Source organism: Kiloniella sp. EL199 (genome assembly GCF_900313065.1).
Lineage (GTDB): Bacteria > Pseudomonadota > Alphaproteobacteria > Kiloniellales > Kiloniellaceae > Kiloniella.
The window spans coordinates 57672-115342 of record NZ_OMPU01000011.1; the positions used below are offsets into that span (position 1 = coordinate 57672).

Sequence of the window (57671 nt, forward strand, 5' to 3'; positions counted from 1 at the left end):
GAGAGAACATTGGCTGCATAATAATCTTGCCCGGCGAATTCAGCACCTTTAAAGCCTAGAAGCAAATGAACCTGTTCAAGATCCCTGTCTTCTCTGAATTCCCCCCCGGTATATTCAGACTGTGGCAAGGGAGAAAGATTGGCTTTTCCAAGGCCACTGAACTGCTCTTCAGCAAGTTTGACAAAGGTCTGATGATCCACATTACCCGAAGCACAGACCACCATCGTATCGCTACCATAATTGTCAGAAAGATAACTGCGAAGATCATCAGCACTTAAACGATTAACAATTTCGCCACGCCCTAGTACAGGGCGTCCAAGTGCTTGAGACGCAAAGGCTGTCTCCTGAAAGTGATCAAAGACGATATCATCAGGGGTATCATTTGCCTGGCCAATCTCTTGCAAGACAACATGCCGCTCTTTTTTGAGTTCACCTTCATCAAAAAGCGGTTTTTGTAAAATATCAGCAACCGTATCAAGTGCCAGAGGAACGTCGTTTTTAAGTACCTTTGCATAAAAGGCTGTGTTTTCCCGCGATGTATAGGCGTTCAATTGCCCACCAACGGCTTCGATCTCTTCGGCGATATCAAAAGATGTGCGTTTTTCCGTCCCTTTGAACACCATATGTTCAAGCAAATGGGCAACACCATTTACATCTGCACTTTCATTCCGCGCGCCAACGCCGATCCATGCACCCAGAGAAACAGATTCTACTGTGTCCTGTCGATCAGTTGCAACACGCAATCCATTGGACAGTGTAGAGATTTCAATCGTCATGATTAACTGTTTCTCCGTCGGGACAGAACCATATCTTTTAATTTGCTCAAGTCGTTTTCCATAACTTTGTATTGTTCTTCACGATCAAAAAGATCCGCCATATGTTCGGGTAATTCTGGAGTAACCCCAGAAGCTTTATGGACAGCATCAGGGAACTTCGCTGGATGCGCTGTCGCCATACAGGCCATAGCAGGCACATCATCTCGTACTTTGACAACAGCGGCAGCAACCGCAATCACAGAATGAGGGTCAAACAGCTCACCCGTTTGCGCATAGTACTTTTTAATTTCCGCAAGTGTCTGATCATCATCCAAACGGTAAGCATCGAACAGTCTGAGTGCTCGTTGATGACGCGCTGGTTCCAGATCAAAATTCCCCTTTTCGCGGAATGATGTCAAAGCAGCCTCAACAGCTTGACCATCCTGATCAAGCAAATCAAACAACAGGCGTTCAAAATTACTGGAAACCTGAATATCCATCGACGGTGACAGGCTCGGCTCAACCGGGTTCATTGTCATTGAACCTGTTTCAAAGAAACGGGTAAGAATATCGTTGCGGTTCGACCCAACGATCAACTGGGATACTGGAAGCCCCATTCGCCCCGCTGCATAGGCTGCAAAAACATTGCCAAAATTACCCGTCGGCACAGAAAAGCCAACCGGGCGATCCGGCGCACCAAGAGCAACACCTGCAGCAAAATAATAAGCAATCTGAGACATAATCCGTGCCCAGTTAATGGAATTTACCGCAGACAGGTTTACCGAATCACGGAAATTCTGATCATTGAACATCGCCTTCACATGATCCTGACAATCATCAAATGTCCCCTCAAGCGCAACATTGATAACATTGCGCGATGTTACGGTTGTCATTTGGCGTCGCTGTACTTCAGAAACCCGACCATGAGGATGCAAAATATAAATATCAATCTGATCCCGATCTCTACAGGCTTCAATCGCCGCAGACCCAGTATCACCGGATGTCGCCCCGACAATCGTGATTCGTTCACCACGTTTATTCAAAACATAATCAAAAAGGCGCCCAAGCATCTGCAAAGCAAAATCTTTAAATGCAAGCGTTGGCCCATGGAAAAGCTCCATAACCCAGATACGCCCATCTATCTGCTTCAAAGGGGCCACAGCTGAATGCCTGAAATCAGCATAGCTACCCTCGACAATCGCCTTCAAATCTTGGTCAGGGATAACACCAGCAACAAATGGTTTCACAACGCGAAAGACAATTTCCGTATAGGGCTGTCCAGCCATATCGCGGATTTCTTCTGCAGAAAACTGGGGCCAGCTTTCAGGAAGGTAAAGTCCACCATCCCGAGCCAGTCCGGCAAGGAGTACGTCGTCAAAGTTAAGGGCTTCTGCCTGCCCACGGGTGCTGATGTATTTCATGATTTCCTAGACCGTCACTTTTGTAACGAAACAAGCCCACCGGGCTAAAGCCAAAAACCTTACTGCGCCTATACCATAGCAGCAAGTAAGATCAATTTTACTATGGTTTTCTTCTGACAAGATCAAACATCAAGATACCGGGTCTTCAAATGTGCTTTGAATACCTGCGGATCCAGAGGATGTCCTGTGACTCTGGTCAATAATTCATCTGTTGTAAGGAATGATCCCCAAGCGTGAACATTTTCATTCAACCACCCCATAAGCGGTTTAAAATTCCCTTCCGCTAATGCAGAGGGAATTTCAGGTACAGCTGCTTTTGCTGCGGCAAACAACTGGGCAGCAGCCATCGCGCCCAAAGTATAGGTCGGGAAGTATCCCCAAGCCCCATCATACCAGTGGATATCCTGAAGGCAGCCAAGAGTATCATTGGGAGGGCGAATACCCAACAGCGCCTCTAATCCGTCATTCCATGCCTGTGGCAGATCTTCAAGCCCCATAGATCCCTTGATCAGTTCCTTTTCCAAACGATACCGCAGGATAACGTGGGCAGGATAAGTTACTTCGTCTGCATCGACCCGAATGAAGTCAGGCTTAACTTTATTATAGATGCGCTGCATATTTTCGGCTGTCCAGGCTGTTCCTTCCCCACTAAAAGCAGTCTTTGCTTTTCCGGCAACGAATGAAACAAATTCCTCGCTACGACTGGCCTGCATTTCAATAATAAGAGACTGGCTTTCATGCATTGTCATGCCGCGCGCAGAACCAACAGGTTGGAGACGCCAATCCTTTGGCAGGTTCCGCTCATACATCGCATGTCCGGTTTCATGAAGAACACCCATCAGCGACGTCATAAAATCGGCTTCATCATAGCGCGTTGTTATCCGGATATCATCGGGTACACCGCCACAGAAAGGGTGCAAACTCACATCAAGACGACCATGATTAAAATCAAAGCCCACAGCCTTGATCATTTCACGCCCGAGTTCCTCTTGCGCTTTTACAGAGAATGGTCCATCCGGCATCTCTGCTACCGTTTCTGATGCCTGTTTCTCCAGCACAGCCTGTGTAAAATCTGGTAGGAATGCGGCCAAGTCATCAAAAATTGCATCAATGCGAATTGACTTACCACCGGGTTCAAAATGATCCAGCAAGGCATCATAGGTATCGCAGTCAAAAAGCTCGGCTTTGATTTTGGCTTCTTGCTGGGTAAGATTAAGAACTTCCTTCATCGCAGGCAGGATCGAAGCAAAGTCATTATTTGGGCGCGCTTCACGCCAGATCATCTCGCAACGTTTACCAGCTTTGGTTTGCGCCTCGACGAAATCACCATCAAGTGCTGTCGCATGGCACCAAATACGCTGCATCTCGCGTAGATTAGCTAACTGCCAACCACCAAGATCCCCTTTACTCTCAAGAGCCTCAGCAAAAAGATCTTTCACTTCGTTGCTGGTCAGAATTTCATGCTGAACGCCACTCAAAGCCGCAAGTTGTTCCATTCTGGCTTCGGCACCACCGGTGGGCATTACCGTCGACATATCCCAGCCGAGAACACCGCTGGCTTCACCAATCGCGTTCATACGACGGAATTTTTTTTCAAGAGCTAAGTAAGCTGACATTTCACATTCCCAATCAGGCAACAAACCATTCATACGAAGAATAATTACAGTTTAGTCGTCTTCGCGTTTTTCAACAGGGCGATAATGATAGATGAAATAAATCACGGCAAGGATCAAAGCCATGGCATACCATGTAATCACATATTCCAAGTGATTGTTCACCAAAGCAATTCGTGTTTGCCCACCAAGGGGGTATCCCCCAGGATTGGCCGCAGGACCTGCATCAAGATAAACACTCATAACCGGATTAGTCAGGCCGGTTTGCTGGCTCATTTCTTTGATATCTGTATAGAACCAGAAGTTATCTTCTGGATCATTGACCGGGCGTACAAATTCATACCCCTTCCATCCGCCTACACGAAGAAGACCTTCAATTTTGACAGTTCCCTCAACTTGGCCTTCTGCTCGTAAGGCAGGGTCTTTGAAATCAGAAGGCACAAACCCCCGGTTGATCAAAATTTGTCTTCCATCTGTCATCGCAAAAGGCGTAATAATTTGAATCCCCAACTGCCGATCCAATGACCGCGCCCCCATGATAAGCTCTTTATCATGCTGGAATTCCCCCTCTACCCAGACATTAATAAATTCGTCTGCCTGTGGGTCCGCAATTTCACCAGGGTATGTTTCAATGAAAGAAATCGCCGAAGCAGAGGCGCGATCCGTGCGCAACACAATCTGTTCTTTTTTCCATTCCATACGCGATAATTGCCAAGTGCCTAGGGCAAGGGCAATCATGACAACGGGAATAGTAAACATCGTAGGCCAAAAAGTTGGCTGAAAACGGCGGGTTATGCCTTTAGTCATAATCGACAAATCCTGTGTCGCTGGCTTTTAATAGTAGTCGAGCGCCACCATAAGGCTTTTGCAAGAACAGAGCAAAGCGATTGAACCTATCTGGTAAGAAAAAACTCTCTTCAAGATACGTGAAATAGAAAGGTCGAAAATATACCCAGAACCATATTCGTACATAAAAAGAAGGCCGTGCCTTAACCAGTGAAATATGAATTCCACTCTGGTATCAGGCACGGCCTTCTTCTTTTAAACCGAAACTGTTTCAGGTTTCCCTGTTAGGGCAGACTTAGCCACCCCACCAGTAAACAGCAACAAACAGGAACAACCACACAACATCCACAAAGTGCCAGTACCAGGCTGCAGCCTCAAAACCAACGTGGGCTTCAGGCGTAAAGTGACCTTTTTTCGTACGAATGAGACATACAAAAAGGAAAATGGTACCAACAATAACGTGGAAGCCGTGGAAACCAGTCGCCATGTAGAAGGTAGAAGAATAAATGTCGTCGGTGAAACCGAATGCAGCATGGCTATATTCAAAGGCCTGAAGTGCCGTAAAGATCACACCAAGAGCCACAGTAATCATCAAGGCATGTACAGCCTGTTTCTGTTCACTGTTTAAGATCGCATGGTGCGCCCATGTCACAGAACAACCGGATAGCAACAGGATCAATGTGTTCAGGAACGGCAGATCAAAGGCATCAAATGTCTCAACACCAACTGGTGGCCACACGCCTCCGATAACTTCACTCGGGTAGAAAGCAGCCGTGAAATAAGCCCAGAAAAATGCCACAAAGAACATTACTTCGGACGCAATGAATAGCACCATGCCATAGCGCAAACCAATACGAACCACGGGAGTGTGAAGATGACGAACATAAGCTTCGTTCACCACGTCACGCCACCAGGCATACGCACAAATAAGAACCGATGCGATACCCGCATAGAGAACCATGTTTGTATAGTCATGCATCATCATGACAAGACCTGTCGCCATCAAACCGGCAGCAAAAGCTGTCAGCAACGGCCAAGGGCTTGGATCAACCAAATGATACGGATGTTTTACTTCGTCGTGCCCTGCACTCATGATATCCCTCTTAACCAGACGCTGTTGCGTATTGTTAATTGATCTCTACAACCGATTTATTTCCGGTGTCATTACCCAAATCACCCACGTCCATACTATCCTCTTCTTCTGTATCCCGGAAGAAAGTATAGGACAGAGTGATTGTTTTTACGTCACTGAGATTCGGATCATTCTCGATTTCCGGATCGACATAGAAGGTAACTGGCATGTCAACTTCCTGTCCCGGTAACAGAGTCTGCTCTGAAAAACAGAAACATTCTACTTTTACGAAATACTGACCGGCTTTAAGCGGCGTCACATTGAATGTAGCAACCCCCTTGACCTTATCATCAGACGTATTTTTTGCGCGATAAAACGCAATTCCTTCTTCCCCGACCTTAACATCAACCGCGCGCTGCGCGGGCTTAAAGTACCAAGGAAGATCCCCGTTCACAGAGGAATCAAACCGAATAGTCACATCGCGGTCTGTCACAACCAGATCGTCTGTCGCACCGACTTCAGAAACCTGCGTTGTTCCGCCATAGCCTGTGACCTGACAAAACAATCGATAGAGTGGTACGGATGCAAAAGCCAGCGCGACCATTCCACAGACGACACCGCCCAGGATAATTGCAACGCGTGCATTTTTACCACCAGCGACGGACATTCTATTTCAACCCCATCTTGACGATCGTAATAGTGTAAACCAATAGAATAAAGCCAATCAAAACACCCAGAATAGCCCAGTTACGGCGCTTTCTCTGCTTGTGAATTTCTTCGGAATTTTCCACAGTTTGATATTTCTGTGCTTTGTTCTCAGACTCGTTCATGGACATATCAACCACCAATCAAACTCAGGATGCCCGGTGTCCGATCAATGATCAGCACGGCAAAGAGAACAAAGAGATATAAAATCGAAAAGAAGAACATCTTGCGAGCATGACGGTCTTCTTCAGAACGTAGCACCTTGATGTTCAACCATAGGAAGTAAGAGCTCGCGATCAGTGCGACCGCGCCATAGAACAGGCCAGCAACATTGAAATACACTGGCGCGAGTACAACCGGGAAAAGGACAATGGTATAAACTAGCATCTGCCACTTTGTATTCTCACGACCGGAAACCACTGGCAGCATCGGAACCTTGGCAGCGGCGTAATCACCATCTTTATAAAGCGCCAAAGCCCAAAAATGAGGGGGCGTCCACATAAAGATAATCAGGAACAGAACAATAGATTCAATAGATACGGTTCCAGTTACAGCCGCCCATCCAATCATCGGAGGGAAAGCACCAGCTGCACCACCAATAACAATGTTTTGTGGCGTGCGACGCTTTAGGAACATCGTATAAACAAAAACATAAAAGCCACTGGCTAAAGCCAGAAGTACTGCTGCTGTCCAATTTACAGCCAAGCCCATAATCATCACAGAAAACAGACTAAGAATAACTCCAAAGCTCAAGGCAACGTCCGGCGCCATACGACCAGCCGGGATCGGGCGTTTTTTTGTCCGTGTCATGATCGCATCAATGTCGCGGTCATACCACATATTAATTGCCCCCGCGCCACCGGATGCAATCGCAATACAAAACAGGGCAATAATCCCGAGGAAAGGATGTATAGTGCCCGGAGCAACCATCAGACCAGAGAATCCTGTGAACACAACAAGGTACATGACACCTGGCTTCATCAAAGCCCAGAAGTCAGCAACCTGCGCAACGCCGCTTAAAGAAGCAGTATCCGTTGTTGTTGTATTTTCCATAGATGTATCGGTCACAAATTTACTCCTGATTAAATCCGGCCATTAGCATCGAATAATTAGATGATGAAATGGCCGGATCTATACTTAACTACCGTTATTTGATTTTTGGCAGCTCGTTAAAGCAGTGGAACGGTGGTGGAGAAGATACAGTCCACTCCAGCGTTGTTGCACTTTCGCCCCATGGATTATCTTCGACACGACGACCGAATTTCATTGTCCAGATCGTAAGAAGAACAAAGAAGATTGTCGCAGCAAAGGTAATGTAAGCACCATAAGAAGAGATCGCGTTGAAACCAGCATAGGCATCTGGATAGTCAACGTAACGACGTGGCATTCCCTGCAAACCAAGGAAGTGCTGTGGGAAGAAGATCATATTCACACCCACAAATGTCAGCCAGAAGTGAAGATGGCCAGCCCACGCAGGGTAGTCACGTCCAGACATTTTACCCATCCAGTAGTACATGCCAGCGATAATCGCGAAAACAGCACCAAGGCTGAGAACGTAGTGGAAGTGCGCAACCACATAATAAGTATCGTGCATTGCCAGATCCATACCGGAGTTCGCAAGAACCACACCTGTCACACCACCAACGGTGAAGAGGAAGATAAAGCCAAGCGCCCAAACCATTGGCACAGTAAAGCGGAGTGAACCACCCCACATCGTCGCAATCCACGAGAAGATCTTAATCCCCGTCGGAACGGCAATCACCAAGGTCGCTGTTGTGAAGTAAGCACGTGTGTTCACGTCCAGACCAACAGTGTACATGTGGTGCGCCCAAACTACGAAACCAACGAAACCAATCGCACACATCGCATAGGCCATGCCGAGGTACCCAAACACGGGCTTACGACTAAAGGTAGATATGATGTGTGAAATGATACCAAACCCAGGCAGGATCATGATGTACACTTCAGGGTGACCAAAGAACCAGAACAGGTGCTGATAAAGGATCGGATCGCCACCTTTGGCCGGATCAAAGAACGATGTTCCGAAGTTACGGTCTGTCAGTAGCATGGTGATCGCGCCACCAAGAACAGGCACAGCCAATAGCAACAAGAAAGCAGTTACCAGCATTGACCACACAAAAAGAGGCATTTTGTGCAAAGTCATGCCTGGCGCACGCATGTTGAAGATTGTTGTGATGAAGTTCACCGCACCAAGAATGGATGAAGCACCCGCCAGATGAAGCGCAAAGATCGCCATATCAACCGATGGCCCCGATTGTCCAAAGGATGAGAGTGGTGGGTAAACGGTCCACCCTGTACCCGCACCTTCCCCAACCAGCGCAGAACCAAGAAGCAGAAGGAACGCAGGAACAATCAACCAGAAGGAAATGTTGTTCATACGTGGAAAAGCCATATCCGGCGCGCCGATCATCAAAGGAACAAAGTAGTTCCCGAAACCACCGATTACCGCAGGCATCACCACAAAGAACACCATGATGAAACCGTGTGCCGTAACGACAACGTTCCACCACTGACCATTTGGTTCACCATCAGTCAAAAAGTACTGTACGCCTGGTTCTTGCAGTTCCAAACGCATGTAAACGGAAAATGCGCCACCAATCAAAGCAGCAATTACTGAAAAGACCAGATATAGAATGCCGATGTCTTTATGGTTGGTCGAACAGAACCAACGGGTAAAGAACCCCGGCATGTGATCATGGTCGTGATGGGCTTCAGCAGCAGTACCCATATCTCATATCCTCATTTCGTTTCTTTAAGCGCTTCTCTTGGCGCTATAACCGATTGAACGGCGAAATCTATCGAAGCTTCTCAGTTAAGCTGAGCAACCTGTACGGAACGATCGTCTTCAATCGCAGCAAATTCTTCCTTGGCAAAGTCGACCCATTTGTCGAACTCTTCCTTGGAAACAGCTTTGATCATGATCGGCATATAGGAATGACCTGTACCACAAATCTCAGAGCACTGACCGTAGTATGTGCCTTCAGCAGTCACCTCGAACCAGGTCTCATTAACACGACCGGGAACACCATCAAGCTTCAGCCCCATGGAAGGCATAGCGAATGAGTGAATAACGTCATCTGCGGTAACCAAAAGACGAACTTTAGTGTTAACAGGAACCACAATTGCGTTATCTGTTGCCAATAACCGTGGTTCACCAGGCTCAAGCTCATCCTCAGCTTTCATATAAGCGTCAAATGTAAAATCGCCCTGATCTGGATACTCATAAGACCAGTACCACTGTTTACCAATGGCTTTGATCGTCATCTCGGTGTCAGGATTACTGTCCGCCGCATAAAGAATCTTGAACGAAGGTATCGCGATTATCACCAAAATGATAACCGGAACAGCCGTCCAGATAATTTCAAGAAGCGTATTATGACTTGTTTTTGATGGCACAGGGTTTCGTTTCTCTGAGAAACGGAACATCACGTAAAGCAAAAGAAGCAGAACAACCACACAAACTGCTGTAATGATATAAAGCAGAAGATCGTGAAATTCTTCCAATGCAACAGCTGTCGGAGAAGCGGCATCTTGCAGACCAAGGCCCCACTCAGTTGGCTGAGAGGCGTGACCAGTAGCAGCCAAACCGCCGAACAGTGCAACAGCACTAATTAGATAGGCAATCCGTTTCAGAAACGTCATGTACTCAACATCCTGTTTTTTTTATTTCAACTTTTGATCCTGAATTGATCAGGATCAAAGTATCTTCCCGATTCCAGGACTAATATGCAGAATGGATAATTCTGACATCAGCCGGACTCCAAAGTTATTCTGGCGCAACCTACCCTATTGAAACCCGTGAGGACAAGCCCCAGATATAGAAGAATTGCGCATATTAGACCCTTTAAGCTACCAAAAGATAAACGTTAAGTGAATTATAGCCTTTCCCGAGAGACTCGTCCTCGGGTTGCGACCTTATGACGCAGTGTGCTTTTTACCGCATGAATCTGCGCTTCATATCCTGAACTACAGATCTAATCCTAACTTTCCTGCTCAACTATTTTGCGAACACGGCGCACCCCTAACCATAAAGTGGTGACCACAAATGGAATGGATACAGCCGCAACAATAGATGCGTTTAGATCGACTCCGATTGTCTTGATGCCTTTGGCTAAATAGTAAATCAAACTAACGACATAATAGCTGATCGCAGCCACGGAAAGGCCTTCGACAGTCTCTTGCAATCGCAACTGTATGCTTGCCCTTTTATCCATAGACTTTAGAAGCGCAGAGTTCTGTTCTTCCAGTTGAATATCAACACGCGTTCTCAACAACTGCCCTGCGCGAGCCACTCTTTTGGATAGTGTATCCAAACGTAATGCCATCGCCTCACAGGTTCTCATTGCAGGTGTCAGGCGCCGATCAAGAAAACTTTCCATCCGTTGAAAGCCATCCATATTCCCTTCTTTCAACTTCAAAATTCGCTGCCGAACCAGCTCATGGTATGCTTTTGAAGCAGAAAATCGATAGTTGGTTGCCGCCGCTGCCTGCTCAATTTCCGCAGACAATTCCGTCAACTCACTCAATAGTTCTTTTTCGTTATCCACATCACGCTTGTCAGTCATACGCGTTGTAATATCTTTGAGCACACGCCCCGCCTTTGCCAAGCGATCACCATATTGTTGCGCCAAAGGAAGAGAGAGAAGAGCCATCATCCGGTAGGTATCAATTTCAAGCAACCGCTGAACGGCACGCCCTATTTGCCGAGGCTTAAGACCATAATCCTTGATGAGTATCCTGCCATAACCATCTTCATTAATACTGAAATCCATCCAGACCGCGGCCAATCCGCCTCGTAGTGTACAGGCAGAAAGATTCCCTGTGGGAAAGAAAGCAACCTGTTCTTGCATCGTGCGCTCAGGGGCATCATGCCCTTCAAGCTCTACGTGGACACCAACCAATCGTTGCCCTGGCACGGCATTAAGCCAATCCACTGGAACCAGTTCTATTGCTGTTTTCGAGAAGGGCTCATGATATGCGTGCTTTGTCTGTGTACCTGTAGGTGCCGTATCGTATTGCTTTCGATCCGGGTCTTTTCTGTTGCGAAAAAAAGTGTAGGTGGAAAACTCTGTGTGACGCTCCCACACCACATAAAAGTGGCCAAGATCTGCCATAAAGTGTTTTGTTCCCGGCGCGGGTGCTGCCACATTAAAACGCTGACATAACAACCCAACATGGGCTCTTTCTTCTTCGGCTTTGTCCTCTCCTGATAACATTCCTATATGTGTGATAGTTTCCGGGCCAGTAAGCTGGGTAAATGGCCTTGCATGTAACTCGTTACATAGCTCAACCCGCAAGGGATGATCGCGCAACATTTTTGTTCCTTATATCGACCTGATTTCTGTATTTATACAGAGTTCGTTTTGTCCGCTTTCTTGCGTTGAAGCGTTTTTTGTCTTTTGACGAAATGGAGTGTGGCAAGATTCTCTTTAATTTGGAAGCCAAGATCATTGGCCTTCTCACTTTGAAGATCTATATTGTCTGTAAAGGTATATTGAAGGAATCCATTTATGAGCTACATTGCCACAACCGACGATCTTTTTTTCAGCCGCACCGATCTGGATCAAAAGCGGCTGGAAAGTATTGTCAACAATGCACTAACGGGTGCCGATGATGGCGAGCTCTATCTTGAATACCGCCAATCCGAAGGGATGGTGTTCGATGACGGACGCCTGAAAAACGCAAGCTTTGACACATCTCAGGGATTTGGACTTCGCGCAATAGCAGGTGAGAGCGCAGGCTACGCCCACGCAAGTGACCTAAGTGAAGAAGCGATTAAACGTGCGGTTAATACAGTTCAAGCCGTCCACAGCGGACATTCCGGCACGATGGCTGGCTCGCCTCAAGGGACAAATTCAGCTCTCTATACAGAAAACAATCCATTATCCGCCTGTGCATTTGAGACCAAAATCAAATTACTCAGCGATATCGACGCTTATGCCCGCGCAAAAGACCCAAGAGTTGTTCAAGTTAGCGCTTCGATATCTGGCGAGTGGCAAGCTGTTCAGATTATGCGCGCTGATGCACACAAGGTCGCCGATATCCGACCTCTGGTGCGATTAAACATTTCCGTGACCGTTGCGCAGGGCGATAAGATGGAAAGCGGATCTTATGGAGGGGGTGGCCGCTTTGTTTATGACAGTCTACTTGATCCAGCTTACTGGCAAAAAGGAACCGACGAAGCGATCCGGCGTGCACTGGTCAATCTGGATGCGGTTCCGGCACCTGCCGGTGAAATGCAAGTTATCCTAGGCCCAGGTTGGCCCGGCATCCTCCTTCACGAAGCTGTTGGCCATGGCCTCGAAGGTGATTTCAACCGTAAGAAAACATCTACCTTTAGTGATCGTGTCGGCGAGCGTGTTGCCTCCAAAGGTGTTACCGTTGTTGATGACGGAACCATTGCTGATCGCAGGGGATCAATTTCTGTTGATGACGAAGGCACGCCATCACAGTGCACAACCTTGATCGAAGACGGTATTCTTGTCGGCTATATGCAGGACCGCCAAAACGCCAGATTGATGGGCGAAAATTCAACAGGTAATGGCCGTCGGCAAAGCTACGCCCATATTCCAATGCCGCGTATGACAAATACAGTCATGCTAAACGGCGAACACGATCCCAAAGAAATGCTCAAATCTGTAAAGGATGGTATTTACGCCGTAAACTTTGGCGGTGGACAGGTCGACATCACATCCGGCAAGTTCGTCTTTGCCTGTACAGAAGCCTACAAAGTGAAAGATGGTATTGTTGGTGAAGCGGTAAAAGGTGCCACCTTGATTGGTAACGGGCCCGATGCCATGCAAAAAATCTCTATGGTTGGCAATGATATGGAGATGGATGATGGCGTTGGAACATGTGGTAAAAACGGTCAAGGCGTTCCCGTTGGTGTTGGACAACCAACACTCTTGATTGATGGTATTACCGTTGGTGGGACGGCCTGAAAGAGAAAAAGCACCCTGAGTTGTTAAATTAACACTTCCTTAATGCAATCTGGAGTAGTGTTTTATTCACAACCTCCTATCGACCCTTGTATCGATATCTTTACACCCCGGTTTTATTATCGGGGTTTTTTTTAGAATTTCCCAACAAAAAAGCTGACCGCTCTTTATGCGCGCGATCAGCTTTTAAATACAGATCTCACTTGGCCGTGAAGAATTTTACTTAATAAGCATATTCAACAAAAGCAGGATCAACAGATTCATTCCAGCACTCATAATAAGCTTTTAGTTTTTCTTCAGCTGGCGTAACACCGCTTTCAGCAGTTTCCATCAAGGTGTTCAGGAAATGCACTTCATCCCGCCCCTGAGCATCTGTGCGCCCTCTGTTTTCCAGGCCACTTGCAGCAATTTCCACAACCTGCCTGGCAAGTTCTTGAATTTTTTGCCCGCGAACTTCAGCAGACAGGCCCTTTGCCGGAACTTCAGCCCTCAACAGTTGACGCTCTTCGTCAGTCCAGTCCTTCACAAGATCCCATGCAGCATCCAGTGCCGACTGGTCATAAAGCAAGCCAACCCACAAAGCAGGCAGAGCACACAAAGACTTCCAAGGGCCACCATCAGCCCCGCGCATTTCAAGGAACTTCTTCATTCGGACTTCGGGGAATGCAGTAGTGATATGGTCATCCCAGTCTTTTAGCGTCGGCAATTCACCAGGGAGAATTTTCAATTTTCCCTGCATGAAATCACGAAATGATTCGCCGCTAGCATCCAAATACTTTCCATCACGATAAACAAAGTACATGGGTACATCGAGAACGTAATCCACATAACGCTCGAAACTCATGCCATCTTCAAAAACAAAAGAAAGCATCCCGCAACGATCAGGATCAGTATCAGTCCAAAGGTGACTGCGATAGCTCAAAAATCCATTTGGCTTACCATAGCTAAAGGGAGAATTCGCAAAAAGAGCGGTCGCAATTGGCTGTAATGCCAAGCTGGTACGAAACTTGTGAATCATGTCCTGTTCACTGGAGAAATCCAGATTAACCTGCACAGTGCAGCTTAATGTCATCATATCCAGACCAAGATTACCGCGTTTTGGCATGTATTCACGCATAATCTTGTATCGGCCCTTTGGCATCCAGTTCACACCCTCTTGCCCCCACTTGGGGTTAAAGCCCATGCCCAGCATGTGAATGCCAAGAGGTTCGGTGATTTCCTTCACCTGATACAGGTGAGCATGTACTTCACGGCAAGTATCATGCACAGTTTCCAAAGGCGCACCGGAAAGTTCCAACTGCCCCCCCGGCTCCAGCGTGACCGAAGCTCCGCTGTCCGTCAGCGCGATAATGTTTTCACCCTCGTATCCCGGCGTCCAACCGAAACGATTGGCGAGACCTTCGAGGATCATTTTGATTGATTTTTCACCATCATACTTAAGCGATTTAAAAGTCTCATCGCAAAAAGCAAACTTTTCGTGCTCTGTCCCAATACGCCATTGGCCCTTTGGTTTGTTGCCACTTTCCAGATAGGAAATCAGTTCGGCCTTATCCGTAATTACGGTTGATGAGGAAGAAGCGTCGGACATGTTTTACATTCCATAAAATCGGTCATCGTTTACAATAACAAGCTCAAAGTCGTCTGAAATCAGGCAACCGTGACCGGTGTTGTACCTTTTGGTGGGCGCATACCCCCATCTCCTAATATCGCCTGCCAGCAAGACAGGGCTGCAACAGCAGCAGTATCAGCCCGAAGAACCCTTGGACCAAGACCTATTGGTGTCACATAAGGAAGGCGAAGAAGAGCTTCAAGCTCTTCTTCGGCAAAACCGCCTTCCGGACCGATTAAAACTGCCCAAGGGCGTTGACCGGCACCTGGCTCCTTAACCAGTATCTCTGTTAAAGTTTCTGCAATCGGCTTTGCATCGCCAAATTCTGCGCAAACAATTAAACGCCTGTCATCAGGCCATTTATCAATGAGTTTATCCAATGTCACAGCATCATCAACTTCTGTTACCGACAAACGTTCACACTGTTCTGCTGATTCTTTTGCATGCGCCGCAAGCCGATCGCGATTAATTCGCTTCACGTCGGTATAGCGGGTAAAAACAGGCAAGATACGGGAACAACCAAGTTCCCCTGCCTTCTCGGCAAGGAAATCAATTCTCGAACGCTTGATCGGGGCAAAAACAAGCCAGATATCTGGTTCCGGGGCAGGTTCTCGACGCTGTTCTTGAATTTGCAGTGAACACCACCCCTTACCCAAACCTTCAATCACACCCAGCCACTCACCATCCCTTTCGTTAAAAAGGCCGATTCGTGCCCCTGTGTTAAGTCGCAGGACCGAGCGCAGGTAATGCGCACCAGCCGCATCAAGGCCAACAGTTGTCCCCTGGCTCAAGTTATCTTCTATATAGAGTCTGGTTACGACACGTTCCATCTCTCGAACTTACCTTCACAAAGCAGTACTTCAGGTGTATCACTCATACTTAAACAAGTAGATAACACCCCCTAAAGAGATAATACAACGCTGATATGACCAATAGTGCCAGTGACATCGCAAATGATCATATAATCATAAAAATATCTCCTGCATGGATACGGCCATATCTGCGTCTGGCAAGATTGGACCGCCCGATTGGAACCTGGTTGTTACTCTTTCCCTGCTGGTGGTCAATGTTGTTGGCGAGTAGTGCGCCCGGCTATCAAATCGGTAGCCCTTTTGCACCCTATTATTTCCTGGCTCTCTTTGCGATAGGTGCCCTCGCTATGCGAGGTGCGGGCTGTACGATTAATGATATGGCAGATAGAGAGTACGACAAAAAAATCGCCCGCACAGCCACGCGTCCTTTAGCGAGTGGCGAATTGTCCATGAAACAGGCAACAACGTTCGTGGTTCTTCAGCTAGCTATTGGTTTAGCAGTCGTTTCACAATTTAATAGCTACACCATTATTTTGGCTTCATCCGCCATACTTCTTGTGATCTGTTACCCCTTCATGAAGCGCATAACCTATTGGCCTCAGGCATGGTTGGGTCTAACATTCAACTGGGGTGCTCTGGTTGGATGGGCTGCAATACGAGGAGATCTCAGCCTCCCTCCCCTCTTGATTTATTTAGGCGGAATTGCCTGGACACTTGGATACGACACAATTTATGCGCATCAGGATAAAGAAGATGATGCATTGGTTGGCGTCAAATCCACAGCCTTAAAACTGGGTAATAAAACAAAGCATTGGCTCGTTTTCTTTTACGGCATTTGTTCTCTCTGTTTTGCCGCAGCGGGATGGTTTATGGGATTGCAGTGGCCCTTTTGGCTTGGCATTGCAGGTATTGTTTTTCATTTTTTCTGGCAAATAACCACCGTTCGTATTGATGATCCCACTGACTGCCTAAACAAATTCAAATCAAACAGAAACATCGGCTGGATCTTCCTCGCCGGGATCTATCTTGCTGCTATGGTCAAGTAGCCCAATATAAACAATACCCCGATATTAAATGACACCGATATCTAACCCCAAAAGCTTTATTGTCGAGAACACCAGACCAGCAGGCACTCCACTTCTCGGAGATAAAATCGAGCTTTATCTGGCCAATGAAGATCTACCTCTATGGCAACTGGGCGAGAAAGAACTCGATAATCTGCAACTTCCAACACCATACTGGGCTTTTGCTTGGGCTGGTGGACAAGCCCTTGCACAATACATCCTGGATAACCCTGATATCGTCCGAGGTAAAAATGTACTCGACTTTGCCTGTGGATGTGGCATAGAGGCCATTGCAGCAAAGATGTCCGAGGCCAAAACAGTCCTTGCAGCAGACATAGATTCTTTTGCCATTGCCGCTACAGAATTGAACGCAGACCTGAATCAAGTAACTCTTACAACGACAACAGAAAATCTGGTGGGGAAAGACAACCAAGGTTGGGATATCATTCTGGCAGGTGATATCTGTTATGAAGGGCCAATGGCCAACGAAATTACATCCTGGCTTTGGCAACTTTCTGCAACAGGTGTGCTGGTTCTGATGGGAGACCCAGGCAGAACCTACCTCCCCAAATCCGGTTTGAAAAAATTAATCGCCTATGGCGTACAAACCTCATCTTCTTTGGAAGATACAGATGTTAGGAATGCATGTGTTTGGGAATTTCATCAGGATCGAGCAAGCTCGTAATAAATTGCATTAAACTTTTCCTCATTACGGTTTCGCATCATAATAAGGAGCAATCTGACTGCAGAGAAATTTGGATTAGGATTACATCTTATTTTTTGACAATAGCTTCTGACAAATACGCTTAAAGCTGGACCTTAATGTACGAGCGCGTTAAAGCTCTCTTGCTAAATTAGAACTAACTGTTGGCCCGATGAACGAGTACCTGAAAAAACAAGAACAGCCCTTTGTACTGCTGGATGATACTCTTTCCGGCAAGGGCTCAATCTTGTTCATTAATCCCGGCAAAATCATAAGCTGTGAAAACCCTGAAGAACTAAAGACAGCCTTCTCTCTGATAAATCGGGAAAGAGAAGCTGGAAAACACTTGGCTGGTTTTTTGTCTTATGAACTCGGCTATCTTCTCGAAGACAAACTAACGTCACTACTGCCATCCAATACGGATCGTAACATTCCTTTGTTATGGTTTGGGTCTTTCGACAAAGCAATCACTCTTAATCCGGCTGAGGCCAATAAGTTCCTGGCAAAGCAACGTTCCGGGGATTACACCCTGTCCAACCTGAAACCTTCAATGAATGAGCAAAACTATTGCAATGCTATTCATAAAGTTCAGGACTATGTTGCAGCCGGCGACACCTATCAGGTCAACTACACTTTCAAACATCACTTTGACATATCGGGTGACCCCATTGCGTTGTTTCAGGAACTACGGCAGCGGCAAAATGTGAGCAATGGTGCCTATATCGAAACAGGGCACCACACTATTCTCTCACTATCACCGGAAATCTTTCTCTCAACGCAAGGAATTGAAGCCCGAACACGCCCCATGAAGGGAACCGTACAGCGAGGGAAAAGCCCTAAAGAAGATAACGAAAACAAGGTCTGGCTAACCAAAGACGAAAAATCACGTGCAGAAAACCTGATGATCGTCGATCTTTTACGAAACGACATGGGGCGCGTATGCGAGGTTGGTTCTGTTAAGGTTACGGAACTCTTTACCGTAGAAACCTATCGGTCTCTACATCAAATGACTTCCAACATCGTTGGTAAGCTTCGGTCAGAAATCAGCCCGGTAGATCTTATCAGACAGCTTTTTCCCTGTGGCTCTATTACTGGTGCTCCTAAAGTACGCACAATGGAGATTATTTCCGAATTGGAAGAACAGCCTCGTGGTGTTTACACTGGAAGCATAGGGCACATTGCGCCTAATGGAGACACCAGATTTAATGTCGCCATCCGTACCTTGGTGATGGACAAAAACGGTAAAGGCGAAATGGGTATCGGCAGTGGCATTGTATATGATTCCAGCCCAGAAGCCGAATATCAGGAATGCCTTCTTAAGGGACAGTTCCTGTCCGGGAATCTGGCGGGGTACACAAAACCACTTTTTGATTTGATCGAAACACTACGCTGGGAAGAAAGTACTGGATATTTCCTGCTCGAAGAGCATCTGGAACGCTTGGAAAACTCTGCAGGTTTCTTCGCTTACCCTTTCGAACAGGAAAATGTGTGTTCAGCTCTGAAAAGCCTGGAGCTCAAAGGCACGCAACGCGTAAGACTTTTACTACACAAGGATGGATCGACAACGGTCACAGCCACCCCTATGGAACATCCAGATCCTCAAAAAGAGATCACTTTCGCTGTTTCAGATAAAGTTGTCGATAGCAGCGATATTTTCTTTTATCACAAAACAACACGACGAGAGTTTTACGAAAACGAACTTGCCGAACAAAGTAAATCCACGGGTTGCGCAGAAGTTTTATTTACCAACGAACATGGTGAAGTTACCGAAGGCGCGCGGACGAACATCTTTATTGAAATTGATGGTAAGCTCTTCACCCCCCCTATTTCGAGTGGTGTGTTGAACGGAACATTCAGAACTCATTTGCTAAAAACAAACTACAAAAGCCTCTCGGAAAAGGTTTTAACTCTTGATGATCTCAAAAAAGCAGACGCTATTTTCTTTGGGAATTCCGTGCGTAATTTAATGCTAGCTCAGCTCATTTCATAAAGAATACCGATAAAAAAGGGAGCGGAAAAGCTCCCTTCGTCTTTAGCCTATATAGACAGCAACCAAGATCTTTTGCGAGGTTATGCAACCAATTTTTGAACATATCCTGGCAAAGCAAAGGCAGCCCGATGGACCTCAGGCGTGTAATACTTCGTCTCAATAGCAGCAGCCTTATAACGCGCTTCTAATTGAGCCAGGGAAACATCCTTCAAACCCTTTTGATCGGTCCCCCAACCAAAAGCCATAGGACCACCAATATATGTTGGCACTGTGGCCAGATAGCATGTCGCCTCGGCAAAGATAGGCTTAAAAAATGTCAGAGTGGATTTCAATTCATCACCCTGTAAGAAAGGAACCCCGTTTTGAGTAACAAGAATACCACCTACTTCAAGGCACGATTTGCAATCTCTGTAGAAGTTATCTGTAAACAGAGCCTCACCGGGGCCAATCGGGTCAGTCGAATCAACGATGATAAGGTCATATTTCTCCGAGCATTCCCTCATAAAGAGGCAGCCATCAGAGATGACAAGATCTAATCGAGGATCTTCAAATGCATTGCCACAAATCATGGGAAGGTGCTTTTTACTGAGTTCAATAACAGTGCAGTCAAGCTCGACCATCGTTACCTTTTCAATAACTTGATGTTTCAGCACTTCTTCCAGCATGCCTCCGTCACCACCGCCAACGATCAAAACCTTTTTAACGGCTCCGTGGGCGAAGATTGGAAGATGGGCAAGCATTTCATGATAAATGAATTCATCCCTTTCCGTAATTTGGGTTACACCATCTAAAGCCATAATCCGGCCATAGATCTCGTTTTCATAGATAACAAGATTCTGATACTCAGTTTTATTATCGAAAAAAACTTCTTTTACACGAAAGCTTGAATGAATGTCTGCGTACAGCTTTTCTGTCACCCAGCTTTTCATTCAATTTCCTTTCTTTCGATTTCTTTTCCTCGTCGAATTTCTTCGACTAAAACTTCATCGGGGCCAAAAGCTTCTTTCAGAACATTAATTGAATTATGAGGTTCTGAATCACCACACATGAATACATCCAATGCCGCATAGCCTTTTTCAGGCCAGGTATGAATGGAAATATGTGATTCAGCCAAAACCGCGACACCGGAAACGCCGCCATTAGGGGTAAAATGATGTAAATGTATGTGCAAAAGCGTCGCGTTGGACTTTTCAACACATTCAATAAGGGTATTTTCGACAAACTTTAAATCGTCTAGTCGGCTAGCCCCTTTGAGATCAATAATCAAATGGGTACCGGCAAACCTCTCACCGTCACGCATGATGAAGAAATCCTTTTGTTCTTCATCCAAGCCAGAGACATTCGAAGCTTCGACATTTTTAGTTTCAATACCAGTCCGACAAGCGGATCCGTTTTCTTCCGTTTGGGTGGTACTTGAACCTTGATTCAAGTCCATCCCCAATTGGAAGAGGGCGTGTGCGGTAGACACTTAGCGTCCTCCCCAACCAGTAGATGACTTTGGCTCAATCGCGGTCTAATGCCGAATGCAAAAAACCCCTGTAAAGCCGCGATGTTGCGCGGTCTTTAAAGAACCTGGTTTTCAAATGCAAGCAAAAAACTCTCCTGCAATGAATGCGTGCATTAAAATGATATACTATAGGAAGGATGGAAAACATCCAATGATTGTTTTCTGACAGCTTCCACAACTTTCTTTCGGTATTGTGATATTTCAATAGATTTCAAGATCGCTGCATCCAGATCATCATCTTTCCCATGTCCTTTATGAACCACTCTGAGAACCTCTTCCTGGTCAAAAGAACGATAACGACGATTCTTTGTTGGTAGTGCCTTTAAGGCAAGTGGTTCCCCCTGAAAATTCAAGGCGCCAAACGAGCTTCGATAGACAGCAAGACTGTTGGGATCGGTAGGCAAATCCAAACCCTCGAGGGATTCCCATCGGCAATCAATATGCCCATAGGAATAGTTACCGCCCGGCAACTCGGTATCATGCATACGATGTAATTGATCCGCGGTTAACCACGTCAAAAAAACCTGCACACTGGTTCCAGGGCAATACACTAACTCGGCAGCAACTGACCCATAACGAGCAACGTGTGCGGAATACACTACATCGTGATCATGCAGCCAAATTGCCGTTAAGGGAATCGGATCCTGCCCGGAAGGATGCCCGACAAACTTTCTGGCGAGTTGTTCCGGCGCGCGATTAGAACCATGCGCAATAACGGCCTTTCGATCAGAAAGAGATATGTTGGATTCTGCAACTTTGTAAAAACTCTCGCTTCGCCCATCTATAAATAGATACGACGTTTCAGGAGCAACAAAGGGATACCCCTTTGCCAAGCGAAGCCTATCACTCTGGTCACACGGCAGTTCCCAGGGCATAAGATACGTTATCTAGTCAGTACAGGGCGGCGGAGCGTCTTTATCGACTCTCTCAATCCGGAAACGCGTTGTGCACTCATCGACCGTAAGCCACGCTCTGCGTGACCACTCTTTTTTTGCGGATTCATAATCTGCAAACGGGCCGATCCACTCTTCGTCCCCCCCAACGGCTTCGCAGAAAGAAGTATCTGCATATTCGCCGCCTACCACAAAAAACTGTGCCATTACTGTTTACTCTATACAAATCGCCGAAATTGTCTCGGTACATACGCACTTCTGGGTACTATAGGCCCCTTAACAAAAGAGTAATAGAAAAAAATTCAGAAAATTCTACAAATAAAACAAATGATCTCATCGTATTAAAAAACCGTAACCAAAAATCCCCAATAAACATAGGGGCAATATAACGGAAAGATTGCTGATTCCGCCTGATTTTTAAGAATTTTAATTTTGCGTAGCTTGGGTATAATCACTGTACAGGTTGTATAAATTTAAAAATTCATACAAGGGGTTAACATGCTTTCGGCTTTTTCCATTTTTGCCATCGCGGTCGTCGTGCTCGCGGTTATACTTGTTCTTATGGGGGTGAAATCCGTACCCCAGGGCACTGAATACACCATTGAGAGATTTGGTAGATACACCAAAACCCTTAGTCCGGGGTTGAACTTGATTGTTCCCATCGTTGATCGTGTTGGTGCCGAACTCAACATGATGGAAACCGTTATGGATGTCCCGTCTCAGGAAGTTATCACCAAGGATAACGCATTGGTTCAGGTGGATGGCGTTGTATTTTATCAAATTCTTGATGCCGCCATGGCTGCATACGAGGTCAGAAACCTTGAGCGTGCAATCTTAAACCTGACCATGACAAATATTCGTACTGTTATGGGATCCATGGATTTGGATGAACTTCTCTCAAAACGAGACAAGATTAATGCCGAGCTCATTACCGTCGTTGATGAGGCAACAGCACCTTGGGGCGTAAAAGTCACACGTATTGAAATTAAAGATATCACCCCCCCTGCTGATTTGGTTGAATCCATGGCCCGACAAATGAAAGCAGAGCGTGACAAACGCGCCAATATTCTCGAAGCCGAAGGTATTCGCCAGGCACAAATTCTTCGTGCAGAAGGTCTTAAACAGTCCGCAATTCTAGAAGCAGAAGGTCGTAAAGAATCTGCCTTCCGTGATGCTGAAGCCCGTGAACGTGAAGCTGAAGCCGAAGCGAAGGCAGCTGAATCAGTATCAAAATCCATCGCCGAAGGTGATATTCAGGCCATCAACTACTTTGTGGCTCAAAAATATGTCGAAGCCTTTGGAAAATTTGCAGATTCACCAAATCAGAAAACCATGATCTTGCCGATGGAAGCCACTGGCATTCTTGGCTCTATCGCAGGTGTTGCCGAATTGGCGAAAACGGCTCTTGGTGACGACAGCACGTCATCATCCAAATCACCTTGGGCCACAGATAACAAAGATGGAGCTTAAATTAGATGGTAGATCTATCTGGCGTCGAATTCTGGTACTGGTGGGTTTTTGCCCTGTTCCTGTTGGCTGTTGAAGTATTTGCACCCGGCGCCATTGCCTTGTGGATGGGAATCTCTGCTGGGATCGTTGGCGGACTCCTCTATATTTTCCCGGATTTACTCTGGGAAAAGCAGATTATTATTTTCGCAGTCCTTTCTGTCGTGTCCGTGGCGGTCTGGCGTATCTATGCACGCAAGAACCCACCTGCATCTGATAATCCCAACCTGAACAAGCGTGGGTCAGACCTGATTGGGCATAGTTTCGCCCTTACAGCTGATCTCAAAAACGGTATGGGCCGGGAAACAGTTAATGGCGTTATCTGGAAAATCAAAGGTAGGGATTTACCTGAAGGTACGAAGGTGAGTATAACCAGCGTTGAAGGCACTGCCTTGATCGTTGAACCAGAAGAAGCATGATTTCATACAATGCCATACGCCTCGTTACGGGATTTTATCTCTCACCTTGAAAATCAAGGTCGCTTAGTCAGAGTCTCACATCCGGTATCTCCTGAACTGGAGATGACCGAGATACAAACAAGGTTATTGGCAGAAGAAGGACCCGCAGTCCTTTTTGAAAACGTCGTGCACCAGGACGGAACGACTTATGGCATGCCCGTCCTGGTCAACCTTTTTGGAACGGTTGAGCGCGTTGCCCTTGGCATGGAACGTACACCGGAACAACTAAGAGAAGTCGGCGAGACCCTCGCTTTCCTTCGCCAACCGGAACCACCCGCAAGTTTAAAAGAAGCCTGGAGCAATTTGCCACTCTTGAAGACAGTGATGGCAATGAAGCCCAAGAGCGTATCATCCGCCCCTTGTCAGGAAGTAGTTCTAACGGGCGATGATATCGATCTGGCAAAACTGCCAATTCAGACCTGCTGGCCCGGAGAGCCTGCTCCCCTTATTACCTGGCCGTTGGTAGTAACCAAGGGCCCCGGCGACGAAAAAACAGATGTTTACAATCTTGGCATCTACAGGATGCAGGTTCTTGGCAAAGACAAAACGTTGATGCGCTGGCTCAAACATCGTGGTGGTGCACAGCACTATGCCCGCTGGAAGAACCAAAAGCCTGACCCCTTGCCCGCTGCTGTCGTTCTTGGCTCGGACCCCGGAACAATCATCGCCGCCGTAACACCAGTACCAGATACACTTTCAGAATATCAATTTGCTGGCCTGTTACGTGGAAAAAAAGTTGAGCTTGTTGATTGTAAAACGGTCCCCCTCAAGGTTCCGGCAAACGCAGAAATCATTCTCGAGGGTTTTGTCAGCCTTGATGAATACGGTGACGAAGGTCCCTACGGTGACCACACAGGCTACTACAATTCTGTAGAACCTTTCCCCGTTTTCACTGTGACCGCTATCACCATGCGGAAAAATCCAATCTATCTTTCGACCTTTACAGGGCGTCCACCGGATGAGCCATCCGTTTTGGGCGAAGCCTTGAACGAAGTCTTCATCCCGCTCATTCAGCAACAGTTTCCAGAAATCACTGATTTCTGGTTGCCCCCCGAAGGATGTAGCTACCGGATTGCTGTTGTATCCATGAAGAAGGCATATCCCGGGCATGCCAAGCGTGTCATGCTGGGCGTATGGTCATACCTGCGCCAATTCATGTATACAAAATGGGTTATTGTCGTAGATGACGATATTAATGCCCGCGATTGGAAAGATGTGATGTGGGCCGTATCCACTAAGATGGATCCGGCTCGGGATATTACCGTAATTGAAGGGACGCCAATCGACTATCTCGACTTTGCTTCACCTGAGAGTGGCTTGGGGTCCAAAATTGGTCTGGATGCAACTGATAAATGGGAACCGGAAACCAAACGTGAGTGGGGTGAAGAAATTCGAATGGATCAAGATATTATCGATAAAGTCGATGATATGTGGTCCGATCTAGGTCTTCCCGGTTCAGGTAAAGCCATCTGGAAGAAATGACGTACTGAAAGCGAATTAAGTGTTTGATCCACAGAACCTGAAATCTGTTAAGAATTTTGAACTTTATCAATACTGGAACCAGCAAAAAGGCGACAGATTGATGCCTGCACGTGCAGACCTTGATCCTGCAGACCTCGGTCACCTGTTACCAAATATCTTAATTCATGAAGTCCAGGCCGAACCTTTGGATTTCAGATACAGATTGGTTGGTTCAGAAATCGTACGGCACATAAGCCAGAACCCGACAGGGTCCTGGATGTCACAAATTCCACGTCAGAAGAAACCCAGCAAGCTTTGGGGATTTCTGGAAGATGCCGTCATCAACAAACATCCCGTGATTGCCAACCCACCTTATCTCGGCCAATATAAAGAGTTCAAATTCATCGAAGATATTATTCTGCCGCTGTCAGCCGATGGCAAAAACGTCAACATGCTTTTCATCGGTGTTGATTTCCTGAAAGACCACAGCAAGTTACACTAACCAGCTTATTTCCAATTCTTGACTTGACCCCGGATAAAATGCAACGCATCTTAATGCCTATGACAAAAAGCGGAAAAATTCTGAGCCTACTAGAGCGACTTATGAACCCGGCCTCCTAATTGAGAGAGTCGGGGTTTATGCTATTCGCAGCTCGGAATTAACTGGAACCGCAAGATGTTTACTTCATCACACAATATGACAGGGTGCCCTGACATGGCCCCCAGGAATTTAACAAGAAGACAGCCTCAACTGAATCAGTTAGAGCGCAATTTCTGCCGCTCACTCCTCGGTGCTTTGCGACTTATTGACGATCATCGCGGCCTTTAAGCGGCCCTCGGTGATCGTACTTGTTGCCGCTGAAACCATAACCATTATTATAGATTTAATTATTCGGATGTTGCGCCCGACTTTGAGAGCGCCCCGAAACATAGAAAGAATAAAACAATGAACAAAATGCCGTTCGAACGTTATCAGCCATTTGAAACTGTCAAATTGGACAATCGCACCTGGCCTGAGAAAACTATAGAAAACGCGCCTATTTGGTGTTCCGTTGATTTACGCGATGGCAACCAGGCTCTGATCGAGCCAATGGACACCACCCGTAAATTGAAAATGTACAAGATGCTTTTGGATATGGGGTTCAAGGAAATTGAAGTCGGTTTCCCTTCTGCATCACAGACCGATTATGATTTTTTAAGAACCCTCATCGAAGAAGACATGATCCCCGATGACGTTACTATTCAGGTTTTGACACAATCAAGAGAGCATTTGATTCGTAGAACATTTGATAGTATTCGCGGTGCAAAAAGTGTCATTGTACATTTGTATAATTCAACATCCGAGCTACAGCGACGTGTTGTCTTCAGACAAGACAAACAGGGTATTATCGATATCGCCGTTGCTGGCGCAAAATTGATCAAGGAACTGATCCCAACAGTTCCGGATACAAAGATTGTACACCAATACTCACCCGAAAGTTTTACCGGTACAGAGATGCCGTTCGCGCGCGATATCTGTGAAGCTGTCATGGATGTATGGGAAGCCAGCCCGGAAAACAAAGTCATTCTGAATCTGCCCGCAACTGTGGAAATGTCCACACCAAACGTGCATGCCGATCAGATTGAATGGTTCTGTAACAACGTCAAAAATCGTGACTCGGTTATTATTTCTCTGCACCCACACAACGATAGAGGTACGGGCATTGCGGCGACAGAATTAGGCCTGTTGGCAGGTGCTGATCGCGTAGAAGGTACTCTTTTTGGTAATGGAGAGCGTACAGGTAATGTTGATCTGGTTACTCTTGCCGTGAACATGATGACACAAGGCATTGATCCCAAACTTGATGTGTCAGATATCAATAAGATCAAGGAAACTGCGGAATACTGTAACCAGCTTCCTGTTCACCCCAGACATCCTTGGGTTGGTGAGTTGGTCTACACAGCCTTTTCTGGTTCTCATCAGGATGCCATCAAAAAAGGCATGTTGGCTCTGAAAGCAAATAATTCGGATCAGTGGGAAGTCCCTTATTTGCCAATTGATCCTCAAGACATTGGCCGGAGTTACGAAGCAATCATTCGCATCAACAGCCAATCTGGTAAAGGCGGCGTTGCCTACATCATGCAGAATGATTACCACATGGACCTTCCACGTGATCTGCAAGTAAATTTCTCGAAAAAAATCCAGAATATCGCCGAAACTACCGGTAAGGAAATCACTCCTCAAATCATCTGGGACAGTTTCGAGAAAGCCTATTTGCGTACCACATCGCCGGTCGAGTTCCTGTCTCATACAACCGTGCCAGATACACACGCGGCCGAGATTCGCCATCTAACGGCAAAGATTAATCATTTTGGTGAAGCAAAAGAAATTACAGGGAAAGGAAATGGTCCTGTTGCTGGATTCACAGATGCTATTGCCGAAAACCTGGGCGTTCGCCTGAGCGTAGAGGACTATCATCAACATTCTCTGACCCATGGATCAGACGCAAAAGCCGTCGCTTATCTGGAATTGAAAACCTCAGAAGGTGAAACCGTTTGGGGTGTTGGTATTGATGCAAATACAACCGTCGCTTCAATCAAGGCGATTGTCTCTGCCACCAACCAAATCCTGGAAAACTAGATACAATCTCGATATTTTCATATCACAAACAGCGTCAGATTTCTGGCGCTGTTTGTGTTTTTACTGGATTATTGGTCGAAGAATGAGACTTTTTCTATAGCTCGCAAAAAACGAGACCACATTTTTATGCTATTGAATCGAAATAATCCAGGTTCTGCGGCTTTATCACTTCTTGTTGGTAGCCTATATATGTAGCCATAACTTTATAAAGCTAGGAAGATTTATGCCTTCGTCCAGTGACTCACAGAACCTGCTAGAAGATTTGATCAAAAAAGCAAAAGCCGCCGGTGCTGACGCAGCTGATGCCCTGATGTTCAGATCAGTATCTGTTTCTCATGCCCAACGTCTTGGGAAGATGGAGAAGCTGGAACGGGAAGAAAGTAATGATCTCGGCTTGCGGGTTTTTATTGGCAAGCGAAACGCTGTCGTCTCTTCCAGTGATGCTTCACCAGCTGCGATAAATGAACTGGTTGAGCGTGTTGTCTCTATGGCACGGGTTGTACCAGAAGATCCCTACGCCGGAATTGCAGGCGAAGACGAGATTACAAAGTCTTTTCCTCAGCTAGACATTTATGATGCAGTAGAACCTTCCGCAGACGAACTCATTAATCGCGCTAAAGAATGCGAAGAAGCTGCTTTGAGTGTTGCAGGCATTACCAATTCCGGTGGAGCGGAAGCATCCTGGGGCGAAGCCTCTATCGCTCTTGCCGCTTCCAATGGTTTCTCTGGCGCTTATAAATCCTCTGGACACTCCATCTCAGTTTCAGTTCTCGCAGGAGAAAAAGAGACAATGGAAAGGGATTACGATTTCTCAAGCGCCGTTTATGGAAGCGATCTAACCAGCGCAACTGAAATCGGGAAGAATGCCGCTGAAAAAGCCATCAAGCGATTAAACCCCAGGAAACCAGATACCTTGAACGATATCAGTGTCGTTTATGACCCTCGTGTTTCGTCCAGTATTATGGGGCATATGATCGGTGCCATTACCGGCCCTGCAATTGCCAGAGGCACCAGCTTCCTCAAAGAGTCATTGAACAAAAAGATCTTTGCTGATGGCATAAATATTGTTGATGATCCCCATCTTCACCGGGGTTTAAGATCCAAACCTTTTGACGGTGAAGGTTTGGGCAATAAAAAACAGAACATCATCAAAGATGGTGTGCTTCTAACATGGCTCCTCAGCCTGTCTTCCGCCAGACAGCTTGGCTTGCAAAGCACAGGCCATGCGTCACGGGGGACATCTGGAAATCCCTCTCCTGCACCAACTAATCTCTATATGGAAGCAGGCAAGCTGTCCCCGGCTGAATTAATCAAAGATATCAAACAGGGTTTCTTTGTTACCGAAATGATGGGGTCCAGTGTAAATGGTCTCACAGGTGACTATAGCCGCGGTGCTGGCGGATACTGGATTGAAAACGGTGAGATTTCTTACCCTGTATCAGAGGCGACAATTGCTGGTGACCTCAAGAATATGTTCTTAAATCTTACTCCCGCGAATGACCTTGTTTTCCGCTATGGCAGCAATGCCCCGACAATTCGTATTGATGGCATGACCGTCGCGGGCAACTAACTGATCACAAAACGATTAAGAATGTTCTTCCCATATTGATACAGGCAAAAATGTCGAGCACAAAATCGAACAAAATGAAATTAGGGGATGCCTCCACACAATTTCTAATCAAACGCCTGTTTAGAGATTACGTCTCCGGACAGCTCGTCAAAATAGGATTTTCGTTGGTTGCTATGGCATTTGTTGCCGGCTCAACGGTTATGCTCGCCAAGCAGATGGAACCTATCATCAATGATATATTCCTGAAACGTCAGGAAGAATTACTCCTGCCAATCGCTTTGGGTGTTGTTGGTATTTTCTTTGTGAAAGGTGCGGCAACATACGCCCAGTCGATGCTGATGCAACACGTCGGGTTGGAAATTATCGCAACAATTCAAGAGCAGCTTTTTAAAAAACTGATGCGCGCCGACCTTGCCTATTTTCACGAAGAATCTCCGGGAAATCTGGTTTCCAGATTTATGAACGATGCCAATATGCTCAAAGGTGTGGTCTCTAACACTTTGACATCCATTGGTAAGGACACCTTAACCGCCGTCGGCCTTATAGGCATGATGTTCTATCAGGATTGGCTTTTGGCTTCCATTGCTTTTGCTGCCTTTCCAACTGCAATTCTGCCAATCGCCAAAACAGGCCGAAGAATCCGCAAGGTTTCCACGAATACACAGGAGTCCATGGGGCTTTTAACCACACGACTGGACGAAGCGTTTCAAGGCATTCGCCATGTAAAAGCCTACAACATGGAAGACCACGAAACCAAACGTGTTTCGGAGACAATTCTGACAGTCCTACGCCTGAACCTGAAAGCAGCAAGAACCAGTTCTATCCTTTCACCCATCATGGAAACACTCGGTGGTATTGCCATTGCAATTGTTATTCTTTACGGCGGAAACGAAGTCATACAGGGGACTAAAGACCCCGGGTCTTTCTTTGCTTTCATAACGGCCCTTCTACTGGCGTATGAACCAATAAAGAAACTGTCCAAGCTTAATGCAAACATGCAGACAGGATTGGCAGCCGCCCACCGTGTTTATTCCATTCTTGATAGCGAACCGAGCATCAAAGATGCTTCAGGGGCCAAAGAACTGGAAATAACAAAAGGCGATGTAGTCTTCGAAAATGTTCATTTCAATTACGATGACAATACACCTGCTCTCGAAGCCATCAATCTAACCGCAAAAGCCAGTAAGACGGTCGCCCTTGTTGGAGCTTCAGGTGCAGGCAAAACATCCATTCTCAATCTCATTCCCAGATTTTACGACATTACCAAAGGTAAAATCACTTTTGACGGTCAAGATGTCCGCGATGTGAGTTTAAGCAGCCTCAGACAGGCAACAGCTTTGGTGAGTCAGGAAATCCAGCTATTCGATGATACTGTAAGGGCCAACATTGCCTATGGGAAACCCGACGCAAGCGACGAAGAAATCATCGAAGCAGCGCAAAATGCACATGCGCATGATTTCATTCTTTCCCTGCCCGAAGGATATGATACTCAGGTAGGTCCCAGAGGCTCAAGACTATCAGGCGGCCAACGCCAGCGTATCGCCATCGCCCGCGCAATGGTAAAGAATGCTCTGGTATTGCTCTTGGACGAAGCAACCTCAGCCCTGGACACAGAATCAGAACGGCACGTTCAAACAGCGCTCAATACCCTGATGAAAGGCCGGACGACTTTTGTCATTGCACACCGCCTTTCAACGGTTATCGACGCAGACATGATCTACGTAATGGATAAAGGGAGAATTATAGAAGAAGGCACCCATAGCGAGTTACTGGAAAAATCAGGAACCTATGCAAAGTTATATGCGCTTCAGTTTGCAGAAGAAGCGCAAACAGACAATGATGTTTCCCTGCCTGCTTAAACAGCCCATGAAAAGGTATGCTTAAAGAATAGTATGAAGCTGTCAAAACGGATACTCCGTTCAACCTTTTTCCAGAACCTGATTGCCAGATTGATTTCTAGCTATATCTCGCTTGTGCGCAGTACTGTGCGCTGGCAGGAAATAGTCCCCGATGAAACCCGTAAATATCTGGAGGGAGATTCGAACATCATCGGATGTTTCTGGCATGCGCGTATGATCATGATGTTCAACGCCTGGAAAGGCAGTGATCGCAGCAAATTTCATATGCTGATTTCGGCCCACAGAGATGGTCGTGTTATTGCGAAATCCATTGAAAATCTCGGCTTCAGTACAGTAGAAGGTTCCAGTCGTAGGGGTGGAGCCACTGCATTGGTTAACCTTAAACGGACACTTGATAAAGGCGGTGCCATAGGCATTACCCCTGACGGTCCCAAAGGGCCAAGAATGCGAGCAAAAACCGGCGCAATCAAAGCAGCACAAATGACCGGACGCCCGATACTTCCTGTCACAGGAACCGTTGCCAGTCGCAAAGTTTTTAATTCGTGGGATCGTTTTGTTCTACCCGCCCCCTTTACCAAGGGTGTTATTATTTGGGGAACGCCGATTTACGTTGAAAGGGATGCATCCAAGGAACAGCAGGAAAAATACCGCTTGGAATTGGAAGATCAGTTAAACAAGCTAACACAAATGGCTGACCAGTCATTTCGGCAAAATCTGATTTATCCTGATCCTATCTCCATTCAGGAACCAAGCACACAATCAGATACAATCCAAGAGATCTCAGATGCAAACACCTGAGTTTTGGAAAAGTCGTGGTTTTATAAGCACTTTCTTACTCCCCTTGTCCGGGTTTTACTATCTTGGCAGTATACTACGTCAAAAACTTTCTAATCCAATAAAGCTCGACGTTCCTGTTATCTGTGTGGGCAATTTAACGGCTGGTGGAAGTGGAAAAACCCCTATTACACTTGCTTTGGCAGACACACTTAAAAAAGCAGGAAAAAATCCACATATCGTTTCCCGTGGATATGGCGGTGAGCAAGAAGGGCCTTTGCGCGTATCGCCATCCCACCATTCTGCGCACGATGTAGGGGATGAGCCTTTGATGATGGCGCTTGCCAGTTCACAAAGCACACCAATCTGGATCAGCAAAAACAGAGTTAATGGGGCTAAAGCAGCTATAAAAGACGGAGCCGATATTATCCTTCTTGATGATGGTTTTCAGAATCCTTCACTTCAGAAAGACTTGTCAATTCTCGTCGTCGATAACAAAATCGGTTTTTCTAACGGACGCCTGATCCCCTCCGGGCCTCTGCGAGAACCCATTCACAATGGATTAAAACGTGCTGATGCTGTTTTTGTTATCAAGCAACCTAATGACACGATTAATGAAGAGTTGTCAGACGTTTTTACAGGAAAAGAAGTTTCCAGTGTCATAATAACACCTGCCGATGAAACCTGTTTATCAAGGCTCATAAACAAGAAGGTATTTGCCTTTGCTGGAATTGGCTATCCACAAAAATTCTACGACACACTGGCAAACCTTGCTGTAGATGTATGTGAGACCAAAGATTTTCCTGATCATCACCGATATACAGAAGGTGATCTCAACAAGATCCTGTCCCTTGCCAAAGAAATGGGGGCAGGTGCTATTTTTACGACAGAGAAAGATTTCGTAAAAATCCCTGACAAATTTAAAGAGGCAATCTCTTACTTGCCCATTCGCGCCGTATGGGATAATCCACAATTCATAAATTCCCTTTTGAGCAAGCTAACAGGAACCACATGACAAGAGACGTCACCTTTCGCCACAAAATTGAAGCCCTCGGGTTTCGATTTTTGCTCTGTCTGGTCGGCCTCTTTCCTGTCAAAGCCTGCTCTAACTTTGGTGGATTTTTAGGACGAACAATTGGTCCGCGCCTGGGCATAACGCGTAAAGCGGATCTCAATTTGCGTCTTGCCATGCCAGAATTATCAGAGAAAGAACGCAAACAGATTATCCGCGATATGTGGGATAACCTTGGCCGTGTTATTTTTGAATATCCGCACTTAAAAGAAATCGTCCGTACTGATCGCGATTATATAACCGTCGATGGGATTGAGAAATTTGAAGCGCCGGAAGTTAAAGATAAGGCTCTGATTTTTGTCGGCGCCCATATCGGTAATTGGGAAGTTCTCCCCATGACTGCCGCGCTACGTGGCTACCCGCAAACAATTATTGTTCGTCAACCCAATAACCCGCTTGTTGCTGCTGTCATTGATAAGATCCGTACCTCTACTGGAAACATTTCAGCAGCCAAAGGCGTTGAAGGTGCCCGGGCTTCCCTGAAAGCCATTAAAAACAAATCTGCCGTTGGAATTCTCGCTGATCAAAAAATGAATGATGGCATTGAAACACCCTTCTTTGGTATCCCAGCGATGACACCTGCCGCGCCCGCCCTTCTTGGCAGCAAACCAAACGCTGTTGTCTTTCCCATTCAGTGCATAAGAACTGGCCCTGCGAGTTTCCACCTCGTATGTCATTCTGCCATCGACTTTCCAAATGAAACCAGTCGGGATCAAGCAGGACTAAAAGGAATGACAGAACTGAATTCTATTATAGAGAGCTGGATTAGAGAGAAACCCGGTGATTGGTTATGGCTCCACCGCCGCTGGCCGAAAGATGCATACAAAAAATTGAAAGAAAGTAATTTAAGCTAAAAACTAAAGCTTATGCTGTTGTAGTATGTCTTTGTTTTTCACTGTGGCATTGGCCCAACAAGAGTTTCTGGATCTACCCTTTCTTTAAACCAATTCATACGCCAATCGAGATGAGGCCCTGTAACTCTTCCGGTCGCCCCCACCGTCCCCAATAGGCCTCCTTGCGCCAAGAAATCACCAACTTTCACTGATACACTGTCCATGTGCAAAAATGTTGACGACAAACCGTGCCCATGATCAAGAATAATAGTTCCGCCGGAATAATAGAGATCGGGTTCAGCTAATGTCACAATGCCGGGAGCAGGAGCAACAACAGGCGTCCCTACAGGTGCTGCGACATCTACACCATAATGCGGACGCTTGGGAACGCCGTTAAAAACGCGCTGACTTCCATACACACCGGATATCCGCCCCTTAGCGGGCCAGATAAAACCCTTGGCATACATAGGTTCATCAAAGTTTGATGTTCTTGCTTTGGCAACAATGGCTGCATCACGGCTTATGCGATCTGAGACCTCTTTCGGTGGCAACACATACTTTTGGGCAACGCCTTCTATTCGCTGAATTGCATAGTCGCGTTTTTTAATTTTATAGTTTTCGACATGAATATCACCATTCGGCTCATGAACACTCAGTTCAACGCTTCCCTCGGTATCTCGCCCAAACCCAAAAACAAAATCCCCTTGTTCCGAAACCTTTAATACTTCTGTGTTCAGGAAAACCTTTGTACCACTTGGTACTTTACCAATAATGATCCCGCCTTGAATAAACTCTCCTTGTATAGAATAGTTTTCATCAGAAAATGCGGCAGACACCACTCCTGAAATCGTGGCTAAAAGTATAAAGAAAAAAGTAAGTAAAAGCCTCATTATAACAAGCTTCCTTGGGCATTATCTTGTGTTTCAGATCTCTTTTTCTTCGGTGTTTTTTGGGGTTTTGATTTTTGTGCCTGAGAACCAGATGGACCACCAATACTATTGGTGCTACCAGCCAGAGCCTCAACAACAGCATTATCCGCGAACTCGATATTTAGTTTCGTGCCATCGCTAATATCAGTAGCTGCAAGAACATTCCCGTCGGCCCCTCGAACAACAGAGAAACCACGCTTTAAGACATTCTTATAGGAAACGCCTTCAAGAACACGGTCCAATGAGCTGATTTCATTCTTTGCGCGTTCCAGACGTAGAGCCGTTGCAGATGCCATACGTCGGCCGGAATCAAGTTTTTCCATTTCGAATTGACGTAAGGGAACAATCTGTTCACTGGCTCCCGAAAACCGATCGCTCAATGCTGATAGTTGGTGCGATGCCAATAAAATTTGCTGCTTCGGATGGGGTAATCGCGCTGAGAGTTCGGACAATTCAGATGTTTGATGACGTAAAAAGCCTTTCATGGCATTACGCATACGTTCTACTCGATCGTCCAAACGTTGGGTCTTTTCCTCTATCAAACGCCTCGGATCCGGAAGGCCTCTTGCAAGTGCTTCGACTTGCATCCGGCGCTCTCCCATCAAACGATTTGCGCCAGCATAAATCCGTCGCCCGATGTTCTGAACCTCGCCGATCAACTCTGCCCGCACTGGCACGGCCATTTCAGCCGCAGCTGTCGGGGTAGGCGCACGTCTGTCAGATGCAAAATCAATCAACGTTGTATCCGTTTCATGCCCCACAGCAGAAATCAGCGGGATTTTGGAATTAGCCGCGGCTCTGACCACAACTTCTTCGTTAAAGGCCCAAAGATCTTCGAGGCTACCACCACCACGCGCAACGATCAGCGTATCCGGGCGCAGGATATCACCATTAGGATCCAATGCATTGAACCCATCAATTGCTCTGGCAATCTGCTCTGCTGCTCCGTCACCTTGAACCAACACAGGCCAAACCAAAACCTGTCGAGGAAAGCGATCCGACAACCGGTGCATGATATCACGAATAACCGCCCCCGTAGGTGACGTTACAACACCAATTACCTCTGGCAAGAACGGGATAACGCGCTTGCGGTCATCTGCAAACAACCCTTCGGAAGCCAGCTTTTTTTTACGCTCTTCCAAAAGCTTTAGCAGAGCGCCTTCACCGGCAACTTCCATACTATCAATAACAATCTGATAGTTAGACCTTCCGGGGTAACTGGTAATTCGACCGGTAACGATGACTTCCAGACCGTCTTGAGGATCAACAGACAGTTTACTTGCCTGCCCTCGCCAGCAGATCACACTCAAAACAGCATTCTCATCTTTCAGAGACATATAAATATGCCCTGATGCCGCACGCTTCAGACCTGAAATTTCCCCACGGACACGTACGCGATCAAAACGGGTTTCAAGTTCCCGCTTGATAGAATTGGATATCTCGCTAACGCTTAATGCAGGCGCATTATTCCCACGTGTCTCTGTCGGGTTACTTGGCTTACCAGCAGGTTTTGGCGTTGCTGATTTAACTTGGGGTGTAGAAAACAAATCATTCATTCCGCTATCCTAAACATCCACCCCTGCAAAGTCGACAGAGCAATCGTTGTTTACGCGGTATTTTCTTGTCTCTTTGATGAAAACAAATCCCCCCGTAATGATCAACTTCGCAAACGGTGCCTTTAACAAAACTTTTCCCGACAAGTTCTGGTATTTTGAGAGTGGATAGGGCATAAGCTTGCCAGATTAATTGACCCTAATATTCGGGAGCATAAAATGAAAATTCTCGTCGTTGGATCTGGTGGCCGTGAACACGCCCTGTGCTGGTCTATAGCCAAGTCCCCCCTGTGCGAAAAGCTTTATTGTGCCCCCGGAAACGCAGGTATTTCCGATGTTGCAGAATGTCTACCCATCAAGGCCGGAGATCTGGATGGCCTGATTGCCTTTGTACAACAGAATGACATCGACTTTGTTGTCGTTGGTCCGGAAGCTCAGCTTGTAGACGGCCTGGTCGATCGCATGAACGCTATTAATGTTCCCGCCTTTGGCCCAACAGCCGCAGCAGCCGAGCTGGAAGGATCAAAAGGCTTCATGAAAGATATCTGCGCGAAGTACAATGTACCGACCGCCAGCTATCAACGTTTCACAGATCTTGCCGCTGCAAAAAATTACCTCGACGAACAAGGGGCACCAATTGTGATCAAGACCGATGGTCTTGCGGCTGGTAAGGGCGTTACCGTAGCCATGACATTGGAAGAAGCTCACACAGCCGTTGAAGAAGCACTATCCGGGCGCGCATTTGGTGCCGCAGGAGCAGAAGTTGTCATCGAAGAATTTATGCAAGGTGAAGAGGTCAGCTTCTTTGTTTTGACCGATGGCGAAAATTATCTCCCTCTCGCATCTGCACAGGATCACAAATGTGTTGGCGAAGGCGATACCGGCCCGAACACAGGCGGCATGGGTGTTTACTCTCCGGCGACAATTTTGACACCGGAACTTGAACAACAGGTTCTCGAACAGTGCATCAAGCCGACAATTGAAGGCATGAAATCAGAAGGCCACGTATACAAAGGCGTTCTCTTTGCTGGCCTTATGCTAACCGAAACAGGACCACGATTAATAGAATATAATGTCCGCTTTGGTGATCCTGAATGTCAGGCACTTTGTCTTCGCCTTAAATCAGACATCCTCCCTGCCCTCTTGGCTTCAGCACAGGGAAACCTAGAGGATATCAAGCTCGAATGGCATGATGAAACAGCACTGCTGGTCGTCATGGCTGCAAAAGGGTACCCAGCATCCTACGAGAAAAACACTGTCATCAAAGGTGTCGAAGACGCAGGTTCTGACTCAGCCGTTACAGTTTTCCATGCTGGTACAGCCAGAGGTGATGACGGCAGCCTGCAAGCTGTTGGTGGACGCGTACTGGGTGTAACTGCTTTGGGATCTGATATCAAAGAAGCACAGGAAAAAGCCTATCAGGCCGTGGATAAAATCTCATGGGATCAAGGTTTTTGCCGTCGCGATATCGGATGGCGAGAATTGGCACGTAGCACCTGATTGGTTACTCGAAGTAATATGAAACTGTATTTGTAAAGATACAAGGTTTTGCGGCTTATCGGCGGCTCTGAAAAAAGGCCTTGAGGATTTCTGCGCATTCTTTTTCACGAATCCCCCCGTACACTTCGGGGGCGTGATGACAGGTTGAATGCTCGTAAACTCTGGGACCATGATCTACACCGCCGCCCTTGGGATCATATGCACCGTAGTAAACCCGCTTGATACGGGCAAAAGAAATTGCCGTTGCGCACATCGGGCATGGCTCTAACGTAACATAGAGATCACAGTTTCTCAGTCGGGCACTGTTTTGCTGCTCTCCCACAGCACGTATTGCAAGAACTTCAGCATGCGCAGTCGGATCATGATCGCGTTCGACACGATTATGTGCTTGCGCCAAAACCAGCCCGCTATCACGATCAACAACCACCGCCCCAACAGGCACTTCACCAGCCTCGGCAGCCTTTTGGGCTTCCTCCAAAGCAAGTGCCATAGCTTCGCCTGGCTTCCTACACATCTTTGATTTCTGTTTCAGTTCCATAGTAAAGAACTCTCATTCGAAATCATGAATTGGTCAAGCAGAAGAACAACGGATCACCTCAAAGATCACAATTGCATAGGACGTTTGTTTTATTCACAGTGGACAGAAGCCAAAGTCGAGCATACATTCCGGCCATGACAAACTCAAAATCAACACGACCTAATCGCCAGAAACCCGGCCCGAGTTCCAAAAACCAGAACACAAAAGGCCCAAGGGCAGAAGACAAAGCCTTTAAGGGAAAAAGCGTCAATCGCCCTTACAAGGGGAAACCTTCTGGCAAAAATACACAGCACGAAAGCAAACCAGCTGTGGAAACAATCGAGCTTTCTGATAAGAAAGAGCGTATTGCCAAGGTTATCGCACGCGCAGGACTTTGCTCCAGACGTGATGCAGAACGCTGGATTGCGGAAGGTCGTGTCAAGCTGGACGGTAAAGTACTGGAAACACCAGCAATTGTTGTCGGACCAGACAACATCATTGAGGTTAACGGAGAGCTTCTTCCCCAGCCTGAGCGTCCGCGCCTGTGGAAGTATCACAAACCTAAAGGACAAATTACGGCAGCGCGGGACCCCGAAGGTCGAGCCACCGTTTTTGATAATTTGCCAAAAGATCTCCCCCGTCTTCAACCCGTTGGACGGTTGGATTATAACTCTGAAGGCCTTCTTCTCTTCACCAATGACGGTGGCTTGAAGCGTAAAATGGAGCTACCGGCCACAGGGTGGACCCGTCGCTATCGTGTCAGGGTACATGGCCAAGTCGACGAGAGGCATATCAAAACCCTTGCCGAGGGCATTACAATTGATGGTGTTCACTACGCCCCGATCGAAGCCAGTATTTCACATCAGGCCAAAACTAACGCCTGGATGTTAATGTCTTTGAAAGAAGGTAAAAACCGCGAAATCCGTCGCGTCTGTGAGCACCTTGGCTTGATTGTAAACAGGTTAATCCGAATTTCCTACGGTCCTTTCCAGCTCGGAGAGATTGAACCCGGCGATATTGTCGAGCTTCCTGCGAAGCTTATCCGGGATCAATTCGGTCTTGAGAACAAAAATAGCAAACCAAAGGACCCGGATAAACAAAAAGACCCGAACGGCAAGCAAAACCGATCAGGCAAAAAGCCGCAAGGCAGGACTGGCGGAAAACCATCAGGCAAACCTACAAATAAGAAAACGGGTCCTGCTCGCGGAAAACCCACATCAAACTCACGTGGCAAGCGCCTTTAAAATGGTATTTGGCAAATGGTGTTAATATGAGGATTGTCGGGGGTAAACACAGAGGACGATCTTTAACCTGTCCAACAGGGAAAACCGCGCGACCAACGCTTGATAGAACACGCGAATCGCTCTTTAACATTCTTTTACAGGGCGATGTCAGTAAAGGCTTGTTGCCACAGGGGACAAAGTCACTACTCATTGGCCAACACGTTCTGGATGTCTTTGCCGGGACAGGCGCTTTGGGTCTTGAAGCCCTTTCACGCGGTGCGCAAAAGGTCACCTTTATAGAAAAAGCCACGGATAGTCTCACAGCCCTCCGGGACAATATCAAAAACCTGAAAGAACAACAGACGACCCAGGTTATTCAAGGCGACGCTTTAACACCGCCAAAAGCGCGTAAAGTCTGTTCTCTTGTTCTTATGGATGCCCCCTATAATCAGGATCTGACCAACCCAGCAATCACCGCACTGGACAAAGCAGGCTGGATTGCCAAAACCGCCCTGATCGTGACTGAGTGTGATTCAAAAGAAAGCATCACAGCTCCCGCTGGTTTCGAAGAAGTCGATAATCGAAAATACGGCAAAGCCAGAATTTTCTTTTTCTTGAGGGCTTGATTTAACTAGCCCAATGAGCCGTCTGGGCTTTTAAACTTTTTGCAGCCATTGCGTAACCGCCGTCGGCACCATCGATGAAGTGGATATGTTGTGAATGGTGTAAATCAAGCAACAGGCAAGTCATCAATGCTTCGTTAGAAACGTGTGTGCCATAGGCAATTTTGCCGTTGGCCTGTTCTCGTTCCAGATAGGTATGAAGTTCTTTGATGACCTGTAAATCACAATCCAAAACCATCCGCACCATATCATCAAATTTCCTGAAATCAGAATTATTGCGTAACTCTGTGAGATAGGTTTCCGGTTGATAGGGGCCTGACTTTAAATTTATAAAATTAGCAACCCGCAAATAAATCTTTTCAAAGAGAGACTTCAAGGTAGGCCATATGTGGGTTCCTCTCCCCTTGCTGGCAGCAAACTTTTCCAAAAAAAAGTTCTCAAAAAGCCCTCTGAGTTTCATATGCTGAATTTTCACAGGATTTATATCTGAATTTCCCTTGTTCAGAATTTGTTCTATATTATCAACAATACGTGGATATTCGTGATCATGAACCGCATGCACTAACAGTGTAATGATCTGTCCATTAACAGACTTCAAAGGCTGCCAGTGACAGGAAAGCCCTTCCAGATTAGGTAACCGTGTTACAGTATGCAGCTTGCAAAACTCTCCGGTTTCATCAGCTTTTATAATAGAATCGGCCAAGGCCAATCCGCCACCATTGAATAATGCGAGGCTATTGCCGGGTGATAACTCTAACCGAGCAACTTGAATGTTTTTACCACACTCTTTGATGTGTGAAACAGGCACACATCCGACCCTTAGCTCTAAATCGTAAAAATCCTGACCAAAGCTTTTTACAGCAAGCAATTCGTCAATCAAGGCATCGAGAGCATCTGATGAACAGAGCAGAGATGCGCCATCTCCACCAAAAACAAAGGGAATTGTTGCGCCACCAACCGTATTAAAGACCGCTGTAATACACGCGGCCCCCAGCATGTTAATATCTTTATAGCGCCCAGCTTCTATAGCTTTGGTAGAGCTGACAACATCCGTGACAATCACCCACCAATCATCAGGAACTTCTTGATAATAATCATCATTAAAAGCATGGAAGAATCGTGTTGCTGGTTTCAGGCTTAAAAAATCAAAACTCACGAAGTTCTCCCGGTGTGATGTGTTCCTGAAAAGCCTTTTGGTATTACCCGGCAATGAACACGCAAATGGTTCATCCCGACAAGATCATGTTTATAGATAGGAACGATTATCTTCTGGAAAAGAGCTTTTCTATATCAGCAAGCTTCAATTCAATATAAGTCGGGCGTCCGTGGTTGCATTGACCGGAATGCGGCGTCACTTCCATTTGTCGCAACAAGGCATTCATCTCTTCCCCGTTGAGGCGTCGCCCGGACCGAACAGATCCATGACATGCCATCGTCCCCAGAACCCGCTCAATCTGTTCTTTCAGGGCCAGCGTCTCCCCGAGCTCTGCAAGCTCATCAGCTAGGTCCGTCACCAAAGCCGCTGCGTTCGCACGCTCTCCAAGGATTGCAGGGACTTCGCGAACAACAACCGCGCCAGCCCCAAACCCTTCCAGCACTAGTCCCAACTCTGATAACTCATCAGCACGCTTGACCAATCTGTGAGCAGCATCTTCATCCAGTTCGACAACCTCTGGCAAAAGCAGCATCTGGGTTCTAACCCCCTGCTCAGCCATCTGTGCCTTCATCTTTTCAAGAACCAGCCTTTCATGGGCCGCATGCTGATCAACAACGACAATTCCGTCTGCAGTCTGCGTTATGATATAATTTTCGTGGAATTGCGCCCGCGCAGCCCCCAGAGGGTGGGACGCATGATCAAAGTTATCAACATCCGTATTATAACTTTGAGATCCCGCAGTCTCCCCGTCCCATTCCATCGGATTTTCTGAAAGCCCAGATGGAAAATGTTCTTGCCTGGCTTGCGGAATAAAATCTTCTGCGCCGGGTAAGGCAGATTGTACGTGTCCCATTTGTCCTTCTGATAAAGGCGCATGGTAATCCATAACAGCATCAGACAAGCGTCCGGAAGGATAATTAACTGAAGGCCTGGGTTGCCACGTGTAGTCAGTGCTAGGTCGTGAAGACGTATATCCTCCGCTTTGCTCCCCTCTTGCCCGCGCAGCTTCCAGCATTCCCAAAGCAGCATTTCCAACCGATGTTGAAGCTCGGTGTCCTGCTTCTGCAAGCGCATGTTTACAGGCACCGACAATCAAACCACGCACCAAAGCAGCATCTCGGAAACGAACTTCTGTCTTGGCCGGATGTACGTTCACATCAACCATTTCAGGCGGCAGTTCCAAAAACAAAGCAAGAAGAGGATGCCGATCTCGTGCCAAAAAATCCTGATAGGCACCTCTCACCGCACCTTGCAATAACCGATCCTTCACCGGGCGACCATTGACAAAAAGATACTGGTGCTGTGCATTTCCGCGATTGAGTGTTGGCAATCCGATATAACCAGACAGTTTCAAATACTCACGCTCAGCTTCAATAGGCAGTGCGTTTTCTTCGAATTCACGCGCCATGACAGAAGAAAGACGCTTTAATCTGACTTCGAATAAATCACCGCTACTGGCTCGCAATCTAAGAATCGTTCTTTTCTCATCGGAGAGGGAAAAACCTACTTCCGGATTGGCCATGGCCAGACGCTTTAAAACATCTTCGGCATGACTGACTTCCGTTCGGGCAGCTTTTAGAAACTTCAGCCGTGCAGGAGTTGCAAAAAACAAGTCCCTGATTTCAACCCGCGTTCCAGCATTACATGCTGCGGGTTGAGGATCAGTAACGACACCACCTTCGACCTTAATTACCCAGGCATCTTCGGCATCCGCTTCGCGACTTGTGATCTGAAGGCGAGCCACAGCACCAATAGAAGGTAAAGCCTCTCCCCGAAACCCAAGTGTTTTGATGTGAACCAGATCATCACTGGGAAGTTTTGACGTAGCATGGCGTTCAATACAAATGCCAAGTCCTTCACAGCTCATGCCACAACCATCATCTGTAACCGAGATATAGCTGCGTCCACCATCACGCATCACGACGTCAATATTACGAGATCCTGCATCCAACGCATTCTCAACCAACTCTTTAATCGCCGCAGCGGGGCGTTCGATAACTTCACCAGCAGCGATCTGATTAACAAGGGTGTTGGGTAGACGACGAATAAGCACTGAAAAATTCCTGATCAAAAAATGTCAGACAATAGTGAGCTATTGAAGCCTGTAAGACAACAAGCAACCACAAAAATCACTCATCCAAGGAACAAATAATCAGAGATCTTTCAGCATGCGGCGGGCGAGAACTTTTCCCTGTTCGACAGCAGGTTGATCATAGGGGTTAACCCCCAGAAGATCAGCTGTTATGACAGTTTCCAACATAAAGTGCATGGTCAAGGCACCCAAAGTTTCTTCATCGATTTTATTCAGTAGAAATTTCCGGACTGGACGCCCATTTTTTGACAAAGTTTGCGTGGTTGCTTCGGCAGATACCGTGAGCAGATCCCCGAGTGTCCGGCCCCGGAGGTAACTCAGTGAATCTTCGCCCTTTGGCAAAACAGAATCAACAGGCAGCCCTGTCCCCTTGGCATCATGATAGATCATAGTGAACATCTTGTCCTGAGGACCATCCAGATACAGTTGCAGTTGGCTATGCTGGTCGACGGTTCCAAGCGCCCGAATAGGGGTCGTTCCCTTCCCCTCTTTACCCAAACTTTCTGCCCATAACTGATTATACCAGAGCCCAAGATCTGCGAGTCTGTCCTCATAAGGCATGATAACAGTTTGGCGAATACCACGCTGGCGCTGTAAACCAGTGGCAATGGAAGCACCCACAGCCGCCGGAATGTCTTCCATTTCAGCACCAGAGAAAGCCTGATCAACGACTTTCCGAGCGCCGTCTCTCAAAGCAGCAGCATCCAAGCCAGCAATCATCGCTGGAAGCAACCCGACCAGAGTGAGAATGCAAAACCGTCCACCTATCAATGGATTTTGGTCAAGGCATTCTAGCCCCAAATCTCGGGCAAGTTTTCTTAACGGGTTCGGGCGAGGTTCCGTGATAACAGTAACCCGTTCAGATAACTTGTCAGGTCCATACTCCTTCTGGAATATCGGCAACAAAGCCATGAATTGGGAAACTGTTTCTGCGGTTGACCCGGACTTGGAAACAACAATCAATCCAGTACGGGAAATATCAAGATGCTTTAAGAGAACATCAAAACTGTGCGGATCTATATTATCAATAAAATGAAGATGGGGACCTCCGTTAATCGGTCCAAAAGCACTGGTCGCGAGACCATAAAGTGTCCGTCCACCAAGGGAAGAGCCACCTGTCCCCAAGACAATAACATCATCACAATTATCACGATAGGAAGAAACAACCGTTTGACAGGTGACAAGATCATCTCGTTCACCCGGAATTGTCAAAAACGGTAAACGTCCATTGTCTTTGTCGTCTTTAAGGCGAGCAAGACTGGCTTTGCATCCCTGAAGTTGCTCTTCAAAAATTTTCTGTTCCAAACCGCCTTCACCTAGTGTTCTGGCAAGGCAAAATTCTGCATCGTGCGTATAAGACATTGTTTCTTTTATCTATCAAAAAATAAGAGATTAGTATTACCGATTTGTTGTTAACATCGAAAGCCTTCATCCGACAAAAAACTACTATTAGGGCTTTTGCCATAAAAAGAATCTTTATGGAGTAACCGGTAACGGTGCCTCTTCCTCTATTCCAACAGGACGCCCGGCAATAACCACAGTCAATGCATCTGCATCAAAAAGCTTTTTCGCTACCCGTTTTGCATCAGCCAAAGATACCACCTCCAGATACTTGTTCCTCTGATCAAGATAATCAATTCCAAGATCATTTAACTGCATAGCCAGAAGGATATTTGCAACCCGCCCGGTACTGGTAAAGCTAAGAGGAAAAGAACCTGTTAAATAGGTCTTGGCATCACTCAGTTCTTGCTCACTTGGTCCTTCTTCAGCCATTAAAGACCATTGTTCTTTCATAATTCGGATTGTTTCCGCCACCCGTTCATTTTGCGTTGCAACAGACGCCATAAGCAATGGGGCTTGATCCAAGAGGGAAAGATAGCTCCCTACCGAGTAGGCCAATCCTCTTTTTTCTCGAACTTCCTGATATAAACGGGAAGAAAAACTACCGCCCCCAAGAATATGATTCACAATGAAAGCAGCGTAATAATCAGGATCATCACGAGAAATGCCTACTTGTGTCATTAGGACTTCGCTCTGAGGAATATCTTCGTCCAGAATGACGGTTCCGCCTGTAATTGCGGGCCTCGCACCGGGAATCCAAAATGGTTTCGCTCTCAGGGCAATCCCTTCAAAAGCCTGATCCAAAAGTTGGCCTAGTTCAACGGCATCAATATCGCCAACGACAGCCACGGTAATATTGTCGCGGGCAATGTTTTCTCTCAGATACTTTTTCATATCCGAAACAGCTATGTTCTGGAGACTATCAAGCGTACCATCATTTGGTCGACCATAAACATGACTGGGATAATAGAGATCACGTAAAGTACTCTGGGCTTTGTACCCCGGATCATCCTGCCGTTGCTTTAGAACGAGTGAAATTTGTGTTCGAATACGCTCAACAGGCTCACTATCGAACCTTGGTGCTGTCAACGACAGATTCAGCAACCCAAATGCTTCGGCCATGTGTTTTTTCAGAGTGACGAGCTCACCACTAAAGAACTCACGCCCGGCATCAAAGCCTAGTGAAATCGACGAATCATTCAGTTTGGCTTGAAAAGCTTGCGAATCAAGATCGCCAGCGCCCTCATCGATTGTTGCCGCAACAAGGTTGGCTAGACCTTCTTTACCATCGGGATCAACGGATGATCCTCCGGTAAAAGCGAACTTCATAGAGATAATCGGATTACTGTGATCTTCGATAAGCCAAGCCTTTATACCGCCCGGGCTGGTTACCTCAGTGATATCAACCGCAAAGGCTGAAGAAAGGTTATGAAAGATCAGCAAGATTGATAGAACAGAAGTAATTCCAAATTTTACAGGGGGTTTCATTATTTGACCTCCTCTGCTGGTAACAGAACACCCGTTACAGATTGGTTCCTGATAAAGATCTTTTTTAATAAGCTATTGATCTGTTCAGAGGTAACCGCAGAAATACGTTCAGGCCAGGCTTCAATATCTGCAACAGTTCCGCCTGTTGTCAAAGTACGTCCAATAACATTCGGGGCCGCCGAAAGTGAATCTCGAGCAAAAACAGCCGCGTCAACCATGCGAGTTTTAGCCTTACTAACCTCATCCTCGGTTACGCCTTGTGCAATTAGTTCAACGAGCTCTTCGTGCAACCGCTTCTCTGCAACATCAATTTCAACACCGGGACGTGGAGAAATATAAAGCGTGAAGGTACTCAAATCATAGGCATTAGGGCTATAGGATGTTCCAACAGATGCCGCCAACTTTTCTTCAATAACCAATTTTTTATATAGCTTGCTTGTAGCTCCAGAACCAATAATTTCATCCAACACCTGAAGAGCATAAGGATCGCTATTCCCAGCCGTTCGATAACTCGGGGCGAGATATCTGATCGTAACGGATGGATTTGTAACCAGATGACTTTCTTTAATAACCCGTCGGGCAGCATTCTGAGGCGGTTCAGAAATTCTGGTTCGTGCAGGAACATCCCGTTTGGGAATAACGCCGTAATGTTTCTCCGCCAGAAGCTTAACTTCCTCTGTAGTAACATCGCCTGAAATAATAAGAACCGCATTATTGGGCGCATACCACTTTCTGTAGAACGAAAGCGCCGTTTTCGTATTCAAAGCTTCAATTTCATGATCCCATCCGATAATGGGAATACGGTAGGGATGATTAAGAAACAAACTAGCCCGCATAACTTCCCCAAGTTGTGCTCCGGGGCTATTACCGACACGGCTCCGTCTTTCTTCACGAACCACTTCTCGTTCAGGCAGAACTTTCTCATCATCAAGAATCAACCCTGTCATTCTATCAGCTTCCAGTTCCATCACCATTTCAAGACGATCTTTAGCTACAGTTTGATGATAGGCAGTATAATCCCATGACGTAAAAGCGTTCTCCTGCCCTCCATTCTTAGCAACCAATGCAGAAAATTCGCCCGATTTGAAACGTTTGGTGCCCTTGAACATAAGATGCTCAAGAAAGTGCGCATTACCTGATTCACCAACGTCTTCGTCCGCAGCTCCGACTTTATACCAAAGCATCTGTGTGACGATTGGCGCTCTGCGATTGGGAACAACGACGACCTCAAGCCCGTTATCCAGCTTAAACATCTCTGGATTAAAGACAGCACCCTGAACGGGCGATAGAAGCAGCAAAAAGCACCAAACAATAACCTTACAACAGACGACACGTTTAAATATGGAAAGCATTTTCAGGACAATCAGAATGTTTTTAAAAATTGCATTGAACATAACCGCAGGTGACGGAAAACCACAATCAAGCAGTAGCATTCATGTCCCAATAATCTGGCAAAACTAGGGCAATGAAGCCAGTTTTTAACCCCTATCCCATGAAACAAAAAAAGCTCCGACCAAATCGGAGCTTTTCCGGTCAATAGAATTCACACAGTATCAGAAAATATTATCAAATACCCCTTCAAGCGGTGCTTCTCGTTCAATCACAATACTCTCGGTTTCACCTTTACCACGTGTACCAAGAGCCGCGTTTTCCTGAATACGTTTAGCTTCTTTTACCGGGTCAACCACACTGTTAGGTTTTGGCTGATCTTTCCAAAAAATCAGTGTATCAACGACCCGATCACTTTCAGAATTAAGCTGACGTGTCTCACGATCAATAAGTAAGCGAATATCATCAGGTGCCTCATCTGCACCCGCAGATTCCAGCAATGCCATTTCACCATCACTACGACCAGCTTGTTCCAGTGCAGAGTTTTTCTGAGGCCCCGCAGTACCGTCAAGATTAAAGACAGCACGTTTGGCTTGTCCCTGGGCAGAGCCTTCTTGGGGACGAAGTGCACCCGGACGAGGCGGAGCCAAATTATAATCAGGCGGAAGACTAAGAGGTGCACGAGACACGACCCTAAACTCATCGGGCGCACGCTTTCCTAGTCCAATCTGTTCTTTCAATCCATCACTACAGCCAGTGATAATCAGGGAGAGAACAACCAACCCAAAAAACTTGATATTTTTCATGCTTTCGATCCGCATCCTTTTTCAAGGTTTCTACTTATTACCCTTAGATGGCGTCAAGAACAAGCCATCATAGAGTAAAACCATGACCCCGATAAAAATAAAGCTGTCCGCAAGATTAAATGCAGGCCAGGGATTAAATATCCGCCAAGGCAGGAATGATATACTGAAACTCAGAAAATCAACTACACCAATATGAACAAACCGATCAATAACATTCCCTATTGCGCCGCCGCTAATCAACCCGACTGACAAGGCAATCATCTTGCCTGGCTCTTTATAAAGCCAGACAAACAGTGCAATCACTATAGCTATGGCAACCCCGGCTAAAAGAAAGGGCCTCCATTCGGAATCACTACCAAACAACCCAAAACTCACCCCGGTATTATACGCCAAAACAAGGTCAAAGAAGCTTGTGACTTCAATGACTTTGGGCGGGTTCATGACTTCAAGCAATACATACCACTTGCTAGCCTGATCAATTCCAGCAATCAACAGAGCAAGTATCAGAGCCCGGAGAATCATCAAATCACCTATGCTTTATAAAGACGCAGCCAGAACGCTCGCACAACGACTACAAGTACCTTCAGCATTGGGGTGACTTCCCACATCAGGAAGTACTTTCCAGCAACGCTCACACTTGTCACCTTCGGCACTATCGACAACAACACCTACGCCATCCACTTCGTTTAAGCGATAAGCTTCCTGTGGAGCATCAGCTTCGACCAATTCAATCTGTGACGTAATACAGATATCAGCCATATCAAGATCACCGATAGCTGAAAGTAGTTCTGGGCGGTTGATATAGACCGCTGGACGCGCCTGAAGACTGGAACCGATTTTTTTCTCGGCTCGCAACACTTCAATTGCCCCGGTCACAACACGGCGAACTTCGCGCACATTGTCCCAGCGTTCTGCCAAAGCATCGTTTTTCCAATCCACGGGAATTTCAGGGAAAGTACGTAAATGCACAGATTCAGCTTCATCTGTTTTGCCACGTGCCAACCATGCTTCTTCTGTTGTAAAGCATAAAATTGGTGCCAGCCATGCGGTCAAAGCATCGAAAAGCGTATCGATAACGGTACGGCATGCACGGCGTTCCAGTGTATCCACGCCGTCGCAATAGAGTGTGTCCTTGCGAATATCGAGGTAGAAAGCCGAGAGATCAAGCGCACAGAAATTATGCAGCGCCTGGAACATCGCATGATAGTCATAATCAGCACATGACTTTCGAACAATCGTGTCCAACTCGGTCAGACGATGCAGAACCCATTTTTCCAGTTCAGGCATCTGCTCCGCAGGCAAGCGCTCGGCATCGTTAAAGCCATCAAGACTTCCCAGCAGGAAACGCAGCGTGTTTCTCAGACGACGATAGGAATCCGCCTGATACTTCAGAATTTCATCACCAACGCGCAAATCTTGTGAGTAATCAGATGCAACCACCCAAAGACGCAGGATATCTGCACCGTATTTGGCATTGATTTCCGCAGGCGCCGTAATGTTGCCCAAAGATTTGGACATCTTGCGGCCTTTGTTATCCAGAACAAAGCCATGGGTTAAGACAGCATCATATGGGGCACGACCACGCGTACCAGCAGATTCCAATAAAGAAGTATGGAACCAGCCACGATGCTGATCCGACCCTTCAAGATACAGGTCCGCCGGCCACTTCAATTCCGGGCGAGCTTCAAGCACAAAGCTGTGAGTTGACCCAGAATCAAACCAAACTTCGATGACATCCTGAATTTGTTCGTAATCATCCGGGTTGTATTCGTTGCCAAGGAAACGAGCCGGAGGACTGTTAAACCAGGCATCACCACCCTCTTGTTCAAAAGCATCGACGATACGATCAATAACTTTTTGATCACGCAGAGGTTCACCCGTCTTCTTTTCCATAAAGATTGGCAGTGGAACTCCCCACACTCTTTGGCGAGATACACACCAGTCCGGACGCCCTTCAATCATCTTGTAAAGACGGGTTGATCCTTTTTCAGGAATGAAACGAGTATCATCAATCGCTTTAAGCGCCTTATCCCTCAATTCATTGGTTTCCATTGAAATAAACCACTGAGGCGTCGCACGAAAGACCAATGGCGCTTTGGAGCGCCAGGAATGCGGATAGCTATGACGCATTGATCCCTTAGCCAACAAAGAACCTGATTCAATCAGGGCTTTGATCACACGACCATTGGCATCACCTGCTTTACCTTCTTGTGTATAGACACAGGCACCAGCAAAAAACGGAACGTGATCATAATAAACGCCAGCCTCGTCAATCATCATCGGAACTTCCAGCCCGCGTTGACGACCGAGTTCGTTATCATCCGCACCATGACTTGGTGCGATATGCACAAACCCTGTACCAGCATCATTTGTAACAAAGTCTGCGTTTAACAAAGGCACTTCATAATCATAGCCGCCATCAGCACCTTCAAGTCCATTAAGAGGATGCTTGATCTTGACATTCGAAAGATCAGAAACCGTACCAACTTCGGTCCAGGCCTCGATCTTGGCATCAAGCTTAACCTGCTCGGCCAGCTCTCTGTTCAATACAAGGCGTTCACCAATTTTGGCAATACTGTTTTCGCCAAGCTCAGTAACTTCATAAACGACATACTCAAACTCTGCGCCACAAGCGACAGCCCTGTTTGCCGGGATTGTCCATGGTGTCGTCGTCCAGATGATGATCGATGCGCCTTCAAGTAATGTGTCATTACTGCTGGCAATAGGGAAACGCACCCAGATCGTTGGCGATTTCAGTTCGTGATACTCAACCTCGGCGTCGGCCAGAGCAGTCTTCTCAACAACCGACCACAGAACTGCCTTCGTCCCCATGTAAAGGCCCTTGTTCATCAAGAACTTACCCATTTCCTTCACAATCAGGGATTCTGATTGGTAGTTCATGGTTTTATAAGGTTTTTCCCAATCGGCTTCGATACCCAGACGTTTAAATTCTTCGATCTGAATGTTGATCCACTTGTCAGCGAACTCACGACACTCTTTACGGAATTCAACCACGGGAACTTCGTCTTTATCCTGACCACGTTCGCGATAACCTTCTTCAACTTTCCATTCAATTGGCAAGCCGTGGCAATCCCAACCCGGTACATAGTGTGCGTCTTTACCCAGCATCTGTTGAGAACGGTTGATCACATCCTTGAGAACTTTATTGAGGGCGTGCCCCATATGAAGATGACCATTGGCATAGGGAGGGCCATCGTGAAGCGTGAATTTCTCACGACCTTTACTTTGAGCACGCAGCTTTTCAAACAGCCCAATATCCGCCCAGCGCTGTAAAATTTCTGGCTCTTTTTTGGGCAAGCCAGCGCGCATTGGGAAATCAGTCTTGGGGAGAAAAACAGTGTCTTTATAGTCCGTGCTCATGGAGCCACTCTTCCGTATTTAATAATTATGCCGTTTTAACAATTATATTTGTTGTTCATCTGTTGCCTAAACAACGGGATCAATTGGGTGATCAGGCAAATCCAGTAATAGCTTACGTGCTTGATCACTGTCTTTTTTGATCTGTTCAGTCAAGGCTGTCAGGCCATCAAACTTCTTTTCAGGGCGCAGATATTCCACGATTTGCACCCGAAGGTCCATATCATAAATATCTTCGTCAAAATCAAAGATAAAAACTTCTAGATTAACGCCTTCACCATCAATCGTCGGACGCACACCAATGTTTGCTACACCATTGTACCAATAGGTTAATCCGAAACCTTCAACACCGGCTTTGGCAACACGCACGGCATAAACACCCAGACTGGGAACAAGATAATGTTCCATGGATAGATTCGCAGTTGGAAAACCAATGGTCCTTCCGCGCTTAAATCCACGCATTACAGTGCCATCAATTTCCCAGTAGCGACCGAGAATTCTTGCTGCATCTGATGGTTTACCCGCTTTGAGATATTCGCGAATACGCGATGATGACAACACGACGTCGTTTTTATCTTCCACCAATGTCGCAGCAGTCACGCCAAAACCATGCTCTGTCCCCATGGCTTCAAGAAGGGCGGCATTGCCTTGGCGATCTTTGCCAAAACAGAAATCCCCCCCAATGACCAAATGTCTAGCCCCAAGATCACGTACCAAAGTCTCTAACACAAATGATTCGGCTGACTGCTTGGCAAAATCGAGAGTGAAATCCTGAATATATACGTGATCAACCCCAACCTTTTTCAAAGCATGTGCTTTCGCAATCATTGGCGTCAATCGAAAGCAAGGTTGATCAGGCTTAAACAGTGATCGAGGATGAGGCTCAAAAGTCAAAACAGCCAAAGGGCGATTCAATTTTTCCGCAATCATCCTTGCCTGACGAATCACAGCTTGATGCCCCAAGTGAACGCCATCAAAGTTGCCAATGGCAACAACGGCTCCCCGCGCATCATCCGGTAGATTGGTGAAGTTATGAAAAACTGCCATTTATTAACCTAGGCTTTCAGCCTCTGAGCTCCAGAAATATTCTCTAATGCAGACGACGACAGATACTCACGGCGGGTTTCTTACATTGCAACCGCACCATAGATGCATCCGAAAGGCCTATGAATACTAGGTCAAAGGCTGCTTGAAAACAGCCTTATAGTTTTTTTATCAAAAGATCTGGCAATCAGGGTCCTATTGGTCACGCGAAGACACCATAACGATTGCTTCACCATCAAGCACATCTTTTCCTCTGACCTGGCAAAGCGTTTCCAGAATAACGCGTTTTTTGGATACCATTATTTCTTTCACCCGCACAATAGCCGTAACAGTATCACCAATTCGAACGGGCCCCTTGAACCTGAGGGATTGGGAGAGATAAATACACCCCGGTCCCGGTAGTCGTGTGCCTAAAACGGTCGAAAGGTAAGATGCCGTGAGCATTCCGTGCGCAATACGCCCTTCAAAAACACTCTTCTTTGCGGCCTCTTCATCAATATGAACGGGGTTGTTATCGCCGGACACTCCTGCAAACAAAACAATATCAGCTTCGGTAACTGTCTTGGAAAACGAAGCTGCCATTCCCTCACTCAGATCTTCAATGTAATACCCTTGTTGCCCGAACATAAGCTCTTCCCTTCGCCGCAGGTCTATTTTTAAGTTTATTATTCAAACGCTCTTGAGATTTGTATTATTGTTTCTCAAAAATCGTTTTTTATATAATTTCACAAAAATTACGTCTTTTCGCATATGCAAACAAGTATTATTTTGCACTGCACCATAATGAATTAAATAGACGAACAGCCTTTGGCAGTTTTTTAATAATCAGCTAAGATGCAAGCATCTTTTATATAAAGGTTTATCCAGTGCGACCATTCATTAGGACACTTACAATAATTTCAACCCTACTAATGCTCACAGCTTGTGGCCCGAATAAGCAGGCAAACCTGATAACAAGTACTTTACCTGCAATTTCCCCTGAAAGTGCTCGTGTATATTTTTACCGCTCCCAAGTTCCTTTTCTCGCAGCCATCGAACCTGAGTTCCTGGTGAATGGAAAGTCCGTGGGGATAGCTAAAATAAATCAGGTTCTTTACCGTGATGCCGAACCCGGCAACTATGAAATCAAAATATCATCTGATATCAAGAACCCAATATTGATACTCTTGAAACCGGGTGAGGCACGTTATTTTAAAGCTTATGGCACAACGTCAGTTATCCGTAGCCATCATGCAATCAAAGAAATTCCGGAAGACCAAGCCCTAAAGGAAATTCAGGGGCAAAAGCTTTTAGCCCCTTGATCAAAACCAGAGTTAACTTTTTTGGCGCGGTGAAAGATATTTGGCAGGATCAGATCGCCCAATGCAATTGAACAAAATCATTCTATTTGTAAGCGTGATGACGAATAGAGAAGAGATCGCCGACAGGTTAGCCAACCTCTCTCTCAAGAACAGCCGCAAAGAACCCATCAGTATCATTTACTGCCGGGCTTAAACGAAGCATGTCGCCCATCGTCTCGGGCATAGGTGTCGGCATTTTCTTTTGCCAAATACCGTTTACAGGTACCAGTTTAAAATCAGGGCGGGAACGAAGCAATTTTGCAACCTGATCTTCATTTTCAACAGGCAAGAGAGAACAAGTTGCATAGACCAGACGCCCACCCGGCTTAACCAGACGGGCAGCAGACGTCAGAATACTTTCCTGTAACGCGACCAGTTCCTCCAGATCTTTTTCATCCCTGCGCCATTTCGAATCAGGGGCGCGACGCCAGGAACCTGTGCCACTACAAGGCGCATCGACAAGAACGCGATCAAATTTCCCTTTATTCTTTTTAACCCAGGGATCTCGTTCACTGTCCAAGACTTTCCGCTCCGCATTGAAAACACCGGCGCGCTTCAACCTTTGTGCCGCACGGGCCAAACGCTTGTTATGGACATCAGCAGCAATAAGTTGCCCGCGATTATCCATTTCGGCTGCCAAAGCCAATGTTTTACCACCTGCTCCGGCACAGAAATCAATAACCCGTTGCCCCGGTTCCACTGCAACCATTGCCGCCAGAACCTGTGATCCAGCATCCTGTATCTCGAACTCACCACGCTCGTAGAAAGGTAAATGTGCCTTCCGTCCAGCGTCGGTAATTCGCAAACCATGAGGAAGCCAATCGAGTTTTTCGACCTTACACCCTGCCTTTTCCAATCTTGGAATCAGGTCGTCGCGATTCCCCTTGAAAGGATTAACCCTGATATCCAGTGGAGCTGGTTCTCGCAAAGCGTCAAGTTCTTCAGAAAAACGATCTCCAAAGACCTCACGTAACCCCTTTTCCGCCCAGGCAGGGCATTCAAGAGTAACGGCCTCTGGCATGGTTTCATCGGCAAGACGTTTTCCATCCATCGCGCTCAACGCGCGGGCTTCAGAATCGGTCAAACGCTTGAGGTATCCACCACCACCTTTGCAAAAATGCGTAATATCCTGAACATTCTTACCATGGGTAAGAACAAGATCCGCAAGAAGGAGTTTACGTACTTGTGGTGTTTGTCCGTTAATTTCCAGCCACCATAACAAGCGACGATAACGACGCACCACCCCCCATACCATATCGCGGATACGAGCGTGATCACGTGGGGTTAAACGCCCCTTTATGTTCGAAAAATGTGCCGCAAGTGCCCGATCAATAGGACTATCAGAATTCGTGGCTTCTTCCAAAACAGCCAAGACGTGAAACAATAGTCGTCCCATTGGCAAGTCAACGCGCTCTGCACCTCGTGCCAATCTTGCGCCACTTTTCACCGGCTCAACATCTGAGCGCTTTGTATAGAAGTTTCTCTCACCAGACGGGTTTCGCTCTTTCTCGCGATCATCTCGAGTTCTATTATGCTGTCGCTTCTTTTGATGATCGCTCTTACGTCGATGTTCCGTGTCTTTGTCATGCTTTTGCGCAAGGAATCTTTCTTTACGCGCCTGCTGTTTTTCAGAACGTACCTTACTACCAGTAGAATTTTTATCACCAGATTGATCAGACACAGTACGCTCCTAAAAGCCCAAAAGGGCTTGTTCGGTTTTGGTAAATCCGACAATGACACCTTGCGGAGTATCAAAAACCGGGCGTTTAATGAGTGTAGGGTTTTCCAGCATCAAATCACGAGCAACAGCCTCATTCACTGAGTTTTTGATACCGTCTGATAAGTTACGCCAGGTCGTGCCTCTTTTATTAAGAAGCTTTTCCCACCCTACCGCAACAATCCACTTGTCAAGGTTATCGGAAGACAGACCATCTACACGGAAATCACTATATTGGTGATCAAGACCTGCTGCAGATAATGTTTTGAGTGCCTTCCTGCATGTATCACAGTTCTTAATTCCATAAATATTGATCATCAGTCTTTCCGTTTTGAATAAATTCTGACACCTAGGTAAACTTCTGGTCGCGAAATGCAAGCGAAGTTGTCATTTCATCAAACATAGCACCTAACCGAATTTCGCAGTTCTTCTATTTTGCATGAGAATTTTTGTTGCCAAATCTGTTCCTATTGCAGCCATTAGAACAGCCTGAAGATCCTTGTCTTTATGATAAAGTTTTTCAAGGACTGATCGCTCCCAAACCAGACATTTTGTCCTTTCGCGTGTCGTAACCGTTGCGCCAGCTTTTTCCATTGTCAAAAAAGACATTTCGCCAGCAAATTGTCCGACCCCAATTTCACCAACCCGTCTATGCCTGACAGACACAAAAGCCTTTCCTTTAAACAAAAGAAACAATCTGTCCGGACATTCTCCTTCAAAGAGAAGGGTTTCCCCTTGCTCATACTCTGTCCAATGGGATGCACTAAAAAGCCGTTTGACAAACACACGTTCCATGGACGGGAATGCTATGTCTTTTAGAAACTGCTCATCATCGGATAAACATGAACGACGTTTTTCCATAATCAAAAGCGTTGAGTGAAACAGGTTCACAGCAATAAGAAGCATATTCCCGGAAAATGAAAGCCACATGGGACCATCTTCAGGCAATAATGCTGCAATTGCCATCGCAAACTTGGCCACAATAGTGAGAATTCGCAACCAAAGAATATCACTAACAACAAAAGCAGCAAACGTGAGCAAGAAACCTATCGCAACAAGAATTTCAGGGCGACTGGAAAGATTTTCCTGTACAAAAGACATGGTGCCAACTCCATTCAAATATTGCGCCTGTAAGCTGTGGCTTATCCTTTAATGAATCTTAGATATGGAATGATCAGGCCTGAATCCTTATTCAAAGCGATCTCAAAACATTGTTACAACTTGGTGTTTTTTCTTAATTCGGGTATTACCCCGCTTGAACTTTCGAAATCATTACGGCACATCAACCAGTACAAGACCAGAAGAGAACCCCATGCGAGACGCCTACCCAGACACAACGCCAGAAAAAAGAACAGAAGAATGGGATGTCATTATCATCGGCGCAGGTGCCGCGGGTCTTATGTGCGCAATTGAGGCTGGCAAACGAGGGCGGCGTGTCCTGGTCATAGACCATGCTAAAAAGCTGTGCGAAAAGATCCGCATCTCTGGTGGGGGGCGGTGTAATTTCACCAATATTCACACCACAGCCAGTGACTTTATCTCTGGGAACAAACACTTCTGCAAGTCTGCACTGGCACGTTATACGCCCTATGA

At 46.5% G+C, this 57671-nt stretch carries 52 protein-coding genes (2 of these 52 cut by a window edge); 19 read left to right on the forward strand and 33 right to left on the reverse strand.

The window, feature by feature from the left end:
• The 11 genes from D9A03_RS13495 to D9A03_RS13540 all read right to left on the reverse strand — a co-directional run.
• On the reverse strand, nt 1-776 hold the 5' portion of the coding sequence (locus tag D9A03_RS13495; protein ID WP_120497751.1) for a pitrilysin family protein. 484 nt of this gene lie to the left of the window's left edge; 776 of the gene's 1260 nt are visible here — the first part of the coding sequence; it begins with the start codon at nt 774-776; the stop codon falls past the left edge of the window.
• A 2-nt stretch (nt 777-778) separates the two neighbouring features.
• Nucleotides 779-2176, reverse strand: coding sequence for a threonine synthase (gene thrC, locus D9A03_RS13500; RefSeq protein ID WP_120497752.1), 1398 nt, complete (start codon nt 2174-2176; stop codon nt 779-781).
• Nucleotides 2177-2298: 122 nt separating this feature from the next.
• A complete protein-coding gene (locus D9A03_RS13505) occupies nt 2299-3792 on the reverse strand; it encodes a carboxypeptidase M32 (RefSeq protein ID WP_120497753.1) in 1494 nt (497 codons plus the stop codon).
• A gap of 51 nt (nt 3793-3843) precedes the next feature.
• Nucleotides 3844-4596, reverse strand: a complete 753-nt coding sequence (locus tag D9A03_RS13510) for an SURF1 family protein (protein ID WP_120497754.1) — start codon at nt 4594-4596, stop codon at nt 3844-3846.
• Between the two features lie 274 nt (nt 4597-4870).
• The gene (locus tag D9A03_RS13515; RefSeq protein WP_120497755.1) at nt 4871-5668 is read right to left on the reverse strand and encodes a cytochrome c oxidase subunit 3; all 798 of its coding nucleotides are present in this window, start codon (nt 5666-5668) and stop codon (nt 4871-4873) included.
• A gap of 34 nt (nt 5669-5702) precedes the next feature.
• The gene (locus D9A03_RS13520) at nt 5703-6314 is read right to left on the reverse strand and encodes a cytochrome c oxidase assembly protein (protein WP_120497756.1); all 612 of its coding nucleotides are present in this window, start codon (nt 6312-6314) and stop codon (nt 5703-5705) included.
• A 1-nt stretch (nt 6315) separates the two neighbouring features.
• Nucleotides 6316-6483, reverse strand: a complete 168-nt coding sequence (locus D9A03_RS19780) for a hypothetical protein (RefSeq protein ID WP_162938145.1) — start codon at nt 6481-6483, stop codon at nt 6316-6318.
• Between the two features lies 1 nt (nt 6484).
• The gene (cyoE, locus tag D9A03_RS13525) at nt 6485-7405 is read right to left on the reverse strand and encodes a heme o synthase (protein ID WP_120497950.1); all 921 of its coding nucleotides are present in this window, start codon (nt 7403-7405) and stop codon (nt 6485-6487) included.
• A 94-nt stretch (nt 7406-7499) separates the two neighbouring features.
• On the reverse strand, nt 7500-9101 hold the full coding sequence (gene ctaD / locus D9A03_RS13530) for a cytochrome c oxidase subunit I (protein WP_120497757.1): 1602 nt from the start codon (nt 9099-9101) through the stop codon (nt 7500-7502).
• A gap of 80 nt (nt 9102-9181) precedes the next feature.
• Complete coding sequence (coxB, locus tag D9A03_RS13535) at nt 9182-10015, reverse strand: cytochrome c oxidase subunit II (protein WP_120497758.1); 834 nt, start codon at nt 10013-10015, stop codon at nt 9182-9184.
• Between the two features lie 338 nt (nt 10016-10353).
• Nucleotides 10354-11688 carry a DUF3422 family protein gene (locus D9A03_RS13540; protein ID WP_120497759.1) on the reverse strand — a complete coding sequence of 445 codons (1335 nt, stop codon included), beginning with the start codon at nt 11686-11688 and terminating at the stop codon, nt 10354-10356.
• A 195-nt stretch (nt 11689-11883) separates the two neighbouring features.
• On the opposite strand from D9A03_RS13540, the gene tldD reads away from it, so the two are divergent.
• Nucleotides 11884-13314 carry a metalloprotease TldD gene (tldD, locus tag D9A03_RS13545; protein ID WP_120497760.1) on the forward strand — a complete coding sequence of 477 codons (1431 nt, stop codon included), beginning with the start codon at nt 11884-11886 and terminating at the stop codon, nt 13312-13314.
• 220 nt (nt 13315-13534) lie between these two features.
• Here the strand turns inward: tldD and D9A03_RS13550 are convergent, their stop codons facing one another.
• Both D9A03_RS13550 and D9A03_RS13555 read right to left on the reverse strand, forming a co-directional pair.
• Entirely contained in the window at nt 13535-14899 is a 1365-nt protein-coding gene (locus tag D9A03_RS13550) for a glutamate--cysteine ligase (RefSeq protein ID WP_120497761.1), read from the reverse strand.
• A gap of 59 nt (nt 14900-14958) precedes the next feature.
• The gene (locus D9A03_RS13555; RefSeq protein ID WP_120497762.1) at nt 14959-15750 is read right to left on the reverse strand and encodes a 16S rRNA (uracil(1498)-N(3))-methyltransferase; all 792 of its coding nucleotides are present in this window, start codon (nt 15748-15750) and stop codon (nt 14959-14961) included.
• A 95-nt stretch (nt 15751-15845) separates the two neighbouring features.
• Here D9A03_RS13555 and ubiA point away from each other — a divergent pair, with 95 nt between their 5' ends.
• The 3 genes from ubiA (at nt 15846) to pabB (ending at nt 19489) form a co-directional block, all read left to right on the forward strand.
• Nucleotides 15846-16778 carry a 4-hydroxybenzoate octaprenyltransferase gene (ubiA, locus tag D9A03_RS13560; protein WP_120497763.1) on the forward strand — a complete coding sequence of 311 codons (933 nt, stop codon included), beginning with the start codon at nt 15846-15848 and terminating at the stop codon, nt 16776-16778.
• 28 nt (nt 16779-16806) lie between these two features.
• The gene (locus D9A03_RS13565; protein ID WP_120497764.1) at nt 16807-17481 is read left to right on the forward strand and encodes a methyltransferase; all 675 of its coding nucleotides are present in this window, start codon (nt 16807-16809) and stop codon (nt 17479-17481) included.
• A gap of 190 nt (nt 17482-17671) precedes the next feature.
• A complete protein-coding gene (pabB, locus tag D9A03_RS13570; protein ID WP_120497765.1) occupies nt 17672-19489 on the forward strand; it encodes an aminodeoxychorismate synthase component I in 1818 nt (605 codons plus the stop codon).
• Between the two features lie 80 nt (nt 19490-19569).
• Here the strand turns inward: pabB and speE are convergent, their stop codons facing one another.
• The 4 genes from speE to D9A03_RS13590 all read right to left on the reverse strand — a co-directional run bounded on the left by speE (nt 19570) and on the right by D9A03_RS13590 (nt 22096).
• Nucleotides 19570-20418 (reverse strand): polyamine aminopropyltransferase, encoded by an 849-nt coding sequence (gene speE, locus D9A03_RS13575; protein WP_120497766.1) that lies wholly within the window; start codon nt 20416-20418, stop codon nt 19570-19572.
• On the reverse strand, nt 20415-20924 hold the full coding sequence (speD, locus tag D9A03_RS13580) for an adenosylmethionine decarboxylase (RefSeq protein ID WP_120497767.1): 510 nt from the start codon (nt 20922-20924) through the stop codon (nt 20415-20417). Before speD ends, speE begins: the two co-directional genes overlap by 4 nt.
• Before the next feature lie 185 nt (nt 20925-21109).
• Nucleotides 21110-21871 (reverse strand): hypothetical protein, encoded by a 762-nt coding sequence (locus tag D9A03_RS13585; RefSeq protein ID WP_120497768.1) that lies wholly within the window; start codon nt 21869-21871, stop codon nt 21110-21112.
• 12 nt (nt 21872-21883) lie between these two features.
• A complete protein-coding gene (locus tag D9A03_RS13590; RefSeq protein ID WP_120497769.1) occupies nt 21884-22096 on the reverse strand; it encodes a DUF4170 domain-containing protein in 213 nt (70 codons plus the stop codon).
• A gap of 291 nt (nt 22097-22387) precedes the next feature.
• On the opposite strand from D9A03_RS13590, the gene D9A03_RS13595 reads away from it, so the two are divergent.
• The 10 genes from D9A03_RS13595 (at nt 22388) to D9A03_RS13640 (ending at nt 34063) form a co-directional block, all read left to right on the forward strand.
• Nucleotides 22388-23359, forward strand: a complete 972-nt coding sequence (locus D9A03_RS13595; RefSeq protein ID WP_120497770.1) for an SPFH domain-containing protein — start codon at nt 22388-22390, stop codon at nt 23357-23359.
• A 5-nt stretch (nt 23360-23364) separates the two neighbouring features.
• Complete coding sequence (locus D9A03_RS13600; RefSeq protein ID WP_120497771.1) at nt 23365-23814, forward strand: NfeD family protein; 450 nt, start codon at nt 23365-23367, stop codon at nt 23812-23814.
• Nucleotides 23815-23823: 9 nt separating this feature from the next.
• Nucleotides 23824-25335, forward strand: coding sequence for a UbiD family decarboxylase (locus D9A03_RS13605; protein WP_120497772.1), 1512 nt, complete (start codon nt 23824-23826; stop codon nt 25333-25335).
• 19 nt (nt 25336-25354) lie between these two features.
• The gene (locus D9A03_RS13610) at nt 25355-25816 is read left to right on the forward strand and encodes a PAS domain-containing protein (protein ID WP_120497773.1); all 462 of its coding nucleotides are present in this window, start codon (nt 25355-25357) and stop codon (nt 25814-25816) included.
• Nucleotides 25817-26260: 444 nt separating this feature from the next.
• Nucleotides 26261-27934, forward strand: a complete 1674-nt coding sequence (leuA, locus tag D9A03_RS13615) for a 2-isopropylmalate synthase (protein ID WP_120497774.1) — start codon at nt 26261-26263, stop codon at nt 27932-27934.
• Nucleotides 27935-28157: 223 nt separating this feature from the next.
• Nucleotides 28158-29504, forward strand: a complete 1347-nt coding sequence (locus tag D9A03_RS13620) for a TldD/PmbA family protein (RefSeq protein ID WP_120497775.1) — start codon at nt 28158-28160, stop codon at nt 29502-29504.
• A gap of 50 nt (nt 29505-29554) precedes the next feature.
• Nucleotides 29555-31363, forward strand: coding sequence for an ABC transporter ATP-binding protein (locus D9A03_RS13625; protein WP_120497776.1), 1809 nt, complete (start codon nt 29555-29557; stop codon nt 31361-31363).
• Between the two features lie 33 nt (nt 31364-31396).
• Nucleotides 31397-32161 (forward strand): lysophospholipid acyltransferase family protein, encoded by a 765-nt coding sequence (locus tag D9A03_RS13630; RefSeq protein ID WP_120497777.1) that lies wholly within the window; start codon nt 31397-31399, stop codon nt 32159-32161.
• Nucleotides 32148-33152, forward strand: coding sequence for a tetraacyldisaccharide 4'-kinase (gene lpxK / locus D9A03_RS13635; RefSeq protein ID WP_120497778.1), 1005 nt, complete (start codon nt 32148-32150; stop codon nt 33150-33152). Before D9A03_RS13630 ends, lpxK begins: the two co-directional genes overlap by 14 nt.
• Nucleotides 33149-34063 carry a lysophospholipid acyltransferase family protein gene (locus D9A03_RS13640; RefSeq protein WP_120497779.1) on the forward strand — a complete coding sequence of 305 codons (915 nt, stop codon included), beginning with the start codon at nt 33149-33151 and terminating at the stop codon, nt 34061-34063. Before lpxK ends, D9A03_RS13640 begins: the two co-directional genes overlap by 4 nt.
• A gap of 38 nt (nt 34064-34101) precedes the next feature.
• Here D9A03_RS13640 and D9A03_RS13645 read toward each other — a convergent pair whose 3' ends face one another.
• Together D9A03_RS13645 and xseA are read right to left on the reverse strand one after the other, a co-directional pair.
• Nucleotides 34102-34878 (reverse strand): M23 family metallopeptidase, encoded by a 777-nt coding sequence (locus tag D9A03_RS13645; protein ID WP_254055050.1) that lies wholly within the window; start codon nt 34876-34878, stop codon nt 34102-34104.
• A 53-nt stretch (nt 34879-34931) separates the two neighbouring features.
• The gene (gene xseA, locus D9A03_RS13650) at nt 34932-36527 is read right to left on the reverse strand and encodes an exodeoxyribonuclease VII large subunit (RefSeq protein ID WP_120497781.1); all 1596 of its coding nucleotides are present in this window, start codon (nt 36525-36527) and stop codon (nt 34932-34934) included.
• 216 nt (nt 36528-36743) lie between these two features.
• On the opposite strand from xseA, the gene purD reads away from it, so the two are divergent.
• On the forward strand, nt 36744-38024 hold the full coding sequence (purD, locus tag D9A03_RS13655; RefSeq protein WP_120497782.1) for a phosphoribosylamine--glycine ligase: 1281 nt from the start codon (nt 36744-36746) through the stop codon (nt 38022-38024).
• A gap of 55 nt (nt 38025-38079) precedes the next feature.
• Here purD and D9A03_RS13660 read toward each other — a convergent pair whose 3' ends face one another.
• Complete coding sequence (locus D9A03_RS13660; RefSeq protein WP_254055051.1) at nt 38080-38538, reverse strand: nucleoside deaminase; 459 nt, start codon at nt 38536-38538, stop codon at nt 38080-38082.
• A 158-nt stretch (nt 38539-38696) separates the two neighbouring features.
• On the opposite strand from D9A03_RS13660, the gene D9A03_RS13665 reads away from it, so the two are divergent.
• A complete protein-coding gene (locus D9A03_RS13665; RefSeq protein WP_120497783.1) occupies nt 38697-39785 on the forward strand; it encodes a pseudouridine synthase in 1089 nt (362 codons plus the stop codon).
• Between the two features lie 26 nt (nt 39786-39811).
• Complete coding sequence (rsmD, locus tag D9A03_RS13670) at nt 39812-40390, forward strand: 16S rRNA (guanine(966)-N(2))-methyltransferase RsmD (RefSeq protein ID WP_120497784.1); 579 nt, start codon at nt 39812-39814, stop codon at nt 40388-40390.
• A gap of 1 nt (nt 40391) precedes the next feature.
• Here the strand turns inward: rsmD and D9A03_RS13675 are convergent, their stop codons facing one another.
• From D9A03_RS13675 to D9A03_RS13720, 10 genes are all read right to left on the reverse strand, one after another.
• Nucleotides 40392-41543: a DUF3095 domain-containing protein gene (locus D9A03_RS13675; protein WP_162938150.1), complete on the reverse strand. Its 1152-nt coding sequence runs from the start codon at nt 41541-41543 to the stop codon at nt 40392-40394.
• Between the two features lie 106 nt (nt 41544-41649).
• Complete coding sequence (gene mutL, locus D9A03_RS13680) at nt 41650-43596, reverse strand: DNA mismatch repair endonuclease MutL (RefSeq protein ID WP_120497786.1); 1947 nt, start codon at nt 43594-43596, stop codon at nt 41650-41652.
• 99 nt (nt 43597-43695) lie between these two features.
• Nucleotides 43696-44997, reverse strand: coding sequence for a glucose-6-phosphate isomerase (locus D9A03_RS13685; RefSeq protein ID WP_120497787.1), 1302 nt, complete (start codon nt 44995-44997; stop codon nt 43696-43698).
• Between the two features lie 114 nt (nt 44998-45111).
• Nucleotides 45112-46464 (reverse strand): pitrilysin family protein, encoded by a 1353-nt coding sequence (locus tag D9A03_RS13690; RefSeq protein ID WP_120497788.1) that lies wholly within the window; start codon nt 46462-46464, stop codon nt 45112-45114.
• Nucleotides 46464-47897, reverse strand: coding sequence for a pitrilysin family protein (locus D9A03_RS13695; protein WP_254055052.1), 1434 nt, complete (start codon nt 47895-47897; stop codon nt 46464-46466). Before D9A03_RS13695 ends, D9A03_RS13690 begins: the two co-directional genes overlap by 1 nt.
• A gap of 120 nt (nt 47898-48017) precedes the next feature.
• The gene (locus tag D9A03_RS13700; RefSeq protein WP_216825487.1) at nt 48018-48599 is read right to left on the reverse strand and encodes a DUF3035 domain-containing protein; all 582 of its coding nucleotides are present in this window, start codon (nt 48597-48599) and stop codon (nt 48018-48020) included.
• 30 nt (nt 48600-48629) lie between these two features.
• The gene (lspA, locus tag D9A03_RS13705) at nt 48630-49121 is read right to left on the reverse strand and encodes a signal peptidase II (RefSeq protein ID WP_120497790.1); all 492 of its coding nucleotides are present in this window, start codon (nt 49119-49121) and stop codon (nt 48630-48632) included.
• Between the two features lie 15 nt (nt 49122-49136).
• Nucleotides 49137-51980, reverse strand: a complete 2844-nt coding sequence (gene ileS / locus D9A03_RS13710) for an isoleucine--tRNA ligase (RefSeq protein WP_120497791.1) — start codon at nt 51978-51980, stop codon at nt 49137-49139.
• A gap of 66 nt (nt 51981-52046) precedes the next feature.
• Nucleotides 52047-53024 carry a bifunctional riboflavin kinase/FAD synthetase gene (locus D9A03_RS13715; RefSeq protein ID WP_120497792.1) on the reverse strand — a complete coding sequence of 326 codons (978 nt, stop codon included), beginning with the start codon at nt 53022-53024 and terminating at the stop codon, nt 52047-52049.
• Between the two features lie 192 nt (nt 53025-53216).
• Nucleotides 53217-53648 (reverse strand): MaoC family dehydratase, encoded by a 432-nt coding sequence (locus tag D9A03_RS13720; RefSeq protein ID WP_120497793.1) that lies wholly within the window; start codon nt 53646-53648, stop codon nt 53217-53219.
• Between the two features lie 239 nt (nt 53649-53887).
• On the opposite strand from D9A03_RS13720, the gene D9A03_RS13725 reads away from it, so the two are divergent.
• Nucleotides 53888-54322 (forward strand): DUF2846 domain-containing protein, encoded by a 435-nt coding sequence (locus D9A03_RS13725; RefSeq protein WP_162938151.1) that lies wholly within the window; start codon nt 53888-53890, stop codon nt 54320-54322.
• 127 nt (nt 54323-54449) lie between these two features.
• On the opposite strand, the gene D9A03_RS13730 is transcribed toward D9A03_RS13725, so the two are convergent.
• From D9A03_RS13730 to D9A03_RS13740, 3 genes are all read right to left on the reverse strand, one after another.
• On the reverse strand, nt 54450-56042 hold the full coding sequence (locus D9A03_RS13730) for an RsmB/NOP family class I SAM-dependent RNA methyltransferase (protein WP_120497795.1): 1593 nt from the start codon (nt 56040-56042) through the stop codon (nt 54450-54452).
• Nucleotides 56043-56051: 9 nt separating this feature from the next.
• Nucleotides 56052-56396: an arsenate reductase gene (locus D9A03_RS13735; RefSeq protein WP_120497796.1), complete on the reverse strand. Its 345-nt coding sequence runs from the start codon at nt 56394-56396 to the stop codon at nt 56052-56054.
• A 90-nt stretch (nt 56397-56486) separates the two neighbouring features.
• Nucleotides 56487-57179, reverse strand: coding sequence for a cyclic nucleotide-binding domain-containing protein (locus D9A03_RS13740; RefSeq protein ID WP_120497797.1), 693 nt, complete (start codon nt 57177-57179; stop codon nt 56487-56489).
• A 211-nt stretch (nt 57180-57390) separates the two neighbouring features.
• On the opposite strand from D9A03_RS13740, the gene D9A03_RS13745 reads away from it, so the two are divergent.
• Nucleotides 57391-57671, forward strand: the 5' portion of a protein-coding gene (locus D9A03_RS13745; RefSeq protein WP_120497798.1) for an NAD(P)/FAD-dependent oxidoreductase. 946 nt of this gene lie beyond the right edge of the window; only the first 281 of its 1227 coding nucleotides appear in the window; the start codon lies at nt 57391-57393; its stop codon lies off the right edge, out of view.

Excerpts from the sequence above, each read along its gene's own strand:
- thrC (WP_120497752.1), bottom strand. The coding sequence starts at position 2,176 with ATGAAATACATCAGCACCCGTGGGCAGGCAGAAGCCCTTAACTTTGAC.
- D9A03_RS13505 (WP_120497753.1), bottom strand. The coding sequence starts at position 3,792 with ATGTCAGCTTACTTAGCTCTTGAAAAAAAATTCCGTCGTATGAACGCG.
- D9A03_RS13510 (WP_120497754.1), bottom strand. The coding sequence starts at position 4,596 with ATGACTAAAGGCATAACCCGCCGTTTTCAGCCAACTTTTTGGCCTACG.
- D9A03_RS13515 (WP_120497755.1), bottom strand. The coding sequence starts at position 5,668 with ATGAGTGCAGGGCACGACGAAGTAAAACATCCGTATCATTTGGTTGAT.
- D9A03_RS13520 (WP_120497756.1), bottom strand. The coding sequence starts at position 6,314 with ATGTCCGTCGCTGGTGGTAAAAATGCACGCGTTGCAATTATCCTGGGC.
- D9A03_RS19780 (WP_162938145.1), bottom strand. The coding sequence starts at position 6,483 with ATGTCCATGAACGAGTCTGAGAACAAAGCACAGAAATATCAAACTGTG.
- cyoE (WP_120497950.1), bottom strand. The coding sequence starts at position 7,405 with ATGGAAAATACAACAACAACGGATACTGCTTCTTTAAGCGGCGTTGCG.
- ctaD (WP_120497757.1), bottom strand. The coding sequence starts at position 9,101 with ATGGGTACTGCTGCTGAAGCCCATCACGACCATGATCACATGCCGGGG.
- coxB (WP_120497758.1), bottom strand. The coding sequence starts at position 10,015 with ATGACGTTTCTGAAACGGATTGCCTATCTAATTAGTGCTGTTGCACTG.
- D9A03_RS13540 (WP_120497759.1), bottom strand. The coding sequence starts at position 11,688 with ATGTTGCGCGATCATCCCTTGCGGGTTGAGCTATGTAACGAGTTACAT.
- tldD (WP_120497760.1), top strand. The coding sequence starts at position 11,884 with ATGAGCTACATTGCCACAACCGACGATCTTTTTTTCAGCCGCACCGAT.
- D9A03_RS13550 (WP_120497761.1), bottom strand. The coding sequence starts at position 14,899 with ATGTCCGACGCTTCTTCCTCATCAACCGTAATTACGGATAAGGCCGAA.
- D9A03_RS13555 (WP_120497762.1), bottom strand. The coding sequence starts at position 15,750 with ATGGAACGTGTCGTAACCAGACTCTATATAGAAGATAACTTGAGCCAG.
- ubiA (WP_120497763.1), top strand. The coding sequence starts at position 15,846 with ATGACCAATAGTGCCAGTGACATCGCAAATGATCATATAATCATAAAA.
- D9A03_RS13565 (WP_120497764.1), top strand. The coding sequence starts at position 16,807 with ATGACACCGATATCTAACCCCAAAAGCTTTATTGTCGAGAACACCAGA.
- pabB (WP_120497765.1), top strand. The coding sequence starts at position 17,672 with ATGAACGAGTACCTGAAAAAACAAGAACAGCCCTTTGTACTGCTGGAT.
- speE (WP_120497766.1), bottom strand. The coding sequence starts at position 20,418 with ATGAAAAGCTGGGTGACAGAAAAGCTGTACGCAGACATTCATTCAAGC.
- speD (WP_120497767.1), bottom strand. The coding sequence starts at position 20,924 with ATGGACTTGAATCAAGGTTCAAGTACCACCCAAACGGAAGAAAACGGA.
- D9A03_RS13585 (WP_120497768.1), bottom strand. The coding sequence starts at position 21,871 with ATGCCCTGGGAACTGCCGTGTGACCAGAGTGATAGGCTTCGCTTGGCA.
- D9A03_RS13590 (WP_120497769.1), bottom strand. The coding sequence starts at position 22,096 with ATGGCACAGTTTTTTGTGGTAGGCGGCGAATATGCAGATACTTCTTTC.
- D9A03_RS13595 (WP_120497770.1), top strand. The coding sequence starts at position 22,388 with ATGCTTTCGGCTTTTTCCATTTTTGCCATCGCGGTCGTCGTGCTCGCG.
- D9A03_RS13600 (WP_120497771.1), top strand. The coding sequence starts at position 23,365 with ATGGTAGATCTATCTGGCGTCGAATTCTGGTACTGGTGGGTTTTTGCC.
- D9A03_RS13605 (WP_120497772.1), top strand. The coding sequence starts at position 23,824 with ATGCCATACGCCTCGTTACGGGATTTTATCTCTCACCTTGAAAATCAA.
- leuA (WP_120497774.1), top strand. The coding sequence starts at position 26,261 with ATGAACAAAATGCCGTTCGAACGTTATCAGCCATTTGAAACTGTCAAA.
- D9A03_RS13620 (WP_120497775.1), top strand. The coding sequence starts at position 28,158 with ATGCCTTCGTCCAGTGACTCACAGAACCTGCTAGAAGATTTGATCAAA.
- D9A03_RS13625 (WP_120497776.1), top strand. The coding sequence starts at position 29,555 with ATGTCGAGCACAAAATCGAACAAAATGAAATTAGGGGATGCCTCCACA.
- D9A03_RS13630 (WP_120497777.1), top strand. The coding sequence starts at position 31,397 with ATGAAGCTGTCAAAACGGATACTCCGTTCAACCTTTTTCCAGAACCTG.
- lpxK (WP_120497778.1), top strand. The coding sequence starts at position 32,148 with ATGCAAACACCTGAGTTTTGGAAAAGTCGTGGTTTTATAAGCACTTTC.
- D9A03_RS13640 (WP_120497779.1), top strand. The coding sequence starts at position 33,149 with ATGACAAGAGACGTCACCTTTCGCCACAAAATTGAAGCCCTCGGGTTT.
- xseA (WP_120497781.1), bottom strand. The coding sequence starts at position 36,527 with ATGAATGATTTGTTTTCTACACCCCAAGTTAAATCAGCAACGCCAAAA.
- purD (WP_120497782.1), top strand. The coding sequence starts at position 36,744 with ATGAAAATTCTCGTCGTTGGATCTGGTGGCCGTGAACACGCCCTGTGC.
- D9A03_RS13660 (WP_254055051.1), bottom strand. The coding sequence starts at position 38,538 with ATGTGTAGGAAGCCAGGCGAAGCTATGGCACTTGCTTTGGAGGAAGCC.
- D9A03_RS13665 (WP_120497783.1), top strand. The coding sequence starts at position 38,697 with ATGACAAACTCAAAATCAACACGACCTAATCGCCAGAAACCCGGCCCG.
- rsmD (WP_120497784.1), top strand. The coding sequence starts at position 39,812 with ATGAGGATTGTCGGGGGTAAACACAGAGGACGATCTTTAACCTGTCCA.
- D9A03_RS13685 (WP_120497787.1), bottom strand. The coding sequence starts at position 44,997 with ATGTCTTATACGCACGATGCAGAATTTTGCCTTGCCAGAACACTAGGT.
- D9A03_RS13690 (WP_120497788.1), bottom strand. The coding sequence starts at position 46,464 with ATGAAACCCCCTGTAAAATTTGGAATTACTTCTGTTCTATCAATCTTG.
- D9A03_RS13695 (WP_254055052.1), bottom strand. The coding sequence starts at position 47,897 with ATGCTACTGCTTGATTGTGGTTTTCCGTCACCTGCGGTTATGTTCAAT.
- D9A03_RS13700 (WP_216825487.1), bottom strand. The coding sequence starts at position 48,599 with ATGAAAAATATCAAGTTTTTTGGGTTGGTTGTTCTCTCCCTGATTATC.
- lspA (WP_120497790.1), bottom strand. The coding sequence starts at position 49,121 with ATGATTCTCCGGGCTCTGATACTTGCTCTGTTGATTGCTGGAATTGAT.
- ileS (WP_120497791.1), bottom strand. The coding sequence starts at position 51,980 with ATGAGCACGGACTATAAAGACACTGTTTTTCTCCCCAAGACTGATTTC.
- D9A03_RS13715 (WP_120497792.1), bottom strand. The coding sequence starts at position 53,024 with ATGGCAGTTTTTCATAACTTCACCAATCTACCGGATGATGCGCGGGGA.
- D9A03_RS13720 (WP_120497793.1), bottom strand. The coding sequence starts at position 53,648 with ATGTTCGGGCAACAAGGGTATTACATTGAAGATCTGAGTGAGGGAATG.
- D9A03_RS13735 (WP_120497796.1), bottom strand. The coding sequence starts at position 56,396 with ATGATCAATATTTATGGAATTAAGAACTGTGATACATGCAGGAAGGCA.
- D9A03_RS13740 (WP_120497797.1), bottom strand. The coding sequence starts at position 57,179 with ATGTCTTTTGTACAGGAAAATCTTTCCAGTCGCCCTGAAATTCTTGTT.